The organism is Gardnerella sp. CCPDSM, from assembly GCF_056754715.1.
Genome location: NZ_JBQEQO010000002.1, coordinates 173014 through 230684, shown reverse-complemented (window position 1 = coordinate 230684; position 57671 = coordinate 173014). Strand labels below are relative to the sequence as shown.

Annotated in this window: 36 protein-coding genes (2 of these 36 only partly in view); 1 reads left to right on the top strand and 35 read right to left on the bottom strand. The window is 45.6% G+C overall.

All coding sequences use genetic code 11. The features are described 5' to 3' along the window. Window positions 1-612: the 3' portion of a transaldolase gene (tal, locus tag ACTJLE_RS02140; RefSeq protein ID WP_119487528.1), read on the top strand. 492 nt of this gene lie to the left of the window's left edge; 612 of the gene's 1104 nt are visible here — the last part of the coding sequence; its start codon lies off the left edge, out of view; the stop codon is at window positions 610-612. Window positions 613-1701: 1089 nt separating this feature from the next. Here tal and ACTJLE_RS02135 read toward each other — a convergent pair. The 35 genes from ACTJLE_RS02135 to tsaD form a co-directional block, all read right to left on the bottom strand. Next, window positions 1702-3075, bottom strand: coding sequence for an AMP-dependent synthetase (locus ACTJLE_RS02135; RefSeq protein ID WP_481267235.1), 1374 nt, complete (start codon window positions 3073-3075; stop codon window positions 1702-1704). A gap of 174 nt (window positions 3076-3249) precedes the next feature. Continuing rightward, window positions 3250-3810 carry a GNAT family N-acetyltransferase gene (locus ACTJLE_RS02130; RefSeq protein ID WP_481267234.1) on the bottom strand — a complete coding sequence of 187 codons (561 nt, stop codon included), beginning with the start codon at window positions 3808-3810 and terminating at the stop codon, window positions 3250-3252. Window positions 3811-3816: 6 nt separating this feature from the next. Beyond that, a complete protein-coding gene (locus ACTJLE_RS02125; protein WP_481267233.1) occupies window positions 3817-4653 on the bottom strand; it encodes an HAD hydrolase family protein in 837 nt (278 codons plus the stop codon). A 120-nt stretch (window positions 4654-4773) separates the two neighbouring features. After that, entirely contained in the window at window positions 4774-5022 is a 249-nt protein-coding gene (gene secG, locus ACTJLE_RS02120; RefSeq protein WP_119487530.1) for a preprotein translocase subunit SecG, read from the bottom strand. A 52-nt stretch (window positions 5023-5074) separates the two neighbouring features. Next, window positions 5075-5872: a triose-phosphate isomerase gene (tpiA, locus tag ACTJLE_RS02115; RefSeq protein ID WP_481267232.1), complete on the bottom strand. Its 798-nt coding sequence runs from the start codon at window positions 5870-5872 to the stop codon at window positions 5075-5077. A gap of 378 nt (window positions 5873-6250) precedes the next feature. Continuing rightward, the gene (locus ACTJLE_RS02110) at window positions 6251-7456 is read right to left on the bottom strand and encodes a phosphoglycerate kinase (protein ID WP_481267231.1); all 1206 of its coding nucleotides are present in this window, start codon (window positions 7454-7456) and stop codon (window positions 6251-6253) included. Window positions 7457-8215: 759 nt separating this feature from the next. Further along, complete coding sequence (gene whiA, locus ACTJLE_RS02105) at window positions 8216-9163, bottom strand: DNA-binding protein WhiA (RefSeq protein ID WP_119487533.1); 948 nt, start codon at window positions 9161-9163, stop codon at window positions 8216-8218. A gap of 199 nt (window positions 9164-9362) precedes the next feature. Beyond that, window positions 9363-10238 (bottom strand): RNase adapter RapZ, encoded by an 876-nt coding sequence (gene rapZ / locus ACTJLE_RS02100; RefSeq protein WP_481267268.1) that lies wholly within the window; start codon window positions 10236-10238, stop codon window positions 9363-9365. Window positions 10239-10405: 167 nt separating this feature from the next. Further along, window positions 10406-11719, bottom strand: coding sequence for a shikimate dehydrogenase family protein (locus ACTJLE_RS02095; RefSeq protein WP_481267230.1), 1314 nt, complete (start codon window positions 11717-11719; stop codon window positions 10406-10408). 9 nt (window positions 11720-11728) lie between these two features. Next, a complete protein-coding gene (locus tag ACTJLE_RS02090) occupies window positions 11729-14104 on the bottom strand; it encodes a primosomal protein N' (RefSeq protein ID WP_481267229.1) in 2376 nt (791 codons plus the stop codon). 9 nt (window positions 14105-14113) lie between these two features. Continuing rightward, window positions 14114-15334, bottom strand: a complete 1221-nt coding sequence (metK, locus tag ACTJLE_RS02085) for a methionine adenosyltransferase (protein ID WP_481267228.1) — start codon at window positions 15332-15334, stop codon at window positions 14114-14116. A gap of 159 nt (window positions 15335-15493) precedes the next feature. Further along, on the bottom strand, window positions 15494-15778 hold the full coding sequence (gene rpoZ / locus ACTJLE_RS02080; RefSeq protein WP_119487536.1) for a DNA-directed RNA polymerase subunit omega: 285 nt from the start codon (window positions 15776-15778) through the stop codon (window positions 15494-15496). An 82-nt stretch (window positions 15779-15860) separates the two neighbouring features. Next, window positions 15861-16478 (bottom strand): guanylate kinase, encoded by a 618-nt coding sequence (gene gmk / locus ACTJLE_RS02075; protein WP_119487537.1) that lies wholly within the window; start codon window positions 16476-16478, stop codon window positions 15861-15863. Between the two features lie 17 nt (window positions 16479-16495). Then, window positions 16496-17407, bottom strand: coding sequence for an orotidine-5'-phosphate decarboxylase (pyrF, locus tag ACTJLE_RS02070; protein ID WP_481267227.1), 912 nt, complete (start codon window positions 17405-17407; stop codon window positions 16496-16498). 3 nt (window positions 17408-17410) lie between these two features. Next, complete coding sequence (gene carB, locus ACTJLE_RS02065; RefSeq protein ID WP_481267226.1) at window positions 17411-20806, bottom strand: carbamoyl-phosphate synthase large subunit; 3396 nt, start codon at window positions 20804-20806, stop codon at window positions 17411-17413. A 51-nt stretch (window positions 20807-20857) separates the two neighbouring features. After that, window positions 20858-22069 (bottom strand): glutamine-hydrolyzing carbamoyl-phosphate synthase small subunit, encoded by a 1212-nt coding sequence (gene carA / locus ACTJLE_RS02060; RefSeq protein WP_481267225.1) that lies wholly within the window; start codon window positions 22067-22069, stop codon window positions 20858-20860. A 388-nt stretch (window positions 22070-22457) separates the two neighbouring features. Continuing rightward, window positions 22458-22943: a transcription antitermination factor NusB gene (nusB, locus tag ACTJLE_RS02055; protein WP_481267224.1), complete on the bottom strand. Its 486-nt coding sequence runs from the start codon at window positions 22941-22943 to the stop codon at window positions 22458-22460. Window positions 22944-23106: 163 nt separating this feature from the next. Further along, window positions 23107-23670 (bottom strand): elongation factor P, encoded by a 564-nt coding sequence (efp, locus tag ACTJLE_RS02050; RefSeq protein WP_481267223.1) that lies wholly within the window; start codon window positions 23668-23670, stop codon window positions 23107-23109. 94 nt (window positions 23671-23764) lie between these two features. Then, on the bottom strand, window positions 23765-24910 hold the full coding sequence (locus ACTJLE_RS02045; protein WP_481267222.1) for a zinc ribbon domain-containing protein: 1146 nt from the start codon (window positions 24908-24910) through the stop codon (window positions 23765-23767). Between the two features lie 217 nt (window positions 24911-25127). Then, the gene (gene pyrE, locus ACTJLE_RS02040) at window positions 25128-25820 is read right to left on the bottom strand and encodes an orotate phosphoribosyltransferase (RefSeq protein ID WP_481267221.1); all 693 of its coding nucleotides are present in this window, start codon (window positions 25818-25820) and stop codon (window positions 25128-25130) included. Window positions 25821-25917: 97 nt separating this feature from the next. After that, window positions 25918-26937 (bottom strand): dihydroorotate dehydrogenase, encoded by a 1020-nt coding sequence (locus ACTJLE_RS02035; protein ID WP_481267220.1) that lies wholly within the window; start codon window positions 26935-26937, stop codon window positions 25918-25920. Window positions 26938-26942: 5 nt separating this feature from the next. Beyond that, on the bottom strand, window positions 26943-27839 hold the full coding sequence (locus ACTJLE_RS02030; protein WP_481267219.1) for a dihydroorotate dehydrogenase electron transfer subunit: 897 nt from the start codon (window positions 27837-27839) through the stop codon (window positions 26943-26945). A gap of 158 nt (window positions 27840-27997) precedes the next feature. After that, complete coding sequence (gene pyrF / locus ACTJLE_RS02025) at window positions 27998-29047, bottom strand: orotidine-5'-phosphate decarboxylase (RefSeq protein ID WP_481267218.1); 1050 nt, start codon at window positions 29045-29047, stop codon at window positions 27998-28000. A gap of 51 nt (window positions 29048-29098) precedes the next feature. Then, complete coding sequence (locus ACTJLE_RS02020) at window positions 29099-30511, bottom strand: dihydroorotase (RefSeq protein WP_481267217.1); 1413 nt, start codon at window positions 30509-30511, stop codon at window positions 29099-29101. Window positions 30512-30565: 54 nt separating this feature from the next. After that, entirely contained in the window at window positions 30566-31831 is a 1266-nt protein-coding gene (gene pyrB / locus ACTJLE_RS02015) for an aspartate carbamoyltransferase (protein WP_481267216.1), read from the bottom strand. A 141-nt stretch (window positions 31832-31972) separates the two neighbouring features. Continuing rightward, window positions 31973-32305, bottom strand: coding sequence for a type II toxin-antitoxin system RelE/ParE family toxin (locus tag ACTJLE_RS02010; RefSeq protein WP_481267215.1), 333 nt, complete (start codon window positions 32303-32305; stop codon window positions 31973-31975). Beyond that, the gene (locus tag ACTJLE_RS02005) at window positions 32305-32538 is read right to left on the bottom strand and encodes a hypothetical protein (protein ID WP_481267214.1); all 234 of its coding nucleotides are present in this window, start codon (window positions 32536-32538) and stop codon (window positions 32305-32307) included. The genes ACTJLE_RS02010 and ACTJLE_RS02005 overlap by 1 nt, the downstream gene beginning before the upstream one ends. A 94-nt stretch (window positions 32539-32632) precedes the next feature. Then, on the bottom strand, window positions 32633-35833 hold the full coding sequence (locus ACTJLE_RS02000; protein ID WP_481267213.1) for a bifunctional [glutamine synthetase] adenylyltransferase/[glutamine synthetase]-adenylyl-L-tyrosine phosphorylase: 3201 nt from the start codon (window positions 35831-35833) through the stop codon (window positions 32633-32635). A gap of 737 nt (window positions 35834-36570) precedes the next feature. Further along, window positions 36571-44385, bottom strand: coding sequence for a peptidase (locus ACTJLE_RS01995; RefSeq protein ID WP_481267212.1), 7815 nt, complete (start codon window positions 44383-44385; stop codon window positions 36571-36573). Window positions 44386-45044: 659 nt separating this feature from the next. Beyond that, window positions 45045-50810: a peptidase gene (locus ACTJLE_RS01990; RefSeq protein ID WP_481267211.1), complete on the bottom strand. Its 5766-nt coding sequence runs from the start codon at window positions 50808-50810 to the stop codon at window positions 45045-45047. Window positions 50811-51272: 462 nt separating this feature from the next. After that, window positions 51273-52127, bottom strand: coding sequence for a methylenetetrahydrofolate reductase [NAD(P)H] (metF, locus tag ACTJLE_RS01985; protein ID WP_481267210.1), 855 nt, complete (start codon window positions 52125-52127; stop codon window positions 51273-51275). A 3-nt stretch (window positions 52128-52130) separates the two neighbouring features. Continuing rightward, window positions 52131-54473: a 5-methyltetrahydropteroyltriglutamate--homocysteine S-methyltransferase gene (metE, locus tag ACTJLE_RS01980; protein WP_481267267.1), complete on the bottom strand. Its 2343-nt coding sequence runs from the start codon at window positions 54471-54473 to the stop codon at window positions 52131-52133. 605 nt (window positions 54474-55078) lie between these two features. After that, window positions 55079-55636: a SixA phosphatase family protein gene (locus tag ACTJLE_RS01975; RefSeq protein WP_481267209.1), complete on the bottom strand. Its 558-nt coding sequence runs from the start codon at window positions 55634-55636 to the stop codon at window positions 55079-55081. A gap of 9 nt (window positions 55637-55645) precedes the next feature. After that, entirely contained in the window at window positions 55646-56770 is a 1125-nt protein-coding gene (locus tag ACTJLE_RS01970) for a tRNA (adenine-N1)-methyltransferase (RefSeq protein ID WP_481267208.1), read from the bottom strand. 44 nt (window positions 56771-56814) lie between these two features. Then, a protein-coding gene (tsaD, locus tag ACTJLE_RS01965) for a tRNA (adenosine(37)-N6)-threonylcarbamoyltransferase complex transferase subunit TsaD (protein ID WP_004106430.1) crosses the window boundary here: on the bottom strand, window positions 56815-57671 show its 3' portion. Its footprint extends 187 nt past the window's final position; only the last 857 of its 1044 coding nucleotides appear in the window; the start codon falls outside the window, past its right edge; it ends in the stop codon at window positions 56815-56817.

Below are 57671 nucleotides of genomic sequence, written 5' to 3'. Positions count from 1 at the left end.
TTCTCCCTCGAGCGCTACGAGCAGGTTATCGACGCCTTCATCGAAGGTATTGCTCAGGCAGATGCTAACGGCCATGACTTGAAGCACATTGGTTCCGTAGCTTCCTTCTTCGTCTCCCGCGTTGATAGCGCTGTTGACAAGCTCCTCGAAGCTAACGGCTCCGATGAAGCTAAGGCTCTTGAAGGCAAGGCTGCTGTTGCTAACGCTCGCTTGGCTTACGAACTCTTCGAGAAGAAGTTCGCAGCTGACCCACGTTGGGCTGCTCTTGAAGCTAAGGGCGCAAAGAAGCAGCGTCCACTTTGGGCTTCTACCGGCACCAAGAACGCAGCTTACTCCGATTGCAAGTACGTTGACGAGTTGGTTGCTGAGCATGTTGTGAACACCATGCCAGAAAAGACTTTGAACGCTCTTGCTGATCACGGCAACGGCGCTCCTTCCGTTAAGGGCACTTACGAAGAGAGCCACGCTGTTATGAACAAGCTTGCTGAGCTTGGCATCAACATCAAGGACGTTACCGACAAGCTTGAGGCCGACGGTGTTGCAGCCTTCATCAAGTCTTGGGATTCCGTGATTGCTGACGTGCAGTCCGGCATCGATCGCGTAAACGCCTGATTTTGCTAATCGTCTGATAACGGAACTGCTAGTCGGCGGAACTGCTAATCAGCGAAATTGCTAAATAACGAAAACCGCACCTTGCGTATGTACTAATCTTACGCAGGCGCGGTTTTTGTTTTGCGTCCAAAAAACAAGAAAACGTCCGTAAATTTTGCCAACACGTCCGTATTTTGTAGAACGCGTCCGATTTTACACAATAAGCGAAGATAGCTGCGAGTAAATCTCAAGCGTTGTGGATAAAAGGTATTACAGGAAGATAGTTAGCGTTACTAACTCAGTCAACGAACTGAGAAAATAACAGTAATAGGCTCAACACTGTTAAAAACTCAGTCAACGAACTGAGAAAATAACAGTAATAAGCTCAACACTGTTAAAAACTCAGCTAACGAACTGAGAAAATAACGCTAACAAGCTCAACACTGTTAAAAACTCAGCTAACGAACTGAGAAAATAACGCTACTAAGCTCAACACTGTTAAAAACTCAGTCAACGAACTGAGAAAATAACGCTACTAAGCTCAACACTGTTAAAAACTCAGTCAACGAACTGAGAAAATAACGCTACTAAGCTCAACACTGTTAAAAACTCAGTCAACGAACTGAGAAAATAACGCTACTAAGCTCAACACTGTTAAAAACTCAGCTAACGAACTGAGAAAATAACGCTAACAAGCACAACACCGTTAAAAACTCAGTCAACAAACTGAGAAAATAACGGTAATAAGCGAATATGAACCTCTCTTGCGTTGAAAGCAGACCGTGCTTTCAACCCTAAGCAAGCTATGCGTGAGAAATAAGCGCGAAATCAAGTCGGATAACACACAAACCACAAACCAGAGACCTTAACGCAGAAAGCAAACTGCACGAATGTCGCCGCGCTCCAATCTTCAGACAATAACGCAGTCAATGCTCGCGCGGATTACGCGCCGCTTACGAAACTCGCGTTGAAAGCACACCGTGCTTTCAACCCTAAGCAAGCTCGGCGCTCCGAATTGCTTTCGCGCGCGCAATGCTGCGCGAAAGCAGGTCGTCGCGCTGCGCCAATGTCGAAAAACGACAACACCGCGCGTTCTAAAAACGCTCGTTATCAACCAACGCGCATAATCCGCGGCACACCAGCCTCAACAAGCTTCCGCTCAAGATTCTTAACGCCAACAACATCCGCAAAATTAAAACGCACAATCTTACTCACACCGCACTCCCTAAAAAGCACCGACTCACGCTCAGCCTGCCTATCAATATTGCGATTAATAGTGGCCTGATTGTAGGAATTACGCAACATTTGAGTATCAGACGAAGAATTAAAGTTGATATTCGAATGCGTAGAATTAGTCGAATCAACAAAATACTTGTCATACCCATCAAGCTCACCAACAATCAGGCCGCCGCCCGAAACCCGCCACAAAAAATCACACCTATACTTAACCCTGGAATTCGGCACAACAAACTCATGCTGCAACTCAGGCACCATAAACCCAAGATCAATCATCGTGCCGCGCGCGAAAGACTCACCGCCATTCTCGCTTAAACCATTCTTAAAAAAGCAAAGGCGGCGCAGCCTGAGAAGCGAATATTCCTCACTCCCAGATTTTCCGAACCCGCCGCCAACGAATGCATTCGCAAAAGACTCCGCAGAATTAGCAGTAACTACACTCTTCTCACGAGTACGCAAATCTTCATACTCTTCATTGAATGAATCGTACTCATCATAAACGTCGTCCACGTATTGCAATTCATTAGCGCAACCATTTCTACGTCCACCAGCAGAAGTCCCGTATCTTCTTCCGCAAATCTCAAGAACCTTGTTAAAGTTCACGTTATCACGCGCAGCAGAATCAAAAATCGGCAACGCTGTCCTAAAATTCACAGTATTCGCAACATCAAAAAGCATCGTGCTCTTGTCAACAATATGACTTCTAATCTCATAACTTACCCTGTCACTTGAATGCGGAAGCGTAACGAGACGTCTACCATGATTTCGACTCGGCTGCACAATGCGCACGTCATCACTTGTACCATCCTGCTCTTTGCATGTTCGCATAATCCTATGCAAATACGGATTATCGTTAGCAGACTTGTGCACAGAACTACGAATATAAATCTTCGTTGAACTTACATAAGAACTGAAGTTGCGCTGAATAATATCACTTCCATCTTCTACATAATCATAATTTTCCACAATATCATAGCCAAGTAGCGCAGCAGCAGTAGGACCAGTGAACTTCCATTCTGGATAAATCTCCATTAAAGAAATAGCTATGTGACGCATTTTTTCAGACGGATATAGCTTCTGCCAGTACTCAGTTCGCGCATAAAGATTGCGAAAAGTGCGCACAAAAGTGCCTTTTTTCACGCACCTATACGCATACTGCTTTTGCGCGCTAGTAATTGGTCGTATACACTGATGATTACTTTCTGCATTTTCAATCATGCGTATTATTTCGTTACTAGTATTGCTCATACAATTTATTATTCAAAGATACAATATTTGCGCAATAAATTTTGAGCGTTGTGGATAAAAGGTATTACAGGAAGATAGTGAGCGTTACTAACTCAGTCAACGAACTGAGAAAATAACGGTAATAAGCTCAACACTGTTAAAAACTCAGTCAACGAACTGAGAAAATAACGGCGATTACTTGCCAGAAAGAGTTCGCCAGCGAGATTTGGTTAAAACGTTACGATGGCGCACGCGAGTTTCGTGCATAAGTGGCACGTCAACGGAAGAATCCACGCAATATGCTTCAAAACCACACTTTTCCTGAACTCGTTTCGACTTATTGTTGCCATCGTAATATCCGCACCAAATAGTCGTCATGTTAAGTTCGTCAAAACCGTACTGAATCAAAGCTTTCGCCGCCTCCGGAATATAACCGTTACCCCAAAAAGGCTTACCAACCCAATATCCAAGCTCACACTCATCATCTCTAGTAGTCATATCCGTATGACCGTTAAGCTTTAGCTCAATACATCCAATCGCCTTGTTACTCGACTTTAAGCACACAGCATAACATTCTTTTGCGCTAAGAAAAACATTCTTAATAGTAGATTTGCTATCCTCAATACTTTTGTGAACAGGCCATCCTGCAATAGGTCCAACATCTGGATCTGCAGCATACTTAAATAAATCTTCAGCGTCATCTTGAGTCCAAGCGCGCAAGATTAATCTTTCCGTTTCGATTATTTGCTTACTCATTTTTATTCACAATCTAGTAAAAAGGGTTGAATGAAGCCAGTTTGCAACGCCGTCGTCGTTGTTGGAAGCGCAAACTTCGTCCGCAATCGCAAGCAAGCGCGGGTTACTATTCGCCACCGCTACCCCGTAACCGCCGGCACGGAACATATCAATATCAATAATATCGTCACCAAAAACAACCGTGCGGCTCGCCTTCACGCCCAAGCGATCGCAAATAACGTTCAGCGCGTGCCCTTTATTCGCAAGAGGATTCGTAAGCATCCACAACACGTCTTCGCTAATATGCAAGGAAAAATCATCCGGAATAATACGCTGAAGCTGCTCCTTCTCGCTATCTCGCGGCACAATAATGATTTTGTCTGCAATGCCGTGCGGAACGTTAGAAAAGTCGGTAATAACAAAATCTTGCTTACTCCAAAGCATACGCACGTCAAAATTAGTGTAACGAACGTCGTTCATAACAATACCAAGCCGAAGCGTAGGAATCTCATTCAGCAAACGCAAGCAAACATCACTAGCAAGATTAGAATCAAAACCAAAACGCGTAAGAGTATCAATACTTCGCTGCGAAGTAAGCTCAGAAACAGTGCTATTAACGCAATCAAAATCAATAAGCGCACCGTTAAGATACGCGCAAACTTGAGCTTCTAAATCGTGAACAAAATCAAAAGCACTGCCAACAGGACGAGCCGTAATAATAGCAAGTGGAATACCGGATTCGTGCAAACGCTCAGCTGCTTGCACGGTTTCGCTGCTTAAATAGCGACCTTCAAAAGTGTCGGAATCGTGAAGCATAGTGCCGTCAAGATCAGCAATTACTAAAGAAGGAGAAAAACGAAGCATTGTAAGAACCTAAATAAACGAGAGTAGATAAATAAATAAGACTAGATAGATAAATAAATAAGACTAAATAACAAAAAGCGCACAATCTGCTGACTATGCGCTTTTTACAAAAAGAATACTTTAGATTAGCGAGAACTTAGTCATTAAGTTCAAAATAACAATCACCGCAACCCAAATCAGTGCAATAATAACGGTCCAACGGTTCAAGTTCTTTTCTGCGACACCAGAACTACCAGCGTTCTTGGTCAAGCCGCCGCCGAACATGTCGGAAAGGCCGCCGCCCTTGCCCTTGTGCATCAAAATTAGCAGAGTAAGCAAAACGCTAGTAAGCACAAGCAATACCTGCAAAAAGATTTTCAGAGCGGACACAAGTAACCTCCTGTCTTAGAGTACTCGATTAATTTTAATAAGAACCGTTGACCTATAGACGCGCCTGAGCCGCGGTGAGTCGCACAATATTCGACAACTCCTCGGCATCCAAAGATGCTCCCCCAACCAAGAATCCGTCAACATCTGGCTCTGCAATAAGGGTCGAAGCATCGGCCGAAGTCACGGATCCGCCGTAAAGAATACGAACAGTATCCGCCACGTCGCTGCCAAAAGTAGCGCGCAAATCCTCTCGAATAGCAGACGCCGCTTCCTGAGCCGACTGCGCATTAGCAACCATTCCTGTGCCAATCGCCCACACTGGCTCGTACGCAATAATCAAACGCTTAGCCTGCTTCGCATCCAAATCGAGCGTAACGTCGTGAACCTGCCCCACCGCAAAATCGAGCGCAATTCCCTGCTTGCGCTCCTTAAAACTTTCACCAACGCAAAGAATAGGCTGCATTCCGGCTGCAAGAACCGCGCGAACTTGGTCAACAATATTCGCATCGTCTTCCGGATGATACTTGCGGCGCTCAGAATGGCCAACAATCACCATTGAGCATCCAAGACTTGCAAGCATATCTGCCGAAACATCGCCTGTAAAAGCGCCTTGAGCAGTTACAGAAACCGCTTGCGCTCCGTACAATATTGGCAGACGGTCGGATTCTACAAGAACTTGCACGCTTCGAATAGAAGTAAAAGAAGGCATAAGCGCTACTTCGCAATCGTGATAGTCGTAGTGAGCATCGCGTAGCAGCCACACAAATTTTTGTATAAAATGCGTTGCTTCGCGGTGATTGAAATTCATTTTCCAATTACCTGCGACTAAATAAGTGCGATTGGAACTCATGCAAACCCTTCTTAAAAAATAATCACAAACTATTGCAAATTACGCAGCTATATTGAGAGTTACGTAACTGCACTGCAAATTACGTAGTTATATTGCGAATTACGTAGTTATATTGCAAATCACGTAGCTATATTGCGAGTTACGTAACTGCACTGCAAATTACGTAGCTATGTTGCGAATTACATAATTACAGTGCATTATGCCGGTTCAACTGAGAAATCATAATATTAGAAATCATAATATGTTTGATATTCTCCGTTGAGCCGGCAAATACGCAATATAAAACTTGAGAGCTTTTATTACTTAAGATAATTACTTGCGAAATAATTAATTAATATAATTACTTGCGAAATTACTTAAGATAATTACTTGCGATAATTACTCAAGCACGCTCAAGCCTGGAAGAGTCTTGCCTTCCAAGAACTCGAGGGAAGCGCCACCGCCAGTGGAGATGTGCGAGAAGCCATCTTCTGGGAATCCAAGGTTGCGCACTGCGGAAGCAGAATCGCCGCCACCAACAATGGTGAAGGTGCCGTTCTTAGTGGCATCAACCAAGCCCTGAGCTACAGCGCGAGTGCCGGCTGCAAACTCTGGAACTTCGAACACGCCCATAGGGCCATTCCACACGACGGTCTTGGAATCGACAATCTTGTTGTGGAAAAGCTTCTGAGAGTCAGGGCCAATATCCAAGCCCATCTTGTCGGCAGGAATAGCGTCGGCTGGAACAACTTCTGGAGCAACAGGAGTATCGCCTGCTGGGAAGCCAGCGTTCACAACAATATCGGTTGGGAGCACAAGCTCAACACCGTTCTTCTTAGCGGTTTCAATGTAGCCCTTAACCTTTTCGAGCTGATCTTCCTCAAGCAAGGAAGTACCAACTTCGTGACCCAAAGCCTTAAGGAAGGTGAACACCATGCCGCCGCCAATAACAAGACGATCAGCCTTAGAAAGCAAGTTTTCAATAACGCCGAGCTTGTCGGAAACCTTGGAACCGCCGAGAACAACGGTCAAAGGACGCTCTGGATTTTCGGTTGCGCGAGAAAGTGCCTTAACTTCCTTCTCAACAAGCAAACCGGCAGCTGCTGGAAGATCTGCAGCAACATCGTAATTAGAACCCTGAGCGCGGTGAACAACACCAAAGCCGTCGGAAACGAATACTTCACCAAGAGCTGCAATCTTCTTAGCGTAAGCTGCGCGCTCGGAAGCATCCTTGCTGGTTTCTTCGGCATTGAAGCGCACGTTTTCAAGCAAAACAACGTCGCCATTATTCATGGCAGCAACCTTAGCTTCAGCATCCTCGCCGTAAGTATCTGCAGCTAAAGCAACATTCACGCCAAGAAGTTCGCCTAAACGAGCTGCTACTGGAGCCAAAGAAAGCTCTGGAACAACCTGACCCTTTGGACGACCAAGGTGAGCCATCAAAATTACCTTCGCACCCTGCTCACGCAGAGCTTTAATGGTTGGCAAAGCGGCGCGAATACGACCGTCGTCGGTGATTGTCGTACCCTTAAGAGGAACGTTAAAATCGGCGCGAACCAAAACGCGCTTGCCGCTCAAATCTCCCAAATCTTTAAGTGTCTTCATTGGTATCCTTTCCAAACCATATTGGCTTACCATATTTGACTTACATACTGGCTTAGCGTGCCGGCTTACTTCGTTCAACAAGACGCAAAATCAGCCTCAAATATCAACACATTGCCGGGTGCAATTATACCGCACATCTTCAACAATCCCTATGAACAACGCAGCTTTGCAGTCGTGCTTCTGCAAACGGTGATTACTTGCTGCTTAGTGAACTTTAACATTCATGCCGCTGCACACGCCACACCAATAACAATCTCGCAACCACCAAACCATCCGCAGCTTAATTAAGCGACTTTAGTTGCAAGAATATTAGCGAGGTAGAGATTTGAGATTTTTCGCACAGAGCGCGGCGAACGTCAGAGCCGAAGGCTGCTGATTCGCCAAGCGAAGAAGAAAAATTGAAAAATCTCTGCGATTGAATGAGGTTATTAAAGATTAAGCACGCAGAGTTTGGGGGATTTCTCTACGAGCACTAAAAGAGGACTGATGGAGCAACGTTCTTTAAAGAACAAAGCAGACAGTAAAACCTTTAACAGCCAAAGCGACTGAAGGACGGGACGTGCGAGGAGAGAAATCCCCCAAAACTCGCGCCACACTAAGCAAGAACTTACTTGCCCAACGCAGCGCGAAAGCAGGTCGTCGCGCAGTCAAAACTCATAGACGAAATCCAAGAATCTCACAAACAAAAAAGCGCGAGAAGTAAAAAACAACTCGCGCAATTAAAAATTAACTCTGCAACAAACCACGCAAAAAACAGAATTAAAGCTGCTGCATGCGCGACTTCTCAACCTTCACCGAAAGCTGCAAAAGCCTGCGAATACGCCCTGCAATAGCATCCTTCGTGATTGGAGGATCCGCCAAATGTCCAAGTTCTTCCAAGCTTGCGTCGCTATGCTCCAAACGAAGCTTTCCAGCCATAAGCAGGTTATCTGGAATGTCGTCGCCCAAAATATCGAATGCGTGACGAACTTTTTCGCAAGCTTCAGCCGCGGCTTTTGCGCTACGTCGCATATTCGCGTCGTCAAAGTTGGCAAGGCGATTAGCTTTTCCGCGAGCCTCCCCATCCGAACGCTTTCCTGTCCATTCGCGCGCGGAACGAGGAGCACCGATAAGAATAAGCATGCGCTCAATTGCGTCAGAATCGCGCAAAGTTACGCGCTCCGAGCTGCGAACTTGACGAGCTTTGGCGCTAATACCCAATCGCGCTGCCATCGTTTGCAAAGCGTTTGCGGCTTCGTGAGTTGGGCACACGACTTCCAAGTAGCTTGCTTTGCCAGGATCGGAAATTGCGCCGTGAGCTAGGAATGCTCCTCGCCATGCTGCTTTGATTTGAGCGATACTTCCGCCGACAATCTCCGGAGCTAAGCCTGCAACAATACGCATGCGGCGATCAAGCAAACCGGATTGCAAAGCCAACGCCGCTGCACCATGCTCAACAACTACGTCGTAACGAATCACAGTACCAGTAGGAGTTTGGCGCGAAACTTGGGAAATGGTTGCTTCCCTTTGAAAATGCGTCTTCAATACTTCAACAAGCCATTGTGCTGCACGCTGCGAATCTAATTGTGCACGAATAACAGCTTGGTTGTTTACTGGCCTTAAACCGCCAGCAAAACGCATCATTGCTGCCGCTTGAGCCATAATGACCGTCGGGAGCTCATTGTTGTTGGAAACGAGTTCATTTTTGACGTCGTCAAGAAGAGCCAAGGGACAACCTCCTACTTTCGTTCTTCTTAAAATATGCGTGCTTATTAGGTACTTGCATGATACGATAACACGCGACATGCCCGGCTTTCTGTGATACAGAATACGTTGGACATTTTAGCGATATTTGCATACGTTTGCACATACTTGCAGCACAAAAATTTCGTTTTTACTTTTACTTACTTTTTATTTTTACTTTTACTTACGATCTTCGCTGAAGTTCGCGCGCAGATACAGTAACTTGCAATCCGTGCAATCTCAAGCGTCTTGCTAATTCAATACTCACCGCCACTGAACGATGCTGGCCGCCTGTGCAGCCAACAGCAATAGTTACGTAGTGCTTATCTTCTTTAGCAAATCCGTCGATTGCAGTAAGCAAAGCCTTTTCGTAAGAGTCCAAAAAAGCAGCCGCCGCAGGATTCGAAAGCACGTAATCGCTTACAGCTTTATCTTTTCCAGTTAAGTCGCGCAATTGCGGCACCCAGAATGGATTAGGCAAAAATCGCATATCTGCCACAAAATCAGCGTCCATAGGAATTCCGTATTTAAATCCGAAGCTAAAAATGTGCACGGATACTGTTGAAGAGCCTTTGCCCAGTAAGCTTTCGTAAAGCTTTGTGGAAAGCTGGTGGATGCTCAAATTTGAAGTGTCGATAATAATATCCGCGCAATCTTTTAAATGACCAAGCAGTTCGCGCTCTTCAAGAATGCCGTCAATAAGCCTGCCACCGCGCTGCAAAGGATGAGGCCTTCGCACAGACTCGTAGCGCTTAATAAGCACTGAGTCTGAAGCGTCGAGGAACAAAATTCGCGTTTTTACGCCAAGCTCGTCAATATGCGCAAGAACAGCAAACAGGTCGTCGAAGTATCCTCGCGAGCGCACGTCGATCACAGCCGCAAGCTTATGCACTTTTGATCCGGAAGACGTCATCATATCTACCAGCGGTATTAAAAGCTTCGGAGGAAGATTGTCAATAACGTACCAACCCATGTCTTCCAAAGCGTTAGCTGCGTGCGAGCGCCCGGCTCCGCTCATGCCGGTGATTAGCATGACTTCGAATCCGCCAGCTAATTGCATACTTATTGCGCTTTGAGCTTGAGTATTTGCGTCTAATTCGCGATGCGCGCTATGTTGCGCACTATTTTGCGCATTATTTTGCGTACCGATTTGCGCGCTATTTTGCACATCGCTATTTTGCGCGCTATTTTGCGCGCTATTTTGCGCATCATCTTGCTTTTCGGCGCTCATAATGCCTCCTGTAATGCTTTTCGCATGCAATTGCTTAAATATTCACAGTCTCTAGGTTTATCGTAATCTGCGGCCTTGTCAGAATCATTCTCAAAAATATTTTCCGAGCTTTCTTCCGATTTTTCTTCAGAACTTACTTCATCTTTTTCTTCCGAATTCCTGTATTCGAACGTCATCAGCTTTACTTGCTCTAATGCTTGATACAAAAGCATTTCTTCACCGCCGATTCCCAATCCGTATTGCCTGAAAGCGCTAAGAAGCATGCTCGGGCGAGGATCGTACACTACGTCAAGCAGCGCACCCAATCTTTTTACGCAACTATTTTGGCAGTACGCTTTTAGTGCTATTGCCAAGCCGTCTGCAACGTGCGCTGGAACTGTGCTTATTACAATATCTGCTTCTGCAATTGCGCGAATTGCGTCTAGCGAGCTTAGGGATTTCAAAATGAGAGATTCGTCACATTCCGATAATTTTTCCGCGCCTAATTTTTCCGCGCTATAGTCGGCAAATTTTTCAAGCGCTTCTTCACTAAGCGTTGGGAATTCAATACCTCGCACTGATTCGTATTTTGAATCAGCTTCCCTACTTTCAGCTTCCCTACTTTCGTTTTCCGCGCTTTCAGCTTCCCTACTTTCAGCTTCCCCGCTTTCTAAGCACGGCTCTATGCTTCTGCTATTTGGAGAATCCGCGCAGTACGCGCGCAAAAGATTATTAAAACGCTCTACGCCTTTTACGCTACCGTCATTTTCAGTTCTTGCAATAACTTGCACCTGCTCAAGTTTCGAAGCTTGCGCAATTTCTATCAGCGCCGCCATTGCAGAAGATGCCGTGTTGCCGCTTCCAATAATAACGGCCTTTTTTACTTGGCATATGCTCTCGTGCAAGGATCGAATAAAAGCTGTAATTATGCCACTTACGTCCGTGTTGCACAGTTCAATTTGCGAAGGCAAAGCTGTTGCAGGATTGCTTGTAAAAATCGCAGTATTTGCTACGTTAAGTGCTTTAGACCAGTAGTCGCAAGGAGTGCCGAGTTTCATTATGGTTTTTTTAAGCGGCATTGTAAGGCTTAAGCCTTTCCAAGAATCGTCAAGAGTGGATATAAAATCCGCCAACTCTGTTTCGCTTACTTTTTTCTTGCTATATTGCCAATTCTTCAAGCCTAAAGCTTTATAAGCTGCGTTGTGTAATACGGGAGACAGCGAGTGCGAAATAGGATCTCCTAAAACTGCGCAATTGTATATTTTCTGCATATTCGCTTCTTGCATATTCGCTTTTTGCATATTCGCTTCTTGCATATTCGCTTCCTGCATATTCACTCCTCAGTACGCAAGTAAGTCTTTTGGATCAACACAAAAACGCAATTCTCCTGCAGAGCGCGTAGCTACGTGATACGCTACTTGCTTATACAGACGATTTACTAATTCTTGCCTAGAAGATAATGGCACTTTTACAACAGCTTTTACGCGATCGTCAAGTTCGTCAAAATGCTGATAATGATCCGTTACAGGCGCGTGCATTGGCACAATTCCTAAAAGTTCAGGCTTTAGATTAGTTTCGTCACTATTTTCGGATTTTACAATTTCGTTAGATTCGTTATTTTGATATTCCGAAATTGCTCCAATATTATTCAAAGCTTTAATAACGGCATCGCGCGAGCCCCAAACGCACGCAGCAGTCACAAATGGTGGCAAAACAGCTTGCTCACGCTCCGAAAGCTCATTTATCGAAAGTTGCGTAGTATCCCACAAAGTAAGCGCTTTAGCTAAAGCCGGGTAAGTTTCTCCAATTAGCAAAACGCTTCCGCCTAATGTCCTAGAAGCGCATAATCCTGCGGCTTTCATCCACGCGGTAAGAGTGTCAATTCGCGCGTCAAGACCGGAAGCGTACAAGCTTACCCAAGCGTCTAATATTGCAACAATTCCGTATTCTCCATTTTGATTTCCATCTTTAGATTGGACGCGAGGCTCAGCTCCAGGAGTTGACACAATAATTACAGGCTTTTGATCAATGCACTCAATAATTCCGTGCATTTGATGCGGTGATGAAATAAAAATAGGAACGTTACGAAATAGTTTTGCTAATTCTTCTGCAGTACCAGCAGCGCCCACGCGTATAACGCGCATTTTATTGCTTCCACAATTAGCGCAAGACCATGAGCTTGCGCTAGCTCCGCACCAAACGCAACGCGCAGCATCTTTTCCGTAAGACACGTCAATCGGACCAGTACAGCGTCTACAACGCGCCTGATGCAAGCAAGAATTGCAAACTGCAGACTGAGTAATACCATCTTGCGGAATTGAAAGAAGCACAGGCTTTCCATCTTCAAGAACTTCTTTAATAGCTCTTACAGCAGTATGCGGTATGCGCGCGCCAATGCTTGGATCAGCTAGTTTTAATAATGCTTCGCGATTAAGCCAGCGAACCCACGGCATAAGTTGATTTCGAACTTCTGGTATTGGCGTTACAGCAATACTGCTGCCGCTTACTGCAGATTCGTAAGTTTCTACAGAAGATTTTTCTGCACACTGATTTAAATTAGCAAAATTAGCAAAATCAACTTCACTTTGACTTAACGCGCTTCGAGAATACGACATTGCCACAAACACGCCATCATGCTTTTTTGCACGAAGTCGCATCACTCCGCGAGCTTGAGCATAAGGCATCATTCCGTCAGCATACTGGTACGCGCAATCCTCAACAATCGCAAATAACGCATCCCCTTCAACCGGAGCATACATTGCAGCGCGCGTTCCAAGCACACACGGCACTATTCCGGAAGCTACAGCACGCCAAGCTCGATAACGGTCAGCTGGAGCGTCAGAAGAAGAAAGCCTTGCAACATCTCCGTCAAAACCTCCAGCAGAAAAACCAGGATGCTGCACGCTAACTCGCTTATAAGGCTTCAAACCATAAGCCATAAGCGCTCGCATAACATCGTTTACTTCCCGAAGGGTCGGCAAAACAGCCACGGCCTGCTTTCCTTGACTTACTGCCGTAACAATCATCCAAGCTAAATCTTGAGCAAGTCTTTGAGATCCAGGTAAAGCATCAACAATAAAAGATTTATAAGCGCTACTATCTTTTGCACTTACTTTTTTACTATCTTTTCTAGTTAACGCTTGATTTAGAAGATCCGCATTTTTGTACGAAGAAAGCATGCGAGCGCAAGTTGCGTAAGAAGAATTCGCGTCAGTATTGCTAGCTAAACGCTGCTTAAGCTTATTGCACCAATCTTTTCTGCGATGCAAACGTATGCTGTCAAAAACTTCCTCATGCTCTACTCGAGCAACGCGCTGCGGCACAGCAAGTCGAAGAATATTCGCGCTAGTTCCGCCATAAGCTTTAGCAATATCGTCAATATCGTCTCGTAAAGATTGAGAAAGTAGCACGTCTGAAGGAAAAACGCGTTCAATAAACCGTAAAGCAGATTCAGGAGTATCCGTGTGCGAAGAACGAGACCAAATAACGCCTGTAAGCCTTTGCGCACCAAAACGCACGCGCACGAAAGCACCCGGCTGAGCATCTTCATCTTGATCTTTTGATACTAAATAATCAAATGTGCGACCTAAATGAGTTGCTTGAACGTCTAGCATCACGTGAGCAATAGCACAATCGTCTGCAGGAACGCGCGAAACAGCATTACGCTTGCGTTTTGTTTTGCGCGCTAATCCATCTAACGAAGGTTGCTCTGCCATTTTAAGCTTCTACTTAAGATTTAAAGCTGCACGAAGATTCTCGGTGCGATTCGTTTCTTCCCAAGGGAACGTAACGTCCGTGCGACCAAAATGACCGTAAGATGCGGTTTTAGCGTAAATTGGTCGAAGCAAATTAAGCTCGTCAATAATTGCAGCCGGACGCAAATCGAATACTTCGCGTACAGCGCGCGCAATATCGTCGCGAGTAATGCCTTCAGCTTCAGTGCCAAATGTTTCAACGTTTACGCTTACAGGATCTGCAATACCAATAGCGTACGCAACTTGCACTTCTGCTTTATGAGCAAGGTCTGCCGCAACAATATTTTTTGCAACCCATCGAGCAGCATAAGCTGCTGAACGGTCAACCTTGCTAGGATCTTTTCCAGAAAATGCGCCGCCGCCATGGTGAGCTGCACCGCCATAAGTGTCAACAATAATTTTTCGTCCCGTTAAACCAGAATCTGCAGCAGGGCCGCCCAAAACGAAGGAGCCAGTAGGGTTCACAAGCATGCGGTACGAATCGTGCTCAATGTTTTTGGAAAGAACTTCTTCAAGCACAGGCTTAACAACATGCTCAACAAGCTGTGCCTTAAGCCAGTCGCTTGAGACTTCAGGATCGTGCTGAGTAGAAATTAAAACAGTATCCAAACGTTGAGGCGCGCCTTTAGAATCGTACTCAATTGTGACTTGCGTTTTGCCATCCGGACGCAAATGCGCAACCGTACCGTCTTTTCTTACGCTAGCAAGCTTTTGTGCTAAACGGTGTGCGAGATAAATTGGAAGAGGCATTAAAGTGTCAGTTTCGTCACTTGCGTAACCGAACATAACGCCCTGATCTCCTGCGCCTTGAGCTGCGTAACGTTCCTCGCGAGAAGCGGCACTTTCGTGGCTTTCATCCAAGCGCGCAACACCCTGGTTAATTTCAGCACTTTGCTCGGTTAAGGAAACCATTACGCCGCAAGAATCTGCGTCAAGACCAATCACAGAGCTCGTATACCCAACATTTCGAACTACTTTGCGCACAATACCAGGAATGTCGCTATAAACTTCACCGCGCACTTCCCCAAAAACCACAAACTGGCCGACGGAAGCGCAAACTTCCACCGCCACATGCGCATGAGGATCTTGACGGAGCATATCGTCCAAAATAGCGTCTGCGATTTGGTCGCAAAGCTTATCCGGATGACCTTCAGTAACAGATTCTGCAGAAATTAACTTACGTTCTTCCACATTCCCCCCTAATTAATAGTCAAAAAAGGCTATATAAAGCGAAAAACGCAGCCGCTCATCTGCTTTAAGCACAATAATGCGACTGCGAATACGTAAAAACGTTACAGCAATAAAATCAACTAATAAGATGATTATTTAGCTAAATTTAGTTAAATAAATTTAGTTGCCTTCGCTTAAATCGTCTTCACCAAGCGTTTCTTCAAGCAAACCTTTATTAATTTCGCGGAAAGCAATAGCTAAAGGCTTTTCTTGATTTTGATACTCAACTAATGGGCCAACATTTTGCAACAAACCTTCATTAAGCTGAGTGAAATAAGCATTAATTTGACGTGCTCGTTTTGCAGCAAATAAGGCAAGCGCATACTTGGAATCCGCATGTTGCATTAAATCATCAATTGGTGGATTCGCAAGACCCGTAGGTGTTGGCTGAGTGCCTAATGCCATAATATTCTCCAAATTCTATGGTGCTACAATAGTTCCAAATCGTCTATTATAGGCTATTGAGTGGATAAATCGTAAGTTTTATTTATAAGTCGTATTCTCGCGCAATTACGTTCCACAACTCGTCGGCAGCTCGATCAGCATTGTCGTTAACAATAACAACATCAAACTCTTTAGCTGCAGCGATTTCAACCTTTGCCGTTTCCAAACGTTTTGCTTGCTGCTCAGGAGTTTCTGTGCCGCGCCCAATAAGACGACGCTTAAGCTCTTCGAAACTTGGAGGCGCAATAAACACGTAAACAACTTCCAAACCAAGACGCGAAGCCTCTTGCTTCACTCTCCTAGCACCTTGCAAATCAATTTCGAGCAAAGTAGGAATATCCTGCTCAAGATGATCCAAAACCGGCTGAAGCAAAGTTCCATAATGAGCCATGCCATGAACCAAAGCAGTTTCCAAAAACTCGCCGTTGCGCTTACGACGCTCAAACTCTTCTTCATCCAAGAACCAGTATTGAATACCATTAAACTCGTCCGGACGAGGTGCGCGCGTAGTAGCAGAAACAGACAACCAAACATGAGGATGCTTCTCGCGAAGTATTCCTTCTACTGTGCCTTTACCGGCTGCAGTAGGTCCAGTTAGCACGATTAATCGGCGCTTAGGCTGTGAAGATTGAGAATCTTTCACATCATCTTTGGTAGTCATTTCCTTTACCCTCTAACTTATTCATGTTCGTCAGAATCTATAAGAGCCTGACGAATATCCCATGCTATGCGTTCAGTTGCAGCCGAAAGCTCACCAATACTAGGGCCGTGAGACGCAATAGAACGCGAAACAGTTACCAATACATTACCATGCGTGCCAGCAAAAACACGCTTTAAGTCGTTAGCTTCTGCACCTTGCCAGCCGTAGCCTGGGGAAAGAATAGGTCCGGTGAAACTTGTGACATCAATTCCGCCACCGTTCATCCAGTCGCCAATCGTAGCTCCAACAATTAAACCAACCGAGCCTAAGCCTTTAGTTTTATCGTTAAAACTTTGAGCAGTTTGAGCAATTCCGTTAGCTACAGTAGTTCCGCGGTAATCTCCATTTTGGCGGATTGCAGTTTGTAAGCTTGCACCTTCACGATTAGAAGTTAAGGAAGCAATAAAAACGCCTCTGCCGTTATTAAGAGCTTCGTTAATTAAGCCGCCCATTGAGCGAGCGCCGTAATAAGGAAGAAGCGTAATAGCGTCGGTAAGAAGAGGAGAATCCGGCTTAAAATACGCGTCTGCAAGTGCAGAAATAGTAGTGGATAAACCGCCGTGACCGCAGTCAACGATTGTTATAACATCCATTTGACGAGCAGCATACAGCACACGTTCAAGCGCTGCGAAACCTTTAGAACCGTAGCGCTCAAACATGCTGGACTGGAATTTAACCGCTGCTGCTCTTCCGTTCATTGCTTGCAACATTCGCATTGAGAACAGCTCAGCACCGAGAGCATCCATGTTGTATCCCCAATTCAGCAACATTTTGCGATGAGGATCAATACCAACGCATAATGGGCCATATTTTGCCATAGCGTTCTTCAAACGCAAACCAAAATCTGATCTTTGCGCTTGTACTTCTTGATCGTGAATGCTCTCGGTCATATATTAAGCCCGACTTTCTTGATTTTCTGCCTGTTCAATTGCAAACAGCTGCTGAGCATGCTCTTGAATGCTCATCACCTGATAATCGTTGTTCTTAACAGCTTCAATAGCCATCAAAACTGGAGCGAACTCTGTAATTGTAGTGAATTGTGGAAGATCCGCTGCTACAGCTGCTGCACGAATTGCGTAACCGTCTGTACGAGACCCTCTCGAATTCGGTGTATTGAGTACCATATCAATCTTACCATTCTCGATAAGCTCTACAACGTTTTTACCAATTCTTTCGTGCGCTTTCTCATTATTATGCACATCCTTCGCCGTGTCGCCGCGGCTAGAAAGCTTGTCAACAATCACAGAATCAATGCCATAACGACGAAGCACAGAAGCAGTACCCTCAGTAGCCCAAATCGTAAAACCAAGCTCTACTAAGCGCACAGCAAGAAGCGGCAATTGCCTCTTATCAGCATCACTTACAGACACAAAAACGTTGCCGCTGGTTGGCAAACCTCCCTTGTATGCTGCAAGCTGACTCTTAGCAAAAGCGTGAGGGAAATCACGATCGAAGCCCATAACTTCGCCAGTAGAACGCATCTCTGGGCCGAGCAAAATATCAACCGTGCGACCAACAGGAGTGCGGAAACGCTTGAAAGGCAGCACGGAAGCTTTAATGGCAACCTGCTGGCCTGGGTGAATGTCACCGCCGTCTCCCTTTGGAAGAAGAAGACCGCGCTTGCGCTGCTGAGCGATTGTTTCACCAGCCATAATTCGAGCAGCCGCTTTAGCAAGAGCAACACCCGTAGCTTTAGAAGCAAACGGAACAGTGCGCGATGCGCGAGGATTTGCCTCAATTACGTACAAAGTGTTCGCCATAAAAGCGTACTGAACGTTAATAAGACCGCGAACAGAGCAGCCGCGAGCAATCGAAAGCGTGCCTTCGCGAAGGCGACGAATTTGATCGTCCGAAAGCGTGCTTGGAGGAAGAGTACAAGCAGCGTCACCAGAGTGAACGCCAGCTTCCTCAACATGCTCCATAATGCCACCAATATAAAGCTCGTTGCCGTCGTAAAGCGCGTCAACGTCGATTTCAATAGCGTCCTGAAGGAACTTATCAATCAAAAGCGGCGAAGGCAAGCGTCCAGAAACAACAGTATCCGCACGAGCCTCATCCAAAGCGCGCTCAACATACTTTGCAAGCTGAGCATCATCGTACACGATTTCCATGCCACGTCCGCCAAGCACGTAGCTTGGGCGCACAAGAACCGGGTAGCCGATTGCGTGAGCCGCATCCTTTGCTTCCTCAAGGCTCAAAGCTGTGCCGTAGCGAGGAGCATTCATGCCTTCTTGACGAAGAACCTCACCAAAAAGCTCACGATTTTCCGCCAAATCAATAGCTTCAGGAGTAGTTCCCAAAATTGGAACTCCTGCAGCTTTAAGACGAGCAGCAAGCGAAAGCGGCGTTTGACCACCAAGCTGCACAATCACGCCCTTAACAGGACCAAGCTTCTTTTCCGCTTCGTAAATTTCAAGCACATCTTCGAAAGTAAGAGGCTCAAAGTAAAGACGGTCAGACATGTCGTAATCTGTAGAAACTGTTTCAGGATTGCAATTAACCATAATGGTGTCGTAATCCTTACCCAATTCCTGAACAGCGTGAACGCAAGTGTAATCAAACTCAATACCCTGGCCGATTCTGTTCGGGCCAGAGCCAAGAATAATCACAGCTTCGCGATCGCGCTTCTTCAACTCGCTTTCGTCAGCGTAGCAAGAATAGTAGTACGGTGTTGCTGCGTCGAACTCGGCTGCGCAAGTATCAACCGTCTTGTAAACAGGGCGCAAACCGTAAGCCCAACGAAGCTCACGCACCATGTTTTCGCCTTCGTCGCCAAGATTACGCAAATGCGCAATTTGAACGTCCGAAAGGCCTGCAAGCTTAGCGCGCTTCAAAACTTTAGGAGTTAAGGTTTCAGCTTCACGAACCGCGAGCGCAGTTTCGTTAATTTGAGCAAGCTGCTCTACAAACCAAGGGTCGATTTTTGTTGCTGCAAAAATCTGCTCCGGCGTTGCCCCGCCCCAAAGCGCGCGCTGAATTTGCAAGTAGCGGTGCTCTGTTGGCGTGTGCATTTCTTCAAGAAGCTTATTAACTTCTTCCTTACTTGGGCGCTCGCCATCCCAGTTAAAGCATGCGTGACGCTTGTCGATTGAGCGCATTGCTTTTCCAAGAGATTCCTGGAAGTTTCCAGCCAAAGCCATTGCTTCGCCAACAGACTTCATGGAAGTTGTAAGAGTGGTGTCTGCTCCCGGGAACTTTTCGAAAGCAAAACGCGGAATCTTCGTTACAACGTAGTCGATTGTTGGCTCGAAGCTTGCAGGAGTTGAGCGAGTAATATCGTTTTGGATTTCGTCCAAAGTGTATCCGAGAGCAAGTTTCGTTGCGATTTTTGCGATTGGGAAGCCGGTTGCTTTAGACGCGAGCGCGGAAGAACGAGATACGCGCGGATTCATTTCGATTACGATGATTCTGCCGGTTTGAGGGTTGATTGCGAACTGAATATTGCATCCGCCGGTGTCGACGCCAACGCCTCGAATAATCGCAATACCAATATCGCGCATCTTTTGATACTCGCGGTCTGTAAGCGTAAAGCAAGGAGCTACGGTAATAGAGTCGCCTGTGTGCACGCCTACAGGATCCACGTTTTCGATTGGGCAAACAACTACGACGTTATCTTTTGCGTCGCGCATAAGCTCAAGCTCGAACTCCTTCCAGCCTTCAATGCCTTCTTCAATAAGCACTTCGTCGGTTGGAGAATAGTGAATGCCGGCTCCTGCAATTCGGTGAAGCTCTTCTTCGTTATGAGCAATACCAGAGCCGAGGCCGCCCATTGTAAAGCTTGGGCGTACTACTACCGGGTATCCTAAAGTTTCAACAATTTTGTCTACTTCTTCGATTGTGTGAGCAATAAAGGATTTTGCGCTTTCTGCTCCAGCTTTTTCAACGACTTTTTTGAAAAGCTCACGGTCTTCGCCGCGGTCGATTGCTTCCAAAGAAGCACCAATCAGCTCAACGTTATATTTTTCTAAGATTCCTGCACGACCCAAATCCATTGCAGCATTAAGAGCAGTTTGACCACCAAGCGTTGGAAGAAGCGCATCCGGACGCTCCTTTGCAATAATTCGCTCCAAAATCGAAGTGTCGATTGGCTCAATGTATGTTGCGTCAGCAAGCTCCGGATCCGTCATAATCGTAGCAGGGTTGGAATTAACCAAAATTACGCGAATGCCTTCTTCGCGAAGAACTCGGCAAGCTTGCGTTCCAGAATAATCAAATTCTGCAGCCTGACCAATAACAATCGGGCCGGAACCAATTACCATAACCGACTTAATATCAGTACGTTTTGGCATAGTAAATTTCTCTTTCCGTAAATCTTAAAATCTTACTTGCTTTTTCGAGTATTACTTGCTTTTTCGAGCGTTTTCGCGCATCAATTGCACAAAGCGATCAAACAGATAGGAAGCGTCGTGCGGACCTGCTGCAGCTTCCGGATGATATTGCACTGAGAATGCTGGAATATCAAGGCATTGCAAGCCTTCTACAACATTGTCGTTCAAGTCAATATGGGAAACTAGCACGCGACCAAAGTGGCCGTTTTCGTAAGGAGATTGCACAGGGCCGTCAAGAGGTGCGTCCACTGCAAATCCGTGATTGTGAGCAGTAACTTCCACTTTTCCGGTTGTAACGTCTTTTACAGGCTGATTAATACCGCGGTGGCCAAACTTCAGCTTGTAAGTGCCAAAGCCGAGCGCGCGACCAAGCAGCTGGTTTCCAAAGCAGATTCCAAAGAACGGGTAGCCTGCGTCCAAAACTTTACGCAAAAGCTCAACTTCGCGATTTGCTTGGCCAGGATCTCCAGGACCGTTCGAGAAGAATACGCCGTTCGCGTTAAGCGCTTGCAACGATTCGAAGCTGATTGAGGAGCTTACGACGTGCACGCGGCAGCCGCGCTCAGCCAAACGGTGAGGAGTCATAGATTTAATACCAAAGTCGACTGCTACAACAGTGTAAAGCGGATCTTTTCCTTCAAAATCACCACAAGGCTCAATCGTATACGTTTCTTTAGTACTTACTTCATCCGTTAAACGCAAGCCCTGCATTTGAGGAGTCTGCTTAATCTCGTCAACGAAAGAAGCGACGGTACGAAAAGCCCCGGTTGACGAATCAACCAGGGCCTTATTAGAAAAAATGCCGGCACGCATAACGCCTACCGAGCGTAAATGACGTACCAGCTTTCGAGTATCAATACCACTAATGCCAACGATACCTTGCTTTTGTAAATCGTCTTCCAAGGAACCTTCAGCTCGCCAATTGCTAACTACTGGGCTTGGCTCCTTAACTACGTAACCTGCAACCCAAATGCGATTAGATTCAGGATCTTCGTGATTCATTCCCGTATTACCTATGTGTGGGAATGTTTGAACTACGATTTGTTGATCATAACTTGGATCAGTTAATGTTTCTTGATAACCAGTCATGCCCGTGGAGAACACAATCTCGGCGCGCGTAGAACCTCGCGCACCAAAAGGCTTACCAACGTAAACCTGACCATCCTCCAACACCAATACTGCATCATCACTGCCGAATCCGGCAAAGGTGTCGTTATAATCCACCTTAACCCCCTTATGGCTTTAGGATATTCGTGGCAAGTTTACTCAGGCTGGCGGACGGGCGACGCGCCGCGTGACGACCTATTTGAGCGCTCCAAACGTGGGTAATCCATCTCGCGTTTGGAGCGTTTGGTCTGGTGAACCCCTCCAAACATGGGGAAATTATCTCGCATTTGGAGCGTTTGGTCTGGTGAACCCCTCCAAACGCGGGGAAATTATCTCGCATTTGGAGCGTTTATGGCCGCGAATCCCTCCAAACGTGGGGAAATTATCTCGCGTTTGGAGCGTTTGGTCTGGTGAACCCCTCCAAACATGGGGAAATTATCTCGCATTTGGAGCGTTTGATTTAGCGTGATGGCAGCATAGCTTAACTGCGAAGATACTAACTCAACTACTCCTGAGTGTCAGCAGCAGCAGTAGGTTCCGCAGCCGCGTCGCTAGAGTCTTGAGCTTCGCCGTTAAACTTTGCTAAGCAAGCGTCTTTATCTGCCATAATCGCGCTTAGAAGTCCGTGAATAAACGCAATAGCTTCCTCATCGCTATACATTTTGGCAAGCGCAATAGCCTCATCAATCGCAACCTTATCTGGAATTTCCTCGTTAAGAAGCATTTCCCAAACTGCAATGCGCAAAATATTACGATCAATAACAGCCATTCTTCCAACTTTCCAGCCGGTTGAATAACGGTTAAGCGTCTTGTCAATTCTGTTGCGTCGCTCTCCCACGCCTCGAACAATCTCAATAGCGTACTCTGGGAGCGGAGTTTGAGCACCAGGCTCTTTAACGCGCTCCTCCAGCAAGGAAAGAATAGGCTGATTCTTTTCATCCGCCTCATAAAGCGTATTCAAAGCCCTCTTACGAGCAGTGGAACGTGCCATAATAGTGCCCTTCTGTGCAAAGTATTAAAAATACGCGACCCAGCAACGAATAATCGCCACCGGGTCACACTATAAAAATTATTTAGAAATAAATAACTAATTTAATTAGATAACTAAATTAATTAGATAACTAAATTACTAACTTAATTAGATAACTACTTCTTTAGTTTTCGCGACCAAGGTAAGAGCCGTCACGAGTGTCGACCTTCACCTTTTCGCCTTCACCCACGAAGAGTGGAACCTGGATTTCAGCGCCAGTTTCCACGGTTGCAGGCTTAGTGCCAGCGTTAGAACGGTTGCCCTGCAAGCCTGGCTCAGTATGCGTAATAGTCAAAATTACGGAAGCTGGAAGCTCAACGCTCAAAGGAGTACCGTCATGGAAGCTTACGATGCAGTCGGTGCCTTCAAGCAAATACTTGCTCTGCTCGCCAACCAAAACCTTAGGAATATAAACCTGATCGTAAGTGGTCATATCCATGAAGACGAAGTTGTCGCCATCTTCGTAGGAGTATTGCAAAGTACGATTATCAACGGTCTCGAACTCCATCTTCATGCCGGCATTAAAAGTCTTGTCGACAATCTTGCCCGAGAGCACGTTCTTAATGGTGGTGCGCACAAAAGCAGGACCCTTGCCTGGCTTCACGTGCTGGAACTTAACAACGGTCCAAAGCTGACCTTCAAGGTTCAAAACCGATCCATTTTTAATATCATTGGTAGTCTGTGCCACGAGTTACCCGTTTCTTTCGCTAATAAAGCTGCAATTTTAGCAGCTTAAGAAATAAACCTTGCCTATTATGCCACAAAGCGTCAACTTAATAGATTTACAAATCATTTTTCAACAAATCCAACAGCTTTGACACTAATTCAGCAACATCAGATTTAGGCGCAGTACTTGTCAAAACCGACATTCCAAGCATTTTATCGCCGCTTTTAATAATCATGAAATAGTTGTACACGTTCTTAATTCCCTGGCCTCGATGCGCCATAATAGTTATGCCGCTTGGAATTCTAACGCCATCAGCCGCAATATTATAACCTGTTGGATTAGTAATAAACGAATTTCCCATTGCTTTCGAAAGCATCATCGCAGCATCATGAGCGGAAGTGTAATTATCGTTACCCGCTTTCGCCGCATTAACATCGCCAAATTTACGCTCAAACGAAGTGTCCGAGTAGTCGTTACGATACAACCAATTATTTAATCCATCTAATCCGCCTTGAGCATCTATAAGCTCGTTAGCGGAAGCATTGCTCATCGTTTTAATAACGTTTTCGTACTGTTTCTCATAGTTATAATCTGCCACTTCCTGAGCATGCAAGATTACAGGGAAATAAAAACCAACAGCCGGGAATTGAGTGTGCGAATCGTTAGTCTCATACACAATCTTGTTTCTATCTGAAATAGCAACAGATACGTAATAATTTTGCGCAAAATCTTTTATTAAATTAGTAATTTTTTGCGTATTCAGTTTTTTACCTGCAGAAATAGCGCTGTCACTATTGTCTTCATTTTCTTTACTGTCGCTATCGTCACTGCTGTCGCTATCGTCGTCTGAATCCAAGTCATCATCTTCTTTAACATGCTTCTTTGGTTTCTTCTTCGTTTGCTCTAATTTAGCTTGATTACGCGCTTTAGCAGATTGCTCATTATTGACGTACCACCATACGCCGCCGCCTATTACTAAAACGCAAGCAACAATAGCGCTGATTACAGTAATAATGATTCGCTTCTTATTTTTATCCGCATTCGCATCGTAATTTGCAACATCAGCTTGAAAATATTGCGCATCATTTGCGTAAGGCTGATTCGTCGGATAAGAATTTTGGTAAGAAATCGCTTGCGTTGGAGCCTCTTGCGATTCATTTTGCACGACATTATCTTGCTGCATACTTGCTAATGGAGCGCCACAAGTATCGCAGAATTTGCTATTCTCCTCATTTTGACTGCCGCATTGTGTACAGAACATATTCTTCCCCCGACTAAATTAAATTAACGAATCGTAATAAATTAACGAGCCGTAATAAATTAACGAATCTTGTTGATTTTACAATAGTATTACAACAAAGTTTTACGCAACGGAACGTAAAATAATACGTGCTTCATCTTAGTTACGAAATCTTAGTTACGAAATCTTAGTTACGAAATCTTAGTTACGAAATCTTAGTTACGAAATTGCAAAAAAGTTACGCACCGTATTCACGCAAGTAGTTTGCAGCGCGCGAAGCTAATTCCTCATCCATAACTGGCTTACCGTCAGCATTAGTGAGTTTTTGAGCTGCAGCGAAAATTTCACGCACGTTTGCAATTGGCAAAACTGGGAATCCAAATTCTTGCTCGACTGCTTTTACTGCGGAAAGCTCGCTGTCTTTTGTGCGCTCCATTCTGTCTACCGCCAAAATCAAGCCAACAACTTGCACATTTGCTTCCGCTTTAAGCTTTGGCAAAGTTTCGCGAACTGCAGTTCCAGCGGTCATTACGTCGTCGACTAACAGCACTTTCATGCCGTCTTTTAGCGGCTTTCCAACCATAATTCCGCCGTCGCCGTGATCCTTGCGCTCTTTGCGGTCGAAAGTAAAGCCGACTTGCATATTGTGATTATTTGTTAAAGCCATAGCCGTCGAAACAGCCAGCGGAATTCCCTTATAAGCAGGGCCAAAAACAGTGTCGATATCTTGCGGAAGTTTTCCGTCTTCAATTCCTGCAATTACACGCTGAGCGTAGTATGCGCCTAGATTTGCGATTTTCATGCCGTCGTCAAAAGCGCCCGCGTTAATAAAATAAGGCGATTTGCGGCCAGATTTCAGCGTAAAGTCGCCAAATTTAAGCGCGCCTGAATCAAGCAAAAACTTTGTAAAACGTTCGTCTAATTCTGCCATTTTCTTCTCTCTTTCTTTTGAGTATTTTTATTTTTGATTGATATTTTAAGATTTTACTTGCGATTTATTTGCGATTTATTCTCGCATTATTCTCGCTTCAGCGCCAAGTTTTGCCTTCAGCAAGCAAAGACGCAAGCTTTGGGCGAGAATCAAGCAAATCGTCAAGCTCGCGCGCAATTCGAATCGGAGCAGTAGGATCCACCAGTGCCGCCGCACCAACTTCTACAGCATTCGCGCCAGCATACAAGTATTCCAAAGCTTTTTCGCCAGAATCAATGCCACCAATGCCAATAATCGGAATATCTGGCATAGCTTGGCGCACTCGCCACACGAATCCAAGTCCAATCGGGAAAATCGCAGGGCCGGAAACGCCGCCCGTGCGGTTCGCAATAATCGGCTCGCCGGTTCGAATATCAATTCGCAAACCAACCAGCGTGTTAATCATGCTTAAAGCGTCCGCTCCAGCATCAACCGCAGCTTTGCAAATCGACACAATATCCGTCACATTTGGCGTCATTTTTACAATCATCGGCTTATTAGTCATTGCGCGAAGTCGCTTAATTAGGCGGTGCAATGCCACAGGATCCGTACCAACGCTCATTCCGCCATGAGTTACGTTCGGGCAGCTTACGTTAATTTCAAGCATGTCGGCCGCGGAATCAGCAAGCTTTTCAACAACTTGCGCATAATCGTCGTCGCTGTGGCCAGCAACATTAGTAATAACAAGCGCTCCCATGGATTTTAATTTCGGCAGCTCGTCTACTAAATAGTGGTCAACTCCAGGATTTTGCAAGCCGACTGCGTTTACCATTCCGGAAGGTGATTCTGCAGTGCGCGGAGAAGGATTTCCTTCCCAAGGAACAGGAGAAACGCCTTTTGTGCAGATTGCGCCGAGCTGACTTACGTCGTAAAAGCGTCGGCATGCTGCGAGCTGGAAAGTTCCGGAAGCGGTTCCAACCATGTTCTTCCACTTAACGCCTGCAACTTGAGTTGGGTGCTTCCATACGTGGCTTTTATCGAAACCGAAAGTTTCAGCGGAATTTGTTGCGGAATTTACGCTATTTTCAGCATTGTTTACAGCATTTGCGCTATTTACAGCATTATTTACAGCACTCATATTTTTTACTCCCAACCCAAACGATTCGCATCAAAAACTGGACCGTCGTTACAAACTTTCAGTCTGCCTTCCAAAGTATCAACCACGCAAGCAACGCAAGTTCCATAACCGCATCCCATGCGCGCCTCAAGACTTAACTGGCATTTAACACCGCGCTCATGCGCCCAATGCGCCACAGCTTTCATCATCGGCAATGGTCCGCAAGACAAAATAACAGTTGGCAAATCGTCGCCAAAATCAAAATGATGACTCTGCTCAAGCTCGTCAAGCAGCGTAATAACAGTGCCTTCAGCATTCGTAATACTGTGTACGTCTGAAATATATTCCTTCATTAAGTCGTCTGCAAAACGCTTACTACGGTAGCCGAGAACTGCTGTTACGCTAGAATCCTTGCGATTGCTTAAAGCTTGAGCTGCGCAAATAATAGGCGGCACGCCCAATCCTCCGCTTACAAGCACATAATGCGCAGCCTCATCAATATTAAATCCCAAACCCAAAGGCCCTAAAGCATCAACCGTGCTTCCCGGCTTAAGCTTTGCAAATTCTGCTGTGCCTTTGCCAATCACAGCAAAAATAAGCGTAAAAGTATCCCCTTCTACGCTAGCAACTCCAAAAGGACGCGGAAGCATAGCAGTTGGGTCAGGAGAATACAAATTCACGAATTGCGCAGGAGTAGCTTTTTTAGCAATCTCAGAATCTCGCAAAGTTAAACGGTACACGCCTTCGTCAAGCTTTTCGTTATTAAGCACTTCTACAGCTCTACGCCCCCAAAGACGCGAATATTTTGCGCTGTTGCTTTCGTCTGCAGAACTTGATCCGGAAGAGTCAAAAGCGTCTTCACGTAACGTAATCATGGCGTTTCCATTGGCTTTTCGCGTTGGAATAAACATGCCATCACTCATGTGGTTTCCCCTACCCTTGTATGTGTTGTACCGTTGCGTTTTGTTTTATTTATTTTTTAGTTTTTAAGTTTTGATTTATTAAGTTTTTATTTTTAGTTATACATTTTAGCGATGCGTTGCTTTTCTAGCTACGCGTTGCATTTAGCGATATACCGCTTTTATCGATACACTGCATTTCTTAAGTCGTCGCGCATATTTCGCGCAGCAGCATACGCAGAATCTTGCACAATATCAAGAATATTATCAAGAGACATATTTCCTTGATTTTTCGCATAATCTTTAGACTTTCGCCACGCGCCAATAATACCGCGAGAAGAGTTCACAATAGCACCATCACCATTTTTATCGAACATTCCAGCAACATCTTGAGCGGTGCCGCCTTGAGCGCCGTAGCCTGGAACTAGGAAGAAAGTGTGCGGCATAAGCTCGCGCAAACGCTTTCCTTCTTCCGGATGAGTGGCTCCAACCACAGCTCCAACATTCGAATAACCATGCTTTCCAACGTGCAGCGCGCCCCAGTTTTCAATCAAATCTGCCATATGCTCGTACACTGGCTTTCCGTCTTGCAAAATAAGCTCCTGAAGCTCCTTGCTAGAAGGATTTGAAGTGCGAAGCAGCACAAAAATGCTTTTATTATGCGAAACTGCTTCGTCAATAAAAGGCTTCACGCCGTCCGAACCCATATAAGGGTTTACTGTAAGCGAATCTTCGTGCCAAACGTCCAGATTTTCGTAATTTTTAAGAAGATTTTCAAGAGATTTAGAAAGTGCGTTGCTATTAGTTTTACTAGTTTCGTCTTCAAAATATGCTGAAAGATTAGCAAAACCGCTTAAATGAGCCGCATACTGGCCTGCAGTAGAGCCAATATCTCCTCGCTTTGCGTCTCCTATTACGATTAGTCCACGCGATTTTGCGTATTCGCAAGTCATTGCGTACGTGTCCATTCCAGCGGAACCTAGAGCTTCATACATTGCGATTTGCGGCTTTACAGCAGGCACAATATCTGCAACTGCGTCAATAATCGCGCGATTAAACTCAAAATAAGCTGTAGCTAAAAGAGTTGGCAGCGCATCTTCGCCGTCCACTTCTTGCAAAACTTCGTCCGCAAGAGCGCCAATAATTTCTGCAGGCACAATTCCTGGCTTAGGATCCAATCCCACAACGCTAGGATTTTGCTTAGATGCAATCGCTTCAATTAATTCGTCCATTTGCTACCAACCTAAATTATTTATTTCAATCACATTCTTTAAAAACTTAAATCACATTCTTGAGAACGCAATTTCCGAACCAATAATCGTTGCAACCGGCCTACCTGTAAGCTGCCAGCCGTCAAAAGGAGTGTTTCGAGCTTTAGAATGGAAGGAGTTCGCGTCAACCGTCCACTTCTCTCGCATATTAATCAGCACTAAATCAACGTTTTCAGGATGCTCAGTAATATTTAAGCGCAAAGTTCGCCTATTCGCGCATTTCGAAGAAACGTTAAGCAAAGCCGCAATATCCGTAGGTCTTCTGCTCATTAATTGCATTGGATTTACCGACATTAATTCGATTAAATGCTTATCATCCGCGTATCCTGCATCAACCAAAACTTTGCGGCACACGCCGTACGCGCATTCAAGACCGATAATTCCGTTAGGAGTTTTTGCGAAATCTCCTGACTTTTCTTCCGCAGTGTGAGGCGCGTGATCGGTTGCAATCATGTCGATTGTGCCGTCTGCAATAGCTGCGAGAGTTGCTTGACGATCCGCTTTAGAACGAAGCGGCGGATTCATTTTTGCCATCGCGCCGTACTTCAGCACGTCCTCGTCGCACAAAGCAACGTAGTGAGGAGCTGTTTCGCAAGTAATTGGCAAACCTTCTTTTTTCGCTTTACGAATCGCTTCAAAAGCTGCAGCCGTGCTCACATGCTGGAAATGCACGTGCACGCCGGTTTCGCGGGAAGCGTCAATATCTCGCTGAACAATTGCAAGCTCTGTTGAAGCTGGGATTCCGCCAACTCCAAGCATTTTCGCAACCGGCCCCTCGTTCACAGCTCCCGTAGTATGATGCTCGCAATGCTCAACAAAAGGCAAACCGGTTTGCTTTGCCATAGCTAGCACATCTCGCAAAATTGGTTCCGGAACTGCAGCACCGTCGTCGCTTATGGCAGTGATTGGATGCTTTTTCATAGGAGACGTTTTTTCGTCGTCGCTAACTCCTGCAACATACTTTTTCCAAAGCTCAATATTGCTTGGAGCTAAGCCTTCGCGTCCCAAAGATGCACACACGCTTAAATCGTAGCGAACAGGCAGTTTTACGCCGTAAATGCAGCCGTAGCGCTGCAAATAGTCGATTACGTTTTCTACATCAAAAGGAGCATCATTCCAAGGCTCGCCGTCAAGAGCTGGAATTGTGTTTGGCATAATCAAAACTTGCGTGTAGCCGCCGGCAGCCGCAGCCTCGCTGCCTGTCATCATAGTTTCTTTTGCCGTTTGACCAGGATCCCTAAAATGCACGTGCGGATCCGCAAAACCAGGAGCAACAACCAGGTCGCTTGCATCAATATCGCCTGTAACGCGCGCATTAGGCTCTATAAGAGCATCCTGGCGAATCGAATCCACAACAAGGTCGATTCTTTCGCCAGTATCCCACACAGAGATATTGCGCAAAGTTAAGCTGCCAGCCTTGTTCATATCACTCCTAATTTTGCGAATTTTTACAGTTATACAATAATATTAATAAATTTTTTAATTAGATTCCGCTTCTTCATCGCAATACATGCAACGATACTCGTGCCTTACGGAATCAGACTTGTAGAATTTGCGCTTAAGAGTTAGCTCACTGTTTGTTATGCAGCGAGGATTCGGGCACTTAAGATTTTCAGGCGCGCTTTCGTCTGTTTTATGCACGCGAGGATCCGCCAAAGAAATGCCGTTCGCATCAACTGCTTGCAATTCTTCTTCCGGCACGTTCACAAGATCAGTCGGCTCGTAGCCACAAAGCTCGTCGCCAAGAACGGAACTTTCCAAAGCCATGCGCATAAGCATACCGTTTTTTACCTGCTCAAAGTATGCTGCGCGAGGATCCGCGTCAACGTCAACCGCAATCTCATTAATTCGAGGAAGTGGATGCAACACAGGCATATGCGACTTAGCTTTCTGCAATTTTTCTTCCGTCAAAATATACGTGTCACGAAGTCGCAAGTATTGCTCGCGATCCGTAAAACGCTCCTCTTGAACGCGAGTCATGTAAAGCACGTCAAGCTTGCCAATAACTTCCATCAAGTCGCGAGTTTCTTCGTAAGTGCAAGAAGGAGTGTCTTCGATTCGGTCGATTACATACTGCGGAGTTTTAAGCTCATCCGGGCTAATCAGCACAAAATGAACGTTTCCAAAGCGGCACAAAGTTTCAATAAGCGAATGAACAGTGCGTCCGTAAGTTAAATCGCCGCACAAGCCAACAGTAAGATTATTGACGCGACCAAATCGCGCAAAAATCGTCGCCAAGTCTGCAAGAGTTTGAGTTGGGTGCATGTGACCGCCGTCGCCCGCGTTAATAATAGGCGTGCTCACAGCTTGCGTTGCTACGAAAGCAGCACCCTCCTTTGGATGACGCATAGCAACAACATCAACATAATTCGAAACAACTTTTAAAGTATCGTTTACAGTTTCGCCTTTGCTTGCGCTAGAAAGTTGCGCTCCTGCAAAACCGATTACTTTTCCACCCAAACGCAACATTGCTGTTTCGAAGCTTAAGCGCGTGCGCGTGCTCGGCTCATAAAAAAGAGTGGCCAACACTCTGCCATCGCAAGTGTGGGCCACTTCTTTACGGTGCGAATCAATGTATCGCGCTTTGTCTAAAAGCATTCGTATTTGAGCTGTGGAAATATCGTCCAAAGTCACAACGCTTTTGCCTGCTAACGATTGGGCAATTTCGTCACGAGAAAAAGTTTGATGTGAGGAATTAGAAGAATCAGAAACGTTGAAATTGGAGGCGTTAATTGCGTTCGTCATAATAAATATCGCTTACCTTTCGTCAGTTGGCAAGACGGCCGCGACCACACGCGACCTACGCAATTTTACTGATTAGCGTTGACGAATCTATATACGGAGTGGCGGAGAACTATAACTTATTGTGCAACATTTAATAAGTATTTAATCCAATAAATCTATTTGTTCCAATACAGCTTTTTGATTACGTCTACCATAAGTAACCTTCAAAATATAAACTGTATTTTCTTCTAAAACAACTCTGTAATAAACAAGAAAATTCTTTACAACTATACGACGCACACCAAGCGAATTCCAAGGCTCATACTTAACTACAGGTGCAAACTGAGGAAAAAGAGACAGTCTTTCAATACTAGATTTAATAAGATTAATAATTCTTACGGAAGTTTTCTTAGAAATATTAGATGCAATATAGTCTCTTATATTTTTTAAATCAGTTTCTGCATCTTGAGTAACAAGAATATTAAAAGAACTCATTACAAGCCCTTTTCTAACTCAGCAAAAACATCAGCATACGGGCGTGCTAAACCAGAAACTGACTGCTTATAACTATGCATAAGTTTTGCAGCAAAATCAGTAGATAATAATTCGTCATTTTCTTCTAAATTTTCACTACTGACTGCTTGTTTTATAGGCGCAGAAACATCAGCATAAAAAACTGAAGAATTAGCTCTTTCTTTTACATCATTACTCATTACTGCATTTTTCATTAAAATCACCTCCCGTCCTGTAATTATAACCTAAAGAAGAGAATGCAACAATAAACGCAAATCGTACTAAGATGACGCAATTACGCAATAACGCCTAGCGAGCGTAGAAAAGACGAGACATGATTTCGCGGCACTGGCGCATGGTTGCTAGAAGATCGTTTTCAAAAACGCGACCCTGGTTAGACTCGTAGCCAAGATAAGTTGCGATTCCGCCCAAAGAATACGAGTCTGTTGGAATCACATCCGCGCGAGACATTGATCCGGACCACAAGAAGTTTGCGTTGCGCACAGCGGAACACATATGCCAGCAGCGCTCCAGAATTTGCGCATCCTCATCCTCAATCAAATGCTCAGATTGCAAAGCTTTCAAAGCTTGCATAGTTCCAACAACGCGCAAAGACTCGTAAGCTCCAGCGTATTGCAATTGCAAAAGCTGAACAGTCCACTCAACGTCGCTTAAACCGCCGCGGCCAAGCTTCAAATGCCTATCTCGACTTACTCCCCTAGGCAAACGCTCCGCTTCCATACGCGCTTTAAGCTTACGAATTTCAGCAAGCTGAGATTCACTAAGAGGATTTTTTGCGTAACGCAAGTCGTTCACAACGCCATCAAGAAGCGCATCCGCCAACTCTTTAGAACCTGCAGCGAAACGCGCACGAAGTAACGCTTGATGCTCCCAAGTGCTAGCCCAATTACGATAATAATTTTCGCAAGATTCAAGACTGCGCACCAAAGGGCCGTCTTTTCCTTCCGGACGCAAATCCAAATCAACCATAATTTTTGGCTCAAGAGTAAGAGAACCTTGCAAAATATTTCGCAAAATATCTACAGTTGTTTGCGCAAAATGGTGAGCTGCATTCAAATCGCAATCTTCAGCAACCGGCTTGTAAATCACCATTATGTCCGCGTCCGAGCAGAAGTTTACTTCCCTACCGCCGTAGCGACCAAGAGCAATAATCGCGATTTCGGCTTGAGGAGCGCTGAAATTCATGCGCAAAGCAGCCTCGCGCATAGACCAGCACAAAGCCGCATCTAAAACAGCATCAAAAACGTCACTCATAGCGCGCATAGAAGTATCGTCATCAATAAGACCACACATCCAAGCTAAAGCAACGCGCTCGATTTCCTGCCGGCGAAGAGCACGCAAAGACTGCGCAAAATCCGCAATATTACTAGCATAACGCGCAACCATTGCGCTAGTTTGCATATCAAGACTTGTTCTATCGCGCGCAGATAGCGCTTCGTCGTCGCCAAGCCAAGTAATAGACTGCATCGACTGCATCATAGCGTCGCCAAGATAGCGCGAATCCGCCAAAACATGGCAAAGACGCTGAGCTGCAGAAGGAGAATCACGCAAAAAACCAAGATACGTATTCTTACCGCCAAAACGCTCCGCAAGACGCCTCCACGCAAGCAAACCCATATCCGGATTCTGGCCGTCACCAAGCCACTTCAACACTGCAGGAAGCAGAATCCTGTGAATTTTAGCAGCCCTAGAAAGCCCCTCAGTAAGCGCTTCAACATGCAATTGTGCGGCGCGAGCATCCGCAAAACCAATAGACGCAAAACGAGCACGAGCAGCCTCCGGCGAAAGTACAATAGGATCCGCATCCGTTTGCGCATTAATCGGAAGCATAGGACGATAGTAAATATCCTTATGCAAATTGCGGATTTCGCGGCGAGCTTTATCAAAACGCTCAACCAATTCCTCCGGGCGCAGACGCACAGCACGCGCAAGACGACGAATCTGATCATTATTATTAAGCTGCTCTGCAGAAATTGTGCGAGCACGATCTAAACCGCCATTACCCTGCGCACCCAAATCTGGGAACAAATGCGTGCGATGCATGCTCCACATTTGCTGACGATGCTCAAGCACACGCTCAAAACGGTAGTGTTCCGCCAAAATCGCCGCCTGAGACCTAGAAACGTAGCCACCCTGAGCCAACGCATTCAAAGCAGAAATAGTATCCCTTACACGAAGCGACTCATCCTCACTCCCGTGCACAAGCTGCAGCATTTGCACAGTAAACTCAACGTCGCGCAAACCGCCGCGGCCAAGCTTCATGTCCAAATCGCGCTGCGAAGCCGGAATAAGCGACTCCACTCGCTGACGCATGTGCTGGCAGTCCGCCACAAAATGCTCACGACCCGAAGCCTTCCAAATAAGCGGCTCAACCATAGCGCGGTAAGCTTTACCAAGATCCGCATCCCCAGCCGCAAGCCTCGACTTCAAAAGCGCCTGAAACTCCCAGCTACTCGCCCACTTCTCGTAATATTCACGATGCGATTCAAGACTGCGCACAAGCGGACCGTCCTTACCCTCCGGCCGAAGCGCAGTATCAATCTGCCAAAGCGGAGGCTCCGCAGAGCCAATAACAACCGACTGGCACACTTTTTGCAAAACCATCGCAATAGACGCGCCAACGCGCAAAGAAGCATCCTGATTCTGCTTATTGCTAGAATCCGCCGGCTCCACAACATAAATCAAATCAATATCCGAAACGTAATTAATTTCTTGCGCACCAAGCTTACCCATAGCAATAATCGCAAACCTGCACGCGGAAGAACCAGTAACCTGGCCGCGCGCAATAGTCAAAGCCGCCTCCAAAGCAGCATCAGCCGCGTCGGAAAGCTTAAGACTAATATCAGGCTGCACTTCAACAGGGTCGGCGCTCGCTAAATCAGCCGCCATAATCGCAGCAACATGCTCACGGTAGCGCGCACGAAGAGCAGAAACTGCTTGCGCAAAGCCAAGAGAAGTTAAATGAATCGTGTTAGAAGCGTTATTTTCGGAAGAAACAACCGTAGCTTCGTAAGCCTGAATTGCGCAAAGCAAATCAGCACAACGCTCATCACGCGTCATAGAAAAAAGATGATCCGGATCACTTGCCGCAGCCATAATAAGATTCGGGTGCGTGCGCATCCAATTCCCCATCGCATTAGAAGCGCCCAAAACTTGCATAAGCGAAGTAAGTGGATTGCTCATAGAAGAATTACGCGATTTTTCTGCAAGCTCAGCAATAATTTTCGGCTGCGACTGAGAAATATCGCGCAAAGCCGCAACAGCAGCATCCGGATCTTCCGCGCGGCCTACATAGTCCAAAATTTGCTGCGGATTGATTGAAATTTGAGAACAGTTTTTGCAAATATCGCTTATTGCATCGCGAGCTGAATCAGGGCGTGCGAAGCCGGCTTTAATGAGGATTCTTGAGGTGAGTGCGAAAGAGTTTGTGCTGCTTTCGTTGCAGTTGGTTTCAGCAGTTGCAATATCTTTTTTATTCGCACTTTCCATACCGCAACTCTACACTGTGGTGATGTACAAGGCGAAGAAACTACCTGCTTTCGCGCTCATAATGTGGCGCGAGTTTTGGGGGATTTCTCTCCTCGCACGTCCCGTCCTTCGTGCGCTCTGGCTGTTAAAGGCGTTTAGTGTGTTCGCCTATCTTTAAAGAATGTAGCTTCTCAGTCCTCTTTTAGTGCTCGTAGAGAAATCCCCCAAACTCTGCGTGTTTAATCTTTAATAACCTCATTCAATCGCAGAGATTTTTCGATTTTTCTTCTTCGCTCGGCTTGTCAGCAGCCTTCGGCTCTGACGTCCGCCTTCGTTCAGTGCGAAAAATCTCAAATCTCTACCACACTAATATTCCTACAACTAAAGCAGCAAAAACTATAAGTTGGGCGTAGGTATGAGTGCCTGACGTGACGCGTGCAGCAGCATGAGTGTTAGCGTTCTCTATGCAATAGAGAATCAACGTCAGCAGAGCAATGGTGCAAAGCTACAGGAACAGTGTGTGCGGCAGCATTAAAAAATCCCTCGCGGATTATCAGAGGATAACCTGCGAGGGAATTTCGCGAGACTACATTCCGCTCCAAACGCGCGCGACGACCTGCTTGAGCGCAGCGATTTAGCGCGCGAAAGCAACTCGGAGCGGAAACTCGCTCAAGTTGGAAGTCCAGTGGACTTCCAACGCGAGTTTCGTAAGCGAGAGCTTAGAGCGCGAGCACCATCTCACGTTTGGAGCGATTAGGTTAGTCGTTAGAGTGCTTGCGACGGCGAGAAGCAACGCCCGCAGCGCCGAAACCAGCGAAGATTGCGGCAAGACCCGCAAACAAGCCAGTAGCAGCACCCGTCTTAGCAAGATGATGATCAGAACCACCAAAGCCATTAACCGCAGCCTTAGCATCACGCAACTGCTTCACAGCCGCATCCACCTGAGCCTGCGTTGCGTTAGCATCCGCAAGAACACGCTTAGCTTCAGCAAGAGCCTTCTTATAAGCTTGAGCCACAGCCGAATTACCGCGCACATTCAACGCACTATTAATTTCCGCTTGCAAAGCAGACTTATTAACAGCATTAGCGTTGGCATTATTCGCGTAACCGTCACCTTCGTGACCACCAGCGTTAGGAACGTAACCGTCAAAACCGTTACCATTGCCGCCATTATTGAACTTGTCAATAATACGCTGCTTAGCTTCACGAAGCTTCCTCAATGCTTCATCAACCTGAGCCTGGGTTGCGTTTGGATCGGAAAGCACGCGGCGAGCCTCATCCAAAGCCTTCTTATAATCATCAACCTCAGTAGAGCCAGCAATCAAGTACGAAATGCCATTGCGGAAGGCTGGATCATCATCCGCCTCATTTTGCAAATCAGCTTTATTCGTCTTATGACCGTTAACCAAAGCATTCTTAGCGTCACGAAGCTTCCTCAAAGCCTCGTCAACCTGAGCCTGGGTTGCGTTCGGATCATCAAGAACCTTCTTAGCATCCTCCAAAGCCTTCTTATAAGCATCAGCCTCCGGAGTACCAACAGCATTCTGGAATTCTGGAGAATTCTCAAAATCACCATCAGAATCATGCTCATTCTTCAGATTCTTCTTATCCGTCGCATACTTTCGAGCAATAGCATCCTTAGCATCACGAAGCCTACTCAAAGCCGCATCAACTTGAGCCTGGGTTGCGTTTGGATCGTCAAGAACGCTCTTAGCATACTCAAGAGCCTTCTTATAATTATCAATCGCAGACTTAGTAGACTCATCATCCGGATTTGCGTTCAGATTACTAATAGCATTAATGAATCCAGGAGAAGACTCAAAGCTACTATACTCACTATGCTCCTCACGCAAAACATACTTGCTCGTACCATAGTCGTCAGTAATCTTCTTCTTAGCTTCCTGAAGCTTCTTCAAAGCCTCATCAACCTGAGCTTGGGTTGCGTTCGGATCATTAAGAACCTTCTTAGCATTCTCCAAAGCCTTCTTATAAGCCTCAGCATCCGGAGTGCCAGTAGCATTCTGATACTCAGGAGACTTAGTGAAGTCGGCGTCTTTATCAGATTCAGACTTCAACTCTTCTTTCTTAGTTGCATAGTCTTTTTCTATCTTCGACTTAGCTTCTTGCAGCTTCTGAAGAGCGTCGTCAAGCTGCTTCTGGGTTGGAGCAGTTTCGCCAGGCTTCGGCTTGCCAGTAGTGCGGTCGAACTTGTCAAGGAGCTTCTTGGCATCCTCAAGAGCCTTCTTGTAGGTTGCCATGTCGACGTTATCCTTGCCGTCTTCGTCCTTCTTAGCCTGAGCGTTCTTGAACGCAGGAGTGTCCTCGAACAAGCCATTGCGATTGTCGTCGGCTCCGTCCTTAGACTTATCAAATTCTTGTTGCAAGTCATGCGGACTGGTGACGTAGTTCTTAAGAATCTTTTCCTTAATTTCCTTAAGAGCCTTTTGAGCATCGTCAACTTCTTGCTGAGATGGAATTTGCTTTCCAGCTGGGATATCAGCCTTTGGTGTGCCATCCTCATTGAACAACTCAAGAAGATCATTGGCTTTCTTTAGAGCGTCCTTGTACGTTTGTACATCTTTTTTGCCGTCAGCATCCGTCTTGGCAAGAGCGTTCGTATACTCGGTAGACTTTTCGAACTTGTCTTTGTCTTCCTTTGCCTGACCGTCGTCCTTAAGTTCTTTCGTTTCCTTCTTAAGGGCAGCCGCGTTGGTCTTGAAGGCATCTTTGATAGCGTTCTTGGCTTCTTGCAAAGCCTTAAGAGCATCATCAACCTGCTTCTGCGTTGGCTTTTTGTCTGGGTCGACATTTGGATCGGTGCTATTTACCTGCGCAATCAAGTCTTGCGCAGCCTTCAGCTTCTCGTTGTAAGCAGCAAGCTTCTTAGTTGCGGAGTCGTCAGAAGTTTTATTTTCTTCAGTCTTCGCCTTTTCAAGCGCGTTCTTATACGCAACCGACGCCTCGAATGGAGGTGTTACAGGATTGCCAGAGGCATCTTTATCACCAACTTCGTTTTCAAGAAGCTTTGCATTGGTCTTGTAGACGTTGGTAACTGCGTCCATGGCTTTTTGCAAAGTTGCAAGAGCGTCATCAACTTCCTTCTGAGTTTTGCCAGTTGGATTATCAATTATGTCCTTAGCCTTCTTAAGAGCACTATCGTTAGTGTTCTCATCGAGGGCATCTACGGCTTTTTTAGCTGCATCTTTCTTAGTTTGATCAGCCTTCTGGTCATCTTTAAGCGCATCAGCATTCTTATACTCAGGTGTCTTCTTAAAGTCACCATTTGCAAAATCTTTAGCAGCGGTTAACGCATCAAGATTTGTCTTGTAATTGTCAGCAATTTGCTTCTTAGCTGCTTTAAGAGCATCCAGCGCATCGTTAATCTGCTTCTGCGTTGGACGCTCGCTAAGCGTAGCCGAATCCTTCTTAGCAAGTAAGCCACGCGCAGCCTTCAAAGCCTTCTTATATGCAGCAACATCGTCATTATCTTTGTTGCCTTCGCCCTTCTTGTCGTCAGCGTTCTTGAACTCTGGAGAGTTCTCGAAGTCGTTTTCACCGACGGTTTGCGCACCATCTGCTTTAGACTTCTTTGCTTCCTCATCAAGCTTAGTGGTAACGGTCTTGTAGTTGTCCTCAAGCTTCTTGCGTGCTTCATCAAGATTCTTAAGCGCATCGTTGATGTCTTTTTGAGTTGGCTTTGCGTCTTGCGGCGTATTTGCATCATCATGCTTCTTCAAAAGCTCCTGAGCTTTTGTCAAAGCTTCGTCATACGCCTTCTTTGCTGCGGCGGCCTTAGTGTTCTTTTCTTTATCAGGAACAAGCTTGCCATCCTGCTCCTTCATGAAGTGAGGATCAGACGCATTGCGATACGCATCAGATGTAACAGTGCCTTCGGTAGCCGCGGTCTCGCCTTGCTTCTCTTTACCGTGTTCTCCAACACTCTTTTGGAGCTTGGTGACGTCGGTGCTAAAGCCTGGAACATTGGCTTGGTCGTTCGGGTCGCCTAACAGTGCTTTGCGTGCGTCGTCAAGATCTTTTTTAGCTTTGTTTACCTCTTCTTGCGTTGCATCAACTTTTACAAGCAACTCTTTTGCTTTGTTAAGCGCTTCGCCATATGCATCTACAGCATCTTTAGCGGCATTATTCTTAGTATCATCAGCAGTTGTACCGTCAGCTTGCTTGAAATCAGGCTGATTTGCATTCTTGAATGCAGGCGTCTTCTGAGTATTGTCATGCTCGTTAACAGACTTAAGCAGCTCGTCGGTCTTGGTTGCAAACTTGTTCAACTCAGCAGCTGCGTCGTTCATTTCCTTAAGGATTGTGTCAACATCCCTATCCAGCGGCTCACCTTGTGCATGTGCCTGAATATTATCCAATGCATTCGCATTATTAACATCAATATTCGCACCAGGAGTGTTAGAAGTTGGGATTTCTGTACCACCTTGCTTATCCTTAGGCATCTTTTTCTCAAGCGCCTGGTGTAGCTTCGTTACGGCATCGTCATACTTCTTCTTAGCAGCCTTTGCCTCTGCACTTGCATCAGTTTCAGATACGTTCTTATACGCAGGGCTGAGCTTTATAGCAATATCGTTAAACACAGCTGCCGAAAGCCTACTGGTATTAGTTGCATACTTGTCGATGACTTTACGTGCTTCTTCAAGAGCTGTCTTGGCTTCATCAATCAGTTTTTGAGCTGGAGCAGTTCCACCATTCTTAGCTTCTTCTAGCTTCTGCTTAAGCTCCTTAGCTTTGTGATATGCATCGTTGTAATTCTTGAATGCAGCGGCAGCATCCTTATCGCCAGCATGCGCCTTATCGAAAGCGTTAAAGTATGCAGGCATAAGATAACCGCTAAAGTTATCCGCAAGAACTTTCGTAAGTTCATCAGCATTAGTTGAATAACCTTTATGAAGTGCATCTTCTGCCTTAGTTAACGCTTCTTTAGCATCATCAACTTCTTTTTGAGTTGCTTTGCTGTTCTTAAGAACCTCACGTGCCTTAGCTAACGCGTTGTTATAGTTGTCAACGGCAGTTTTAGCAGCTTGTTTCTCTTGATCGTTTTCGCCGTTAGTCTGCTTATTAAGCGCATTCTTATAGAAAGTACTCTGCTTGCTTGCATCATTCTTATCAGGATTATCAAAGGTGAGCTTTTCAGCAGTTATCAGCTGCGACTTATCGGTAGCTTTAGCATCAAGTGCCTTCTTAGCAGCCTCAAGAGCTGTAATTGCAGCGTTAACATCCTTTTGAGAAGCGTTAGGATCTGCTGAAAGATCCTTTGCCTTTTTAACAGCGTTATCGTATGCTTCACGCTCTTCTTTAGTTGCGTTTTGATAGGCTGGGTCGGCGGTCTTAAGTTTTTCTTCGCCTTGCTTATCAGTGTCGCCAGTCTTCACCTTGCCATGCTCAGCAATGGCAGCGTTAAGCTTATCTTTGTTAGTGGTAAATTCGTTAAGCTTTTCGCGTGCGGCATCAAGCTTAGCCTTGGCAGCATCAACGTCCTTTTGCGTAGCATTGACGTCATCTTTTAGTTCTTTAGCTGCTTGAAGCGCTTCATCATAAGCTTTCTTAGCAGCCTTAGCTTTCTCATTCTTGGCAGTATCAGGTTTGCCATCGTCTGCCTGGAATGCTTGATCAGTAACGTTCTTATACCTGTCAGTTGCTTGCGTACCAGACGCAGGATTTTGACCTTGAGCAGGCGTGCTATCGGCTTCAATCGAGGCGTTCAGCTTATCCTTGTTGGTGTCAGCACCATCAAGAGCCGCGCGAGCCTTATCCAACCTAATCGTTGCGTTATCGATACGCGCTTTAAGCTCTTCAGACAGCTTGGAATCCTCCGTATCACCAGCTTCCTTCAACGCATCATTAGCTTTCTTCAATGCATCATCATACGCAGCCTTCTTAGCGTCCGATGCGTTGTAATACGCAGAATCGGTTGGAGTCTTCTTGTCATCCTGTGTTACCGTATGCTTATCAATAGAATCCTTCAGCTGTTGCTTCTTGTGATTCGTCTGCGGCACAAAGATAACGTTAATTGCCTTAGGCGTATTCCAAGGTTGATTGCCGTTTTCCATGTAAACATTTCTATACATCGTCAATCCATACGGCAAAACAAACAGGCGCGCTTTATATACCTTGTCTTGTTTGGCAGCAACTACTATCGGCTTAGCGTCTTTATCCCAGGAATACGATCCTGCATTCGACTCTGCATCGCCAAGGTTCACGCCAGAATTAGCAACCTGCCGATTATATTGCCAGTAAGCGCCGTCCATCTTGCCGAGCGACAACTCAGTTGTAGGCTGGCCGTTCTTGTCAATCACGTAGCCCACATGCGACTTCTTGTCTTTACCATCCACGCCTTCGTGGTCAATCTTCTCGCCGCCCGTAAGCTCGCGCAAGCCAGAGTCTGCCTCCTTTGGCGTAGCTTTCAGCAAGTTAAGAATCTTATTTGTATCAAACTCTTCTGCTTTAGTTGGGTCGTAGCGGTAAATGATGGTCTTGTGGTCTTCGCTCCAAGATAGACCTTCGTCGGTGTCGCGGCCGGCAATTTTATTATTCTTCCACGAAACGTCGTAATCCTTGCGAATATCTGCCAAACGCGTGAGCTTGTGCGCCTTTACATCAGACTTAAACTCAGCAACAGCCTTATCGGTCTTAATCTTAACGGTAATTATATTTTCTGCCTGACCATTCGAGATGCCCTTATTAGAGTCACCAGTTGCAGTAAGATTGCCCTTAAGATATTCAAGCGAAATCTGGTTCTCGTAGTCGGTAGCGCTTAAACCAAGTTCTGGATTATCTTTATTAGCTTCGTAAATAGCCTTCTTAATGCGCGCAATCTCGGCATTGTTGTAAGCGAGTGGGTTGTAAACAATTGTTGCTTTATCGGCTGCAGGAACAGAAATATCCTTTTCCGCAATCTTCTTCAACACGAGGTCACGAAGGTCAATCTTAGGAGCGTCGTTTGGATTCACTCCGTCGAAACTGATGGTAACTTTTCCGTCAGCGCCAATGGTCACCTGATCTAGGCTTACGTTATTAAGGCGCGCAAGCTTCTTTTTAATCTCGGTTTTTACTTCTTCCGAAACCTTGGTTGGGTCTTCAACAATCGGCTTATCGATGCGATCATCGTAGCGAGCAACCGTAAGCGGAATAGCCCCGGACTTAAAGCCCAAATCCGTAACCATATGGGTATTAAGAGTCTTCGCGCCAGCTACATAAGAGTTTGCATCGCCAGTTTTTTTAGTATTAATATCCGCAAACTGCTTTGCGTCGTAAGCATCATCAGAATTTACGTTAAGCTTATCATTAAGCGTATCTGGAATTTGCGTCGATTTTCCATTGACAGTTGTATTCACACCTTTAGCTTTACTTGCTGCAACAATCTGATCATTCACAGACATTTTATCGCTGCGAGTAGTTTCAACATTGGCAGCGGCAGTAATTGCTGCTTGAATCCGTTCTTTTGTAAGCGGCTGATCATATTTCAGCACTACGGATCCGGAAGTTTTTGGTGTCACAATCGTTGCCGCACGGAATGCATTTGTTTTATAGGCAACATCTTCCTTACCATTCTTAGTTACATACACAAAAATAGAACGGTTTGCAACATACTTCTCAGCGCCACCGCTGACCTTACCAATACTAAAAAGATCGCTCATCGTAAGATCAGCAGAGCCGTCAGTATCATTCTTCTTAAACTCATATGTACCAGAGAAGCTCTGACGCATATTAGCATCGCCAGAATAGTATTCAGCACCCCTCTTGCTCTTATCGTTATTCAAACCATTGTTTTGAGCAGGGAAAATAGCAATATTGGTAATCTTGCCACCATCTTTTGGTGCTGCAAAGTGGAAGGTAACCGTGTGCTTTTCGCCATCTTCACTAAACGTGTTGTCCGAGCTTCCCCAGCCATACATATTCGGCATAGTGCCAGCGTTATTCTCGTCAATTTCAATCTTGGTATTAGTGGAATCCGATGTATCAGGATTAATTTTATTAGGATCTTTACTTTCTGCAGTATTCGATGCGCGATCCGTGCCGCCCACAGAAGCATATGTAGCAGTCTTTACATCAGTAGTTTCAGTCTTAGCATCGCCGGTAGTTGCAGAATCAGAATTCTTACTATCAGTCTTGGCTACAGTCTGCTCAGCCTTCTTTTCATCAGCATTACTTACAGCCTGCTTCTTTTCTTCAAGCTTATTAGCGTCTTCCTTCTTGGCAGTCTGATCCCCAGCCTCTTTATTAGCTTCAGTCTGATCCTTCTTATCGGACTTACCAGTTTCTGCATCCTTACCCTTTTCGTCTGCAGAAGCCTTCTCGCCAGCAGCACCAGCCTTCTCAACAGCATTCTCACCAGCAGTCACAGCAGCCGGCTTGGTATCAGGAGCAGCACCAGCTTCCGCAGCCATTGCAGGAGTTGCACCAAAAGCGAATGCAGCACCAGCCAACACACCAGCGGCTCCAACCGTAAATGCCGCCACCTTGCGGGCGTCCACAGCCTTCGCAATCGCGTTGCTTAATGCAGCATCCAACGTAACCTTGCGTGCATGCCTTCTAGAATTTGAATTAGTCATGATGTACCTCCTTAATACCAATTCCCTCTGAATACGTCTTTGAAATTCATTAATAAAGAGCTATGTGCAGCAATCAAATCGTTGATTGAACAACTGACAAATACATATAAAACTTCTGCTCGGCTCAAAATTACAAATTTCTAATTGAGATTTATACTCAATAATACCGAATATACGAATATTTTGCAAATCAGTTGTTATGATGTATAGCACATGAAGCCCCCCCCCAGCGGCTTTATTTCAACGTTTTGATAGATTTTCAAGGCGGAAACTTTTATAACAAATGTAAGCTAGATTACATTTTTAACAGCGATTCTAAACACATGTTTAGAATAAATTGTATTTATTTTATGCATATATACATAGATATACATTTATGCATACTATATCAAATTTCAATACTCACTGCATTCAGTCGTGTGGATATTCGTGTGGCAGAGATTTGAGATTTTTCGCACTGAACGAAGGACGCTCGCACTATAAGCGCTCGCTGCTGAGCTTGCACGGAAAGTCCACTGGACTTTCCGTCTGAGCAAGCTCACGCTCCGAGTTGCTTTCGCGCGCTACGCTCTGAGCGCGAAAGCAGGTCATCGCGCAAATAAAAAATGCCAGCGCAAGCCATAAAATTTAGCTTACGCTGGCAATATATTAATCAAATATTACTTAGTTTTGCGTCTACTAGATTTAACGCCAGCCAAACCGACGCCAGCGAACACTGCAGCAAGAGCCGCGAACAGGCCCGTTGCAGCGCCAGTCTTAGCAACATTGTGAGGTCCAGCACCAGACTGAGACGATTTATCTCCGCCATTAGCTTTACCCTTAGCATCCGCCGAAGCACCAGCACCAGCAGCACCAGACTTAGCATCCGCAGAAGCCGAAGCCGAAGCCGCAGCCGAAGCCGCAGCCGAAGCCTCAGAACCGCTAGCGTTATCCGCATCAGTCAAACCATAACCATAACCGTGACGACCGTAGTAATAGTACCAGTCATAGCCATGCCAATCATAGCGACCAAAGTCATAATCGCCAAAGTCATAGCCATTCCAGCCGTTGCCGTTGCCGTCACCGTCACCGTCGCCAAAGTCATAGCCATCCAAGTCGAAGTCGTAGACATCGAAGTTATAGTAGTCACCAGCATCGTCGTAATCGTATCCACCAATGCCATGCCTTCCAATAAGCTTCTTAACTTCGCGCAACTTACGCAAGGCTTCATCAACCTGAGCTTGAGTTGCGTTCGGATCCTTCAGCACATTGTTGGCTTCATCCAGCATCTTAATATACTTCGCACGCTCATCAGAATTAGCAATAATGTACGAAATCTTGCTGCGGAAGTCAGAATCATCATCAGATTCCTTTTGCAACTCAGCCTTATCCGTACTGTACTTATCTTCAATGGCCTTCTTAGCATCTTTCAGCTTTCGAAGAGCTTCATCAATTTGAGTTTGCGTTGCCTTCGGATCATTCAACACATTGTTAGCATCTTCCAACGCCTTCTTGTATCGAGCAACTTCCGGATTTTCTTTATCGTCCGAAGTTTTAGAAGTCAAAGCATTTTGCACTGCTGGTGTTGCCTTGAAAACACTATGCGTTTCAGCTTCATGCTTCAAATCATCATAATTGGTTTGATACTTTGAATTAATCAAATCCTTAGCATTCTTCAAATCAGTTAACGCTTTGTCAACCTGCTTTTGAGTTGCTTCAGGATCTTTCAGCAAGCGATTAGCTTCATCCAAAGCCTTCTTGTATTGAACAATTTCCGGATTCTTATCGCCAGAGTGTTCAAAAGCATTCGCGAACTCAGGACTCTTAGTGAACTCTTCATCCTTAGCAGCTTCGTCAGTTAAGTCCTTCTTATTCGTGTCATACTTCTTAAGCTCTTCGCGCGCCTTGTTAAGTTCCTTAAGAGCCTCGTTAATTTGCGCTTGAGTTGGCTTATCTGCCAAAGGAGTTTTGTCACTACTATGCTTTTCGAGCAGATCCTTCGCCTTAGCTAAAGCTTTATCGTAATCATGCTTTGCTTTTTGAGCATCTTCAGAAGCATTAGGATCCGACACATTCTTATATGCAGGCTCCTTAGTGCTGTCGATTTTTGCAGACTCGTCCAGCTTAGTAACATCCGTACCGTACTCGTCTTGAATCTTCTTACGAGCATCGTCCAGCTTCTTATTAGCTTCGTCCACTTGCTTTTGAGTCGACTTAGGATCGTTCGCAACCTTCTTTGCTTCTTCTAACGCATCGTCATACGCTTTCTTTGCAGGCGTCTTAGAATTATCGGTTACCTTAGTTCCATCATTCGTGTAGTCCGTGTCAGAAGAGTTCTTGTAAGAAGGATCTTTCTTCGTGTCCGAATCGGTGTCAATCGACTTCTTCAAAGCATCCGTCTTAGTTGCGTACTTTTGCAAATCCTTGCGAGCTTTATCGAGATTCTCCAAAGCTTTGTCAACATCGCTTTGCAAAGCGCGACCATCAGCATGCTTTTGTACGCCGTCAAGGAAGTCCTTGTCGTCGACATTCTTATCCGTATTCTTCTTTTCGTTAGGTATTACGTTTCCGTTTTCGTCAACGTCTTTATCTAACTTATTTCCGAGTACTTTCTTAGCTTCTTCAAGCGCGTCGTCGTAAGCTTTCTTCGCTTTCTTTGCTTCGTCAGAAGCGTTTTCATCCGAAACGTTTGAGTATGCAGGATCATCTTTAGTAGCTTTATCGTCGTCTACTGAAGCCTTAAGCTTAGTAGCGTCGGTATTGTACTTTTCGATTACTTTACGAGCTTTGTCAAGAGCATCCTTTGCCTTATCAATCTCATCCTTATCGATATTGGCGTGAGGATCCTTTGCAAGCTTATTCTTAATAGCTTTCGCTTTTTCGTAAGCTTCGTTGTAATCCTTGAATGCTTGAGCCGCGTCCGCATCTCCATTATTCGCCTTATCTTTAGCGTTGAAGTATGCAGGAAGCTTATTGCCAGCAAAGTTATCTGCAACAGTCTTAGTAATATCCGTCGGATCGCTAGAAAGCTTATGCAAGTCGTCTTCTGCTTTCTTGAGATTATCAAGCGCTTCGTCAACTTGCTTTTGAGTTGCCTTTGGATCCTTAAGAACATTATTAGCATCTGCAAGCGCCTTGTCGTAAGCATCCGCGTATCCTAACGCAGTATCCTTATCGACTCCGTTTAAGCTTTCGCCATCCTTAAGCTTCTTAGCGTTGCGGTAGAACACGCTTGCAGATTCAAGATCGTCAGCTTTGTCGTTATCGTGGCTCTGCTGTACTTGAGCGTCAAGAAGCTTCTTGTTGGTTTCGCGCTTATCGAGCGCTTCCTTTGCTTCCTTAAGCTTATCTGCAGCAGTATCTGCTTCCTTCTGAGAAGCGTTAGAATCTTTAGCTACGTCCGCAGCTTTCTTTATAGCATCGTCGTAAGCTTTACGCTCTTCGTCAGTAGCGTTCTGGTAGCGAGGATCAGCATCAGAATGGTCATCCTTAGTGCCAGTATCAATTCCGCTATTAGTATTGACTGATTCGTCAAGCTTGTCTTTGTTTGTAGCAAACTCGTCAAGAGCTTTGCGAGCCTTGTCGAGAGTATCTCTTGCTGCATCAACTTGCTTTTGTGTAGCGTTAGGATTTGCTACCAACTTTTGTGCTTCTGCTAAAGCGTCGTCGTAAGCTTTCTTAGCTTCCTTAGCTTTCTCATTCTTAGCATCATCCGGCTTGCCGTCAGGAGTCTTAAACGAGTCACCGTCCAAATTCTTGTATTTGTCGGTTGCTTGTGTTCCGCTATTAGCGTCGTCACCATGCTCTTTAACAGAATCTTGCAAAGGATTCTTATCGGTTGGATCACCGTTAAGATCCTTTCGAGCTTTATCGAGCTTAAGCGTAACGTTATCAATTTTCGCTTGAAGTTCCGGATTCTTCTTAATATCTTCGTCGCTATTCTTTTGAGCTTCTTCAGATACCTTCTTAGCTTCAGCTAAAGCGTCGTCGTAAGCTTTTTGAAGCTCAGAATCAGCATTGTAATACGTTGGATCCGTAGGCGTTCCATCTGGCAAAGTCTTGTTCTTATCAACGGAAGCGATTAAGTCCTGCTTCTTGTTCTTCGTTTGAGGAACGAACAGAATATTAATTGCTTTAGACGTATTGTAAACGTGCTTGCCTTTGTCGTATACACCCATGTAGAAATACGGATGGTACGGATCCACAAACAGACGCGCCTTGTATACTTTGCCTTCCTTTGCAGCAACTGTTACCGACTCGCTATCTTTGTCGAAGCTGTACTTTCCAGCCTTCGACTCGGACTCGCTCATCTTTTCTCCAGAATTTGCTACAGCAACACCCGGCTCATTAGCGCCACCTGGAGTTTGAGAAACTATATCGAGAACTCCAATCGGCTCGTTGTTTTCGTCTATGAAGAAATTAACGTGAGAATACTTAGCTTTACCCTTCGTACCTTCACGACTAAAGTTAAAGCGGTCGGAACCATCGAGGTCTCGCAAACCTTTAGAAGCCAAATCTCCCTTAGGTGTTGCTTTGAGCATCCTAATCAAATCGTTAGTATTAAATACAGTTCCTAGCGAAGAATCGTAACGATAAATAAGCGTCTTGTGGTCTTCACTCCACTCCAAGCCTTCGTCGCTGTCACGGCCTTTAAGCTTTGTATCAGTAAATTGCACATCGTAATCTTTGCGCAAATCAACAAAACGCGTAATCTTATTATTTCGAATATCCGACTTAAACGAACCAACAGCTTTGTCTGTATTAATATTAACGGTAATAGTATTTTCATCAATACCGTTACTAACACCCCTCCTGTCGTCGTATTTATTGACTGTTAGCTCTTCCTTAGGATAGAAGTTCAAAGTAATCTGATCTACGCTAGTAAGACCGAGCTTATCATTGTTCTTATTTGCTTCGAAAATAGCTTGCTTAATTCGAGCAACATCATCCTTCGAATATGCAATCGGGCTATAAACAGGCACAGCGTTTTCGCCAGAAGGTAGCTCAATATCTCCATCTTGCAAGTGCAAGCGCTTCTTCATAACCAGCGCATCTTTGCTAATAACAGGAGGATTCTGCTGGAATAGATTATCGAAGTTGATTGTAGCGTTACCTTCGCTGTCTACGCTAACTTTACTTGCGTCAATATGATTCTTTTCAGCAACGCGCTTTGCAATAGCATTCCTGTCGTCAGCAGTAAGATTATTTGGATTTTCTACTTCCAGCTTTTCAATACGATCGTCGTAACGAACTACAGTAAGCGGTATTGCTGGGGACTTTACACCAAGATCCGTAACCATGTAGGTATTAAGAGTGTTCGAACCAAGCGCATAGTCGTCGCCATTTTTAGTGTTGATTTTGGAGAACATGTCGCCGTCGTATGCGCCCATGTTTTCCGGAATTTTTGCGTCAACCGTGTCTGGAGTGTTGTTCACAGTATTTTCGTCAATGCGCAAGCCAACACCCCCTGACTTACTTTGTGAAACAATCTGTTCAGCTACACTACCACCAGACTTGTGATCAGTTGGAAGATTCACTGCTTCGTGAAGCATTTTGCGTATAGTATCTGCCGAAAGGCGCTCGTTATACTTTAATACGATTGATTTTGCAACCTTTGGCGGCACAAGAGTTGCGGTACGGAAGTTATTAGAAGTTGCGTTGTGCTGCAAATCACCTTGGTTGTAATAAAGGAAGATCGAGCGGTTTGCGCAATAACCTTGGCCTGACGAGATTCCAGCATCCCTAAACGGCTGATTCATAATCAAATCTGCACTGCCGTCAGGATTCTTTTTGAACTCGTAAATTCCAGAATACTTCTGATGCATTGAGTCTACGCGATCGGAATCATACTCAATTATGCCCGTGTATGCAGCTTCCTCATCAGTATTAATACCATCTCTCGAATCCGGCAAAATCACAACGCGCTGAACCGACTTTCCATCTTCTGACTTTGGAAGATGATACACGATTTTTTGCTGAGAAAGAGCCGTATCAAAAGTGTTGCTTGGAGTTGCCCATCCGTAAACGTTTGGCATTGACTTGGAGAAGTCTACTTCGTTAGGTTTCTTTTCTTCTCCTGCTCTGTCTTCTTCTGCAGATTTATTAGCACTAGCTTCATTACCAGACCCGTCACTTTGCGAATCATCCAAATCAATTCCCGACAAATCTATATCATCAAATGAAATATCGTCGTTTGATTCTGAATTATTATTTTTACTATCATCAGATTGATTATTTTGTGACGAATTATTAAGAGAAGAAGCATCAGTTTCCGCAGCCATTGCAGGAGTTGCACCAAAAGCGAACGCTGCACCAGCTAACACGCCTGCTGCACCAACTGTTAAAGCAGCCACTTTGCGTGCCTTCACAGCTTTCGAAATTGCGTTGCTTACTGCAGCATCCAATGTAACCTTGCGTGCATGCCTTCTAGAATTTGAATTAGTCATGATGTACCTCCTTAATACCAATTTCTCTCTAAACAAGTCTTTGTGAATTTATTAGTGAAGAGTTTTATGTAGTAATCAAACGCTGATTGAACTACGATCAAATACACATATAAAACTTCTACTCAGCTTTCAAAAGCACGAATCCATTGTTGAGATTTATACTCAATAATACTGAATATACGAATATTTTGCAATGTATTTGTTATGATGTATAGAACATGAAGCCCCCCCCCCAGCGGCTTCATTTCAACCCTTTTTCAGATTTTCGAGACAGAACTTTCATAACAAATGTAAGCTAGATTACGTTTTTAACGGCGATTCTAAACACATGTTTAGAATAAATTGTATCTATTTTATGCATATATGCATTTTTGCGCATTTATATACAGTCGCACAAATAAAATATATCTCGTAAACGCGCTTAACATGCACGCTTACGAGATAATGCTCAAAAGCCGCAAACTACCCAATCTTCGTAAAAAGCGGCTTCACATTCGACCAAATTCTGCGCGCAACACCTGGATGATTCATCGTATACAAATGAATACCATCAACGCCTTCAGCAATTAAATCGTTAATCTGCTGCGAAGCAAAAATACTGCCTGCATCTCGCAAGCACTCAGCATTACTTCCCCAACGATCCATCATTGCGGAAACTTGCGAAGTAATTCGAGACGCACACAAGCTAGTCATGCGCTTAACTTGCGAAGCGTTCGCAACAGGCATCACGCCAGCTTCAATCGGCACGTTAATGCCAGCTGCGCGAGCTAAATCACGAAAACGCAAAAAATCCTCGTTATCGTAAAAAAGTTGCGAAATTAAATGCGTAACACCCGCATCAACTTTGCGCTTAAGATTCTCAATATCCGCCTGCAAACTTTCCGCTTCAGGATGCTTCTCCGGGTAACAAGCGCCCAAAATCGGCAAATCCGGGCGCTTGGAACGAATGTAGGAAACCAAGTCGCTAGCGTGCTCAAAAACGCCTGCAGCCTCTTGGCCCGCAATCACGTCGCCACGCAAAGCCAAAACGCCGGAAACACCAGCATTATCAAACATTTCCAAAGCTTCATCAACAGCATCGTAATCAATGTAGCGAGCTGTTAAATGAGCAACCGCGTCAATGCCATATTCGGAGCGAATCGTATGAGCAATACGCGCAGTAGCAGTGCGATCCTGCAGCTTTCCAGTGCCGTAAGTAACCGAAATAAAATCCGGGTCAAGACCCTTCAAGCCATCCAAAGTATCGTAAATAGTACCAATAGGAGATGTGCGCTTAGGTGGAAAAACTTCCAGCGAAAACTTCGGTTTATAAGCCACAACTCACCCCCTGCTCGGCTGATCGATTAGCTTGTTATCTTGCAATTCTTCCCGAACCTCTTTAGCAGCAGCAACAAGATTCTCCAAGCTCGGCCAAGTTTCAGCGTCGCCACGAGTTTTAAGACCGCAATCCGGGTTAATCCAAAGCTTTTGAGCAGGCATCTTACGCAAAATCTCGTGAATACGCTCCACAAGCTCCGCCTTACCAGGAACGCGAGGAGAATGAATGTCGTAAACGCCAGGGCCAGCCTCAGTTTCAAAATGCGCGTCGTGAATAGCGTCAAGCACAACCAAGTCGCCGCGAGAAGCCTCGAAAGAAATCACATCCGCATCCATAGCATCAATGTCACGAATAATGTCATTAAACTCCGAATAGCACATATGCGTGTGAATTTGCGTAGTCGCAGCAACTGCAGAATGAACAAGACGGAAAGCAGAAATCGCCCAATCCAAATACTTCTTATGCCAATCAGAACGACGAAGCGGCAACTTTTCGCGCAAAGCAGCCTCATCAATCTGAATCACACGAATACCAGCGCGCTCCAAATCCAACACTTCATCGCGAATAGCAAGAGCCAACTGCTGAGTCTGCTGCTCGTGAGTAATATCCTCGCGAGGCCAAGACCAGTTAAGAATCGTCACAGGGCCTGTAAGCATGCCCTTAACAACGCGATTCGTGCAGCTTTGAGCATAAGCACTCCACTCCACAGTAATTGCGGACTCGCGAGAAACATCCGACCACACGATTGGAGGCTTCACGCAGCGAGTGCCATAAGACTGCACCCAAGCGTTCTTCGTAAACTTAAAGCCGCGCAAATGCTGGCCGAAATATTCAACCATGTCGTTGCGCTCAAACTCGCCATGCACAAGCACATCCAAGCCAATTTGCTCCTGATGCTCAATGCACTTGGCAATACGATCGCGCATAAACTCGTCATAATCTTCGCGCGAAATCTCAGCTTTTCGAAGAGCGGCACGAGCGTTACGAATATCCTTAGTTTGCGGGAAGGAACCAATAGTAGTCGTTGGCAAATCCGGCAAGCCAAGCGCTTCCTTTTGCAAACGCTGACGTTCCGCCCTTTCCGGCAGTCGCACAAAATCAGAATCCTTAAGATTCGAAAGACGATTAGCAACAGCAGCATCCGCCTTCACGCGCGAACCGTCGAACAAAGCCTGATTTTTCGCCAAAACGTTACTTGATTTGCGATTTTCGTCACTTTCTGCAGAAAGATTGGCAATATCGCGAATCTCCTGCAACTTTTCAACAGCAAAAGCAAAATGCTGCAAAACGTCTGCACCCAAAGCATCCTCACCAAAAGTGCTGAAAGGCACGTGAAGAAGCGAGCAAGCAGAAGAAACAGCTACGCGATCCGTAATATTCTCACGCAAAGCATCAATAAGCCCAAGGCTCACAGCATAATCGTTACGCCAAATATTGCGGCCGTTCACAACGCCAGCAAAAAGCGTAGTCTTATCGTTCACACCATAGCGCTCAATGGCTGCAAGATTTTCGTCCTTGCCTTCCACCAAATCAACACCAACGCCGTCAAAACCAAGATTATTCACAGTCTCGTAAGCGTCAGCAATATTGCCAAAATAAGTGTTAAGAAGAAGCTTAACTTCTGCGCCCCTAGCATCAAGCAAAGGCTTATACAAAGCTTCAAAAAGCTCCAAATCGCCTTCTTCTTTATCCAAAGCCAAATAAGGCTCATCAAACTGCAACCAGGTTGCGTGAAGCTCACCAAAACGCTTAACAATACTCACATAAGCGTTACTTAACGCCGAAATCACAGACTCAGTTACTTCCAACTCCTGAGCTTCAGGCGTACGAGCCAACTTCAAGAATGTGTACGGGCCAATCAGCACAGGCTTCGTTTCCAAACCCTGCGCGCGAGCCTCCAAAAACTCGTCAAAAGGCTTAGTTCCAGCCAAATGCAAGCCTTCCGGATTCTCAACTTCCGGCACAATATAGTGGTAGTTCGTAGTAAACCACTTCTTCATCGGCAACGCCGTCACATCGCCGCGCTCACCCTGGTAGCCGCGCGCAATAGCAAAAAGCGTATCCTCAGCATGCTCAAAATTCAAAGCATTATAACGCTCCGGCACAGCACCAAGCAGAATAGCCGTATCAAGCATTTGATCATAGTAGCTAAAATCATTACTTGGAATTAAATCAATCCCAGCTTCCGCTTGCAAACGCCAATGCTTAGCGCGCAAAGATTGAGCAACCTCACGCACTTCATCCAAAGAAGCATCCTGCTTCCAGTAACGCTCAATAATCTTCTTCAATTCACGATTAGCGCCAATACGTGGGAAACCCGACACCGAAGTTAGGACCGTAGACATGTACCCTCCAAAAATTTCTTTTCGACTCACATTTTGTTTCTTTCAACTTGCTTTAGCCTAGCAAAGAAATGCGCAATTGTGGTCATTAAAGAACTTGGGGTGTCGTTATAAGCTTAATTTATATGCTTAATTTCGTGTATTTAGTAACTAATCAGTTGTAAGCAATGGAAATTACTAGCGCGCCGTCTTGATTAACGTGGCGCGAGTTTTGGGGGATTTCTCTCCTCGTACGTCCCGTCCTTCGTGCGCTCTGGCTGCTAAAAGAGTTTAGTGTGTTCGCCTATCTTTAAAGAATGTAGCTTCTCAGTCCTCTTTTAGTACTCGTAGAGAAATCCCCCAAACTCTGCGTGCTAACCATTAATAACCTCATTCAATCGCAGAGATTTTTCGATTTTTCTTCTTCGCTTGGCGAATCAGCAGCCTTCGGCTCTGACGTTCGCCGCGCTCTGTGCGAAAAATCTCAAATCTCTACCACACTGGTATTCGTACACTAAAGTCACGAAATTAAGCTACGGGTAGGTGCGCGGCGGGATTTTTATGGAACAGTGTGTGCAGCAGCAACAATGCTAGTGTTCCTTGAACAACAGGAATCAGAGTGTTATTAACTACTCGAAGGATTTGGGGGTGAGGATTGCGAGGGCCGTGGCGCCGCGCAAGCCGCAAGTTGCGAATGGACGATCAGACACAAGCACCACAACAGCTGCATTAGCAAGCCCCAAACGCATCGCCCCAAGCACATCCGGATCCGAATCCGGCGAAGAAAGCCACTGCGCAGCCATCGACATCGTTGGCTCATGCCCAACAATCATCGTCGTATGAACATCGCTTCGAACCGCTTGCAACTCGTCCATAACCGATTGCATGCCACCATCGTAAAGACTTTTGCGCGACTCAACCACAGGCGCATCACCAAAACGCTTCAACATTCTCTTCAAAGTTTGCTCAGTGCGGTTCGCGCTAGAACACACAATATAATCCGGCACAAGCTTCAAAGATTCCAAGCCCTTTGCCATAATTTTCGCCTGCTTCAAGCCCTTATCTGTAAGATCACGACCCCAATCGTCGCCCATTTGAGGAGCTTCAGCTTTAGCATGACGCATCAGCAATAAAACGTACTTACTATGGTGTGCTTTTTTCATAAGCTTTTTCATTGGTGATGCCATAATACTCTCCTACTTAGCTTGAGTATGCTCTATTTCTTGCGATTGCGAATCTTGCGGCAATTGCGCAAGTTGCACATCTAAATCGCGCAAAACTTTACGCAATTTACGATCCGAAATATCACGCAAAGACAAGTCTTCCAACTGCTCAGCGCGCTCTTCGGCTGTCATATCGTCAATATCGCTAACTGTATCTTTAGTGCCATGCTCGCGCTTTTTCAAAGCTGTAAAACCTTCAGCCATTGCGCGCGAAACAATCAAAAATCCCGTGTGACCAATCATCGCGTGATCCGGTCGCACAGCCAAACCTTGCGCTTTCCACGTGCGTTCAAGCGTTTCCTGAATCTCCGGCTCAGTCCACACGCCGCTTTCTCGCAAAGCTTCAGCCATTCGAGACATTTGCGTAGTAGTCGTCACATACGCAATAAGCACACCGCCCGGCACAATAACGCGATGCGCTTGTTCAAGTCGATTCCACGGATCAAGCATGTCCAACATAATGCGATCCACGCTGTGCGCGTCTAAAGTTTTTGCAACCGAATCAAAATCGCCAGTAAGCAAATTCCACCATTCTGGTCGCTTTCCGTAGTACAAAGTTGCGTTAGATTCAGCAATTCGCGCAAAATCCGGGCGAAGCTCAATCGTAGTAAGCTTTCCGCACTCCCCAACTGCGTCCAAAAGGCTTAAGCTCATAGCACCGGAGCCTGCGCCCGACTCCAAAACGCGCATTCCGGAGCGAATATCTCCTAAAGCGATTACTTGCGCAATATCTTTCGGATACATAATTTGCGCGCCCCTAGGCATAGAAAGCACGTAATCAACCATGCGCGGTCGCATAACAACGTAATCCCAGCCGCCAATAGCGCGAGCTGCTTTCCAAGGCTTATTGCCAGATTTTGAAAGGTCTTTAGATTCTTGATTTTCGCGTGTTTGTTGAGATTCGCGCTTTGCACTAACAGTAGTTACAACAATTCCTTCGCTTTGGCCAATCACGTCGTCGTGACAAATAAGACCATGCTCAGTTTGCGTAAATCCGCCTGCAACAAGTTGCGCAGTAATTCGCTTACCTTTACGATCAGTGAATTGAATTTTCTCGCCAATTCGTAACACTACACTACGCGAACTACCTGAACGCACTAAACACCTCGCAACTTTAAAACGACTTTTATTATTGCTACTTATTATAAGCTCACAGTGGTAAGAGGCATTGCAGAATCAATAGCAAAGTCAGGCGCGGAAGGACGCACCCCTGCTTCCACCAAATTCACGCCAAGCATTGCAACCATCGCACCGTTGTCTGTGCAAAGCTTAAGCTCCGGCAAACGCACTTCAATTCCATGCTCTTTGCCGCAAGCCAACAAATGCTCGCGAAGCTGCGAATTAGCGGAGAATCCGCCGCCAATCATAAGCGTTTTAGAACCGTACTGCTCGCAGCCCATCATAGCTTTTCTGGAAAGCACTTCCGCCACAGAATTAGCCAAAGAAGCACACACGTCGTCAACTGGAATTTCAAGACCCTGAGCCTCACGCGCTTCAACCCAGCGCGCAACAGCAGTTTTTACACCCGAGAAGCTGAAATCGTAAGGATGCTCTTTTCCGGAACGACCTTGCGTTAAGCCTTGCGGCACTTTCAAAGTATCCGGATTTCCAAGCCTTCCATGCCTATCAATATGAGGGCCGCCCGGGTATGGGAATCCAAGCAAGCGCGCAACTTTGTCGAAGCACTCGCCGGCAGCATCGTCCAAAGTTGTGCCAACAACGTCAATGCTTCTAGCAATATCGTTCACGTGAAGAAGCGAAGTGTGTCCGCCGGAAACAATTAAAGCAAGCACGTCTTCCGGCACGTCACCAAATTGCAATTGCGTTACTGCAATATGCCCGATTACGTGGTTAATTCCGTAAATTGGCTTATTTGCAGCCCAAGCTAGCGCTTTAGCTCCCGAAACGCCCACAGCTAAGCAGCCAGCTAAACCAGGGCCTGCGCTAACTGCAATTGCGTCAACGTCGCTTAAATCCATATTTGCGTCTGCTAAGGCTT

What these genes read in the sequence shown, in the direction of transcription:
- ACTJLE_RS02135 (WP_481267235.1), bottom strand. Translation starts at nt 3,075, where the DNA reads ATGAGCAATACTAGTAACGAAATAATACGCATGATTGAAAATGCAGAA.
- ACTJLE_RS02130 (WP_481267234.1), bottom strand. Translation starts at nt 3,810, where the DNA reads ATGAGTAAGCAAATAATCGAAACGGAAAGATTAATCTTGCGCGCTTGG.
- ACTJLE_RS02125 (WP_481267233.1), bottom strand. Translation starts at nt 4,653, where the DNA reads ATGCTTCGTTTTTCTCCTTCTTTAGTAATTGCTGATCTTGACGGCACT.
- tpiA (WP_481267232.1), bottom strand. Translation starts at nt 5,872, where the DNA reads ATGAGTTCCAATCGCACTTATTTAGTCGCAGGTAATTGGAAAATGAAT.
- ACTJLE_RS02110 (WP_481267231.1), bottom strand. Translation starts at nt 7,456, where the DNA reads ATGAAGACACTTAAAGATTTGGGAGATTTGAGCGGCAAGCGCGTTTTG.
- rapZ (WP_481267268.1), bottom strand. Translation starts at nt 10,238, where the DNA reads ATGCAATTAGCTGGCGGATTCGAAGTCATGCTAATCACCGGCATGAGC.
- ACTJLE_RS02095 (WP_481267230.1), bottom strand. Translation starts at nt 11,719, where the DNA reads ATGCAGGAAGCGAATATGCAAGAAGCGAATATGCAAAAAGCGAATATG.
- ACTJLE_RS02090 (WP_481267229.1), bottom strand. Translation starts at nt 14,104, where the DNA reads ATGGCAGAGCAACCTTCGTTAGATGGATTAGCGCGCAAAACAAAACGC.
- rpoZ (WP_119487536.1), bottom strand. Translation starts at nt 15,778, where the DNA reads ATGGCATTAGGCACTCAGCCAACACCTACGGGTCTTGCGAATCCACCA.
- gmk (WP_119487537.1), bottom strand. Translation starts at nt 16,478, where the DNA reads ATGACTACCAAAGATGATGTGAAAGATTCTCAATCTTCACAGCCTAAG.
- pyrF (WP_481267227.1), bottom strand. Translation starts at nt 17,407, where the DNA reads ATGACCGAGAGCATTCACGATCAAGAAGTACAAGCGCAAAGATCAGAT.
- carB (WP_481267226.1), bottom strand. Translation starts at nt 20,806, where the DNA reads ATGCCAAAACGTACTGATATTAAGTCGGTTATGGTAATTGGTTCCGGC.
- nusB (WP_481267224.1), bottom strand. Translation starts at nt 22,943, where the DNA reads ATGGCACGTTCCACTGCTCGTAAGAGGGCTTTGAATACGCTTTATGAG.
- ACTJLE_RS02045 (WP_481267222.1), bottom strand. Translation starts at nt 24,910, where the DNA reads ATGTTCTGTACACAATGCGGCAGTCAAAATGAGGAGAATAGCAAATTC.
- pyrE (WP_481267221.1), bottom strand. Translation starts at nt 25,820, where the DNA reads ATGGCAGAATTAGACGAACGTTTTACAAAGTTTTTGCTTGATTCAGGC.
- ACTJLE_RS02035 (WP_481267220.1), bottom strand. Translation starts at nt 26,937, where the DNA reads ATGAGTGCTGTAAATAATGCTGTAAATAGCGCAAATGCTGTAAACAAT.
- ACTJLE_RS02030 (WP_481267219.1), bottom strand. Translation starts at nt 27,839, where the DNA reads ATGAGTGATGGCATGTTTATTCCAACGCGAAAAGCCAATGGAAACGCC.
- pyrF (WP_481267218.1), bottom strand. Translation starts at nt 29,047, where the DNA reads ATGGACGAATTAATTGAAGCGATTGCATCTAAGCAAAATCCTAGCGTT.
- ACTJLE_RS02020 (WP_481267217.1), bottom strand. Translation starts at nt 30,511, where the DNA reads ATGAACAAGGCTGGCAGCTTAACTTTGCGCAATATCTCTGTGTGGGAT.
- pyrB (WP_481267216.1), bottom strand. Translation starts at nt 31,831, where the DNA reads ATGACGAACGCAATTAACGCCTCCAATTTCAACGTTTCTGATTCTTCT.
- ACTJLE_RS02010 (WP_481267215.1), bottom strand. Translation starts at nt 32,305, where the DNA reads ATGAGTTCTTTTAATATTCTTGTTACTCAAGATGCAGAAACTGATTTA.
- ACTJLE_RS02005 (WP_481267214.1), bottom strand. Translation starts at nt 32,538, where the DNA reads ATGAAAAATGCAGTAATGAGTAATGATGTAAAAGAAAGAGCTAATTCT.
- ACTJLE_RS02000 (WP_481267213.1), bottom strand. Translation starts at nt 35,833, where the DNA reads ATGGAAAGTGCGAATAAAAAAGATATTGCAACTGCTGAAACCAACTGC.
- ACTJLE_RS01995 (WP_481267212.1), bottom strand. Translation starts at nt 44,385, where the DNA reads ATGACTAATTCAAATTCTAGAAGGCATGCACGCAAGGTTACGTTGGAT.
- ACTJLE_RS01990 (WP_481267211.1), bottom strand. Translation starts at nt 50,810, where the DNA reads ATGACTAATTCAAATTCTAGAAGGCATGCACGCAAGGTTACATTGGAT.
- metE (WP_481267267.1), bottom strand. Translation starts at nt 54,473, where the DNA reads ATGTCTACGGTCCTAACTTCGGTGTCGGGTTTCCCACGTATTGGCGCT.
- ACTJLE_RS01975 (WP_481267209.1), bottom strand. Translation starts at nt 55,636, where the DNA reads ATGGCATCACCAATGAAAAAGCTTATGAAAAAAGCACACCATAGTAAG.